Source organism: Allobosea sp. GW822-FHT03F07, assembly GCF_058801345.1.
The window spans coordinates 1,006,688-1,062,702 of record NZ_JBXAND010000001.1; the positions used below are offsets into that span (position 1 = coordinate 1,006,688).

Below are 56,015 nucleotides of genomic sequence, written 5' to 3' on the forward strand. Positions count from 1 at the left end.
CTGTGGCCGCGCTGTAGACCTTACGGCCAGCGCACAGTCGGCGGCATGGAGGACAGGATCGAATCGACATTGCCGCCGGTGCGCAGGCCGAAGATCGTGCCGCGGTCGTAGAGCAGGTTGAACTCGACATAGCGGCCGCGACGGACTTGCTGCTCGTGGCGCTCGGCCTCCGACCAGGGCTTGCCGATATTGGCCCGCAGGATCGGCGGATAGGCCTCGAGGAAGGCCTCGCCGACGGCTTTCGTGAAGGCGAGATCGCCTTCCGGATCGCCCGACCAGATATAGTCGTAGAAGATGCCGCCGATGCCGCGCGGCTCGTTGCGGTGCTTCAGGAAGAAGTAGTCGTCGCACCAGCTCCTGAAGCGCTCGTAGTCCGCGATCGGAGCGTGATGCTCGCAGGGCTCGCGCATCGCGGCATGGAAGGCGATGGCGTCGGGGTCGTCCTGGCTGCGCCTTGCGTTCAGCACCGGCGTCAGGTCCGCGCCGCCGCCGAACCAGGGCTTCGTCGTGACGACGAAGCGCGTGTTCATGTGCACCGTCGGTGCATGCGGGTTCCAGGGATGGGCGATCAGCGAGATGCCAGTGGCATGGAAGCGCGGATCCTCGGCCGCACCCGGGATCTGGCCGGCGAATTCGGGCAGGAAGGTGCCGTGGACGGTCGAGACATGGACGCCGACCTTCTCGAAGACGCGCCCGCGCAGGATCGACATGACGCCGCCGCCGCCGCCGGCGCCGTCATGGTTGGTGCGCTGCCAGGGCGTGCGCTCGAAGCGTCCGGGCGCATCGGTCTCGGGCGGGAAAGGGCCGGCAGCCTCGTCCTCGATGGCTTCGAAGGCGGCGCAGATGCGGTCCCGCAAGGTCTCGAACCAGGCCTTGGCGCGTGGCTTCATCGCCTCGGCGGCGGCGGGATCGGCGGGGGGCGTTTCGGCCGGGCTAGGCTGGCTCATGGCTTATGTTCCGTCGCGGGGCGGATAGCCGCCCGTCTGTCTCAAGGCCTCGCCCATTACCATCGCAGCCGCGAGCGCGACATTGAGAGAGCGCAAGCCGGGCTGCATGGGAATATGGACGCTGGCATCCGCGGCGGCATGGATCTCCGGCGCGACGCCCGCCGATTCCCGGCCGACCATGACGACGTCGCCAGGCCGGAAGGCGAAGTCGAGATGGCGCAACGTGCCGTCGGTCTCGGCCAGGATCAGGCGATGGCCGGCTGCACGCCGCCAGGTCTCAAAGGCGGCGAAGGAATCATGGCGCGTGACCGCGGCGCGCTCGAGATAATCCATACCCGAGCGCCGGAAATGCCGGTCCGAGACGTCGAAGGCGGCCGGCTCGACGATATCCACCGCGATGCCGAGACAGGCCGCCATGCGGATCATCGTGCCGGCGTTCTGCGGGATGTCGGGTTGGTAGAGGGCGAGGCGCAGGGGCGGTGTTGTCATCTGGCTGCTGTCATGGGGTGACGCCTGGATATGCGTCAAGAACGCCGGCCTTTGACAGCCATGCGTCGGGGGCGCTGGCCTTCGCGGGCGAAGCGCCCCATATCACGTCAGCTTTTCGTCGCCAGATTTTCGTCGCCATGCCGGTCCAGAGGAGGGCGCACATGTTCACCCCTCTGTTCCGCTGGCTCGAGAGCCGGATCGACGTCTTCGCCCCCTTCGACGAGCGCGAGACCCCGCCGCGCGGCGTCTGGCCGTTCATGTGGCACCATATCAAGGGCGTGAAGGGCTGGATGGCCCTGATCATGCTCACCGGGCTCGGCTTCAGCGGTATCGAGGCGGCGATGTATCTGATGGTCGGCTGGTTCGTCGACCTGCTCTCGACCCAGTCGCCGGAGACGATCTTCCGCGACCATGGCGCATTGCTGCTGGGTGCGGCCTTCCTGCTCGTCGTGGTCCGGCCGCTGATCTATTTCGCCAACCACGCGATCGTCGACCAGGTCGTGGTGCCGCAGATCACCAACCAGATCCGCTGGCGCAACCATGTATACACGCTCGGCCACGCGCTCGGCTATTTCCAGAATGACTTCGCCGGCCGGCTTTCCTCCCGCGTCCTTCAGGCCGGGCAGTCGATCCGCGGCGCGACGATCGAGGTCATCGACGATCTCTGGTACGCGCTGATCTTCGCCTCGGTCGCGATCGGCTTCTTCGGCTCGACCTCGCTCTGGCTGGCGCTTCCCGTTCTGGTCTGGCTCGCGGCCTATGTCGCGCTGCTGATCTATTTCGTGCCGCGCGCCAAGAAGCGTTCGGAGGCGAACTCGCTCGGGCGCTCCTCGACGACGGGGCGCATCGTCGATGCCTACACCAACATCCTGACGGTCAAGCTGTTCGCCCGCGCCGATGCCGAGCGCTCCGCCGTGCGCGATTCGCTGACGCGCTGGAACGCCTCCTTCCTGCATCTGTCGCGGCTCATCACCGGCGTCAGCGTCATTCTGCAGACGATGAACAGCCTGCTGGTGGTGGTCACGGCCTGGCTCTGCCTCTGGCTCTGGAGCCAAAGCGCGATGACGCCGGGCGCGGTCGCGGCCTCGATCGGACTGGTGCTGCGGCTCGTGCAGATGTCGACCTGGCTGATCCATCTCGTGCGCGGCGTCTTCGAGAACCTCGGCTCCGTGCAGGAGAGCATGGAGACGATCGCCCGGCCGCATGACCTGACGGATGCGCAGGATGCGGTGCTGCTCGTGGTCGACAGGGGCGCGATCCGCTTCGACAAGATCCGCTTCAATTACGGCCGGGGCGAGGGGCTGTTCGAGGGGCTCGATCTCGAGATCAGGCCGGGCGAGAAGATCGGGCTCGTCGGGCCGTCGGGCGCCGGCAAGTCGACGCTGGTGAACCTCCTACTGCGGCTCTATCCGCTGCAGGGCGGGCGCATCCTGATCGACGGGCAGGACATCGCCCATGTCACGCAGGACTCACTTCGCGCGCAGATCGGCATGGTGACGCAGGACAATTCGCTGCTGCACCGCTCGATCGGCGACAACATCGCCTATGGCCGGATCGGCTCGACGCAGGCCGAGATCGCGGAAGCCGCGCGGCAGGCCTCGGCCCATGACTTCGTGCAGGGCTTGAGCGACCAGGACGGCAGGCAGGGCTTCGATTCGCGCGTCGGCGAACGCGGCGTGAAGCTCTCCGGCGGGCAGCGCCAGCGCATCGCGATCGCCCGCGTGCTGCTGAAGGACGCGCCGATCCTGATCCTGGACGAAGCGACCTCGGCGCTCGATTCGGAGGTCGAGGCCGCGATTCAGGAGCAGCTCACGGCGCTGATGCAGGGCAAGACCGTGATCGCGATCGCGCACCGGCTGTCGACCATCGCCGCGCTCGACCGGCTGATCGTGCTCGACAAGGGCCGGATCGTCGATGTCGGCAGTCATTCCGAACTGGTGGCGCGCGGCGGTCTCTATGCCCGCCTCTGGTCGCGCCAGTCGGGCGGCTTCCTGGCTGCTGCCGACCCCGAAAAGCTTTCGGCCTGAGCCGGCGCTGGCGCCTGTGCGCCGAGCGTCTACGGGGCCTGCATCGGCGCGCCCTGCGGAACAGTAGACTTCGTCCAAAGTGCATGTCAAAGAGCGCGACAGTGACGTGCCGCCGCATTGCGGCCGTGACGACGCGCCCCTAAGAGGGGCGCTGGGGCTGAAATTTCGAGTTGTTACAAAGCTCGACTGACGTTTTAGAGGATTGGATCGTGGCGCACGCGACCGATACGACATCGACCGAAACCACCCGCCGCGATTTCCTCATGCTTGCGACCGGCGCCGCCGGTGCCGTCGGCCTCGGCGCGGTCGTCGTGCCGCTGGTGATGCAGCTCGCTCCCGACGCCCAGACGGTCGCCGCGGGCGCGCCGATCGACGTCGATCTCGCGCCGATCGCGGAAGGGCAGGCGATCAAGCTGTTCTGGCGCGGCAAGCTGATCTTCGTGCGCCACCGCACGAAGAAGGAGATCGAAGAAGCGCGCGCGGTCAATGTCGCGACGCTGCCCGACCCGCAGGCCGACGAGGCTCGCGTCAAGGCCGGCCACGAGCAGTTCCTGGTGGTGTACGGCAACTGCACCCATCTCGGCTGCGTGCCGCTCGGCAACTCCCCCGGCGATCCGAAGGGTGATTTCGACGGCTGGTTTTGCCCCTGCCATGGTTCGCACTACGATTCCTCGGGCCGTATCCGCAAGGGCCCTGCGCCGCTCAACCTGCCGGTGCCGCCCTATGCGTTCAGCGCCGACACCAAGATCCGGATCGGCTGAGCGATGCGCTCGACCCGTTCCCGCCTGGAAGAGACAGCCCCGAGGCATTCCGCATGAGTGGTCACAGTTCCTACGTCCCGAAGACCGGCTTCGAGCGCTGGCTCGATGCGCGCCTGCCGATCATCCGCCTCGCGCATGATTCGGCGGTGTCCTACCCGGTCCCGCGCAACCTGAACTACTTCTGGACCTTCGGCGGCATCCTGGTGTTCATGCTGGTCGCGCAGATCGTGACCGGCGTCATCCTGGTGATGCACTACACGCCGCATGCGACGATGGCGTTCAACTCCGTCGAGCATATCATGCGCGACGTGAACTATGGCTGGCTGCTCCGCTACCTGCACGCCAACGGCGCCTCAATGTTCTTCGTCGCCGTCTATGTCCATATCTTCCGCGGGCTCTATTACGGCTCCTACAAGGCGCCGCGCGAGGTGCTCTGGATCCTGGGCGTGGTGATCTTCCTGCTGATGATGGCGACCGCCTTCATGGGCTACGTCCTGCCCTGGGGCCAAATGTCCTTCTGGGGCGCGACCGTCATCACCAACCTGTTCTCGGCGTTGCCTGTCGTCGGCGAGACGATCGTGACCTTCCTGTGGGGTGGCTTCTCGGTCGACAATCCGACGCTGAACCGCTTCTTCTCGCTGCACTACCTGCTGCCGTTCATGATCTTCGGCGTGGTCATCCTGCACGTCTGGGCGCTGCACCATGTCGGCCAGAACAACCCGACCGGCGTCGAGGTGAAGAACGTCGCGAAGGACACGGTGCCGTTCACCCCCTACGCCACGATCAAAGACATCTTCGGGATGGTCTGCTTCATCTTTGTGTTCTCCTATTTCGTGTTCTACCAGCCCAACTTCATGGGCCATGCCGACAACTACATCCCGGCGAACCCGGCCGTGACGCCGTCGCATATCGTGCCGGAATGGTACTTCCTGCCGTTCTACGCGATCCTGCGCGCCATCCCCGACAAGCTCGGCGGCGTGCTGGCCATGGGCGCGGCCATCGTGGTGCTCGCCTTCCTGCCCTGGATCGACACCTCCAAGGTCAAGTCGATGAGCTATCGCCCGATCGGCCGCCAGCTCTTCTGGGCCTTCGTCGTGGTCTGCATCGGCCTCGGCTGGCTCGGCGCGATGCCGGCGGAGGGCGGATATGTCGTCGCTTCGCGCATCTTCACGGCGCTGTATTTCGGCTTCTTCGTGGCGCTCTTCGTCGTCGGCCTGTTCGAGCGGCCCAAGGCGCTGCCGAACTCGATCGCCGATTCCGTGCTCGCTCCGCTTGAGAGCGGCTCGGGCGCCCGGCTGGCAGTTGCCACCGCTGCCGAACCCAACGCCAAGGGCTGAGACGAAACCATGAGCAAGATTTCGCTCCGCTCGGCCGCCTTCGGCCTCCTGCTCGCGGCCCTGCCGCTGTCGGCCCAGGCCGCCGGCGACCGTGTCATCCCGCCCTCGCTGAGCTGGTCCTTCTCCGGGCCGTTCGGCAAGTTCGACCGGGCCCAGCTCCAGCGCGGCTACAAGGTCTACAAGGAGGTCTGCGCGAGCTGCCATGCCGCCTCGCTGCTGCGCTTCCGCAACCTGTCGCAGCCTGGCGGCCCCGAATTCACGCCGAGCCAGATCACCGCGCTCGCCGCAACCTTCCAGATCAAGGACGGCCCCAACGATTCGGGCGAGATGTTCGATCGGCCCGGCCGCCCGGCCGACGCCTTTCCATCGCCCTTCCCGAACGAGCAGGCGGCGCGCGCCGCCAATGGCGGGGCCTATCCCGTCGATCTTTCGGTGATCGCCAAGGCGCGCACCTATGAGCGCGGCTTCCCGCGCTTCATCTTCGACATTTTCACGCAGTTCCAGGAGCAGGGGCCGGATTACATCGCGGCGCTGCTGACGGGCTACAAGGATCCGCCGCCCGAGGGCACTCCGCCGCTGCTGCCGGGCCAGTATTACAACACCTATATGCCCGGCCATCTGATCGCGATGCCCAAGCCGCTCAATGACGGGCAGGTCGAGTATCCGAAGGGCGCGGATGGCCAGCCGCAGGTGCCGGAGACGGTGGCGCAATACGCCAAGGACGTGACGGCCTTCCTCGTCTGGGCGGCCGAGCCGCATCTCGAGCAGCGCAAGCGCATTGGCCTGCAGGTCATGATCTTCCTGCTGATCTTCGGCAGCCTGCTCTACTACACGAAGAAGAAGGTCTGGTCGCGCATGCCCGACGGCTCGACCGCGCACTGACCCAGCGGATATCAGCAAAGGCCCCGGAAACTCATTCCACCCAGCCTCCTGTACATAGTTTGGTGCAAAGCAGGCCCTTAATGTTCTCGAAGCCCCTCAATGAGGGGCTTCTTGTGCGATGCGAAGCACGAAACTTGCCCATATTTATACATCAGATGGCACAGCTGGCTTAGGTCACTTCGCGAGCACAAACATTCACAGTAGGTGGCGGCGCGGCGCAACTGGTCCGGATTGCGCAGCCGCGCCGACGCCGGTCCGCCCCGCTCCGCTCATGTCGGCACGTAGACGATTGGCTTCCGCAAAATGAGTTGGGGCCCCGGCGTTCGACGGCCGGGGCTTTTTGTTACTCAGCGAACGCCGGCCGCCTGCATGGCTTCCCGGCCCATGGACTTCGGGAGCAGATCACGCCCTCCCGTCGACTGGGGAAGTGACGCAACACGCCCGGACGAGCGACCGACGTTCTTGGCCTGTTGCGGATATTCGCAAAGGTCTGCTTCCAGGCAGTGCGATGGTCACCAACGAACCGAATGGCTGGAAACGCCTCTCTCATTTTGTATGTGAAACCTCACTTCAATCCCGACAAAGGCTGCGTTTGCGCGCCTCTCCGGGCTCAAAGCCAATTAGAATTTTGCTTATGAATTTATCGAACCTATTCGCATCGTACGCCCGAAGGAGCGGTCCAGCATAAGCGCCAAAGCTGAAAGTCGTTCAGCTCTCGGCCAGCCGTCCATCGACCAGGTGGATGCGTCTGCTCGCCCTCGCCGCCATCTCAGTGTTATGGGTCACGGCGATCACCGTCTTGCCGCGCTCGCGCACCAGCGCATCCAGAATGACGAAGACCTGCTCAGAATTCTTGCTGTCGAGGCTGCCGGTCGGCTCGTCGGCGAGGATCAATGGCGGATCGTTGGCAAGCGCGCGCGCGACGGCGACACGCTGGCGTTGGCCGCCCGAAAGCTGGTCGGGGCGCTTTTCGAGGTGGTCGGAGAGGCCCAGAACCGTCAGCAGCTCGGTCGAGCGCTCGCGCATGGCCGCAGTGCTGAGCCGGCCGAGGCGTCGCATCGGAATCTCGACATTCTCGCGGACCGTGAATTCCGGCAGCAGGAAGTGGAACTGAAAGACGAAGCCGAGCGTCCCCAGCCGGATGCCGGCCCGCTCGCGCTCGTTCAGCCCGGCCGTATCCTTGCCCGCGATGGCGAGCGTGCCGCCGGTCGGATTGTCGAGCAGCCCGAGCAGATAGAGCAGCGACGATTTGCCGGAGCCGGAGGGACCGGTGATCGCGACGAACTCGCCCGCACCGATCGCCAGCGTGATGTCCTGGACCAGCATCACCGGCACGGCGGCGGGCAATACGCGCGTGAGCCCCCTCGTCTCGACCAGCGCGCTCATGTCGCGCCCCGGATGATGTCGACTGGGTTGAGCCGCGCCGCCTGCCGCGCCGGCAGGTAGCCGGCGATACCGGCCGAGACGAGAGCGAAGCCGGCGGCGATCAGGTAGTGCCAGGTGCTCCAGGCCAGAGGCAGCCGGGTGATCTCCTGCGCCACCGCGGCGCCCGACAATTCGAAGCGGACGAGGGAGAGCGCAAAGCACAGGCCGAAGCCGACCACCCAGCCGATCAGCGAGCCGCCGGCGCCAAGCGCCAGCCCCTCCAGCAGGAACAGGCGGCGCATATCGGTCTCGGTGAAGCCGAGCGATTTCAGGATGGCGATGTCGCGCGCCTTCTCATGGGTGATGGTCGAGATGATGTTGAAGATGCCGAAGCCGGCCACCAGCAGGATCGCGCCGACGACGGTGTACATGATGACATTGCGGATCACGAGCGCCTCGAGCAGCGACTCGTTGGCCTCCTGCCAGGCGACCGCCTTGTAGCCGAGCTGCGCCTCGGCCCGGCGCGCCACCTGCGGGGCGGCGTTGGGATCGTCGAGCTTCAGCCTGATCTCGTTGATCGCATTCGGGCGCTCGCTCAGGATCTGCGCGTTCTTGAGCAGCACATAGCCCTCACCCTCGTCGCGGGCGGTGGTGCCAGTGTGGAACAGGCCGACGATCTTGAAGGCGCGACTCTGGCCGGTGGAGGAGACGACCGTCACCGTGGTCCCGAGATCGGCGCCGAGGCGCTGCGCCAGCTTGTCGCCGACGACGATGTTGTTGCCGCCGGCAATGAGCGAGGTGAAGCTGCCCTGGCGGAAATCCTTGGCGAGCGAGGAGATACGCATCTCGGCCTGCGGCTCGATGCCGATGATCGCGATCCCGACATCGCGCCCGGAATAGCGCACCACGCCCTGCGTCTTCAGGCTGAGCGCGAGCCGCCCCGGCACCCAGGCGCGCAGCAGCGCCGTCGCCTCGGTCGGGTTGAGGATGCCGCGCCGGTCGTCCTTCGGCCGCAAGCCGGCGATATGGACAGTGGCGAAGGCATCCTGAGCCGGCTGGCGGCGGGCGCTGCGGTATTCGTCGGTGATGTCGACATGCGGCATGGTGTCGACGAGGCGCGCGACGAAATCGTCCTCGCCACCTTGCATCAGCGCGGCCATGGCTATCGAGAAGCCGACGCCGAGCGCGACACCGATGATCGCGACCAGGGTCTGCCGGCCGCGACCGCGGATATGTGTCAGGGCCAGGGCGAGGATCAGGCGCACGGCTCAGCCGCCTTGCGGCGCGACACGGGTGCCGTCCGCGAGTTTGTCGGGAAAGGGCGTGATCACGCGGATCTCCTCAGGCAGCCCCGAGAGCACCTCGACATCGGTGGTGCCTCGAATGCCGATCGCAAGCTCGCGGCGGCGGGCGCGATCGCCTTCGAGGGTGAAGACCGCATTGCCCTGGACGGCGGCAACCGGCAACAGCAGCGCCTTGCGCGCCACCCGCACCACGATGTTGAGCTCGGCCGTCATGCCGATCAGCAGCGGCGTATCGTCCGGCAGGGTGAGATAGACGCGATAGGTCTTGGCGACGGGATCCCCCTTGGGCGTGATGCTGTCGACAGTTCCCTCCAGCGTCCGGCCCGGAAAGGCGTCGGCCCGGACCAGAACGCGCTGTCCGGGCCTGACCTGCGGGATATCCTCCTCGTTGACCTCGGCTACGACGCGCAGGGGCCTTGCCTCGCCAATCCAGAACAGCACGGTGCCGGGCTCGGCGATCTCGCCAACCTCGCCATCGCGGCGCAGCACGGTGCCGCGCATCGGTGCGCGCAGCACATAGTTCTCCAGGCGCGCGGTCTGCCCGGCGATCAGCGCGGAGGCCTGCCCCATCTCGCTGCGCGCCCGGTCGAGCGCCTGCTGGCTCATCACATTGCGCTCGACCAGGACCGCGAGCCGGTCATGCTCGGCGGTGGCGAGCTTCTGACGTGCCTTGAGCTCAGCCAAGGTCGCCTCGGCCTGGGCGCTGTCGAGCCGGGCGAGGATCTGCCCCTGCTCCACCCGCTGCCCCTCGCAGTCGCAGCGCTCGACAATGCGCTCGCGCACCAGCGCCGTGACCTTGGCCCATATACGCGGCTCGACCGTACCGGTGGCGTAGACGATCTCCGCCGCATCGCCGCGCTTCGGCGCGACGGTCGCGACCGCGATTGGCTTCGTCAGGGACCAGTAGACGCCGCCGGCGACGGCGATCGCGGCGACAGCAGGAAGGAGAAGACGAGCGAACTTCACGGCATCCCCCGAAGGAGGCGGCGCGGCGGCATCCCTGCTCGCGATCATCTCATGTCGAGAGCATTGCGCCGGCGGTGGCTCTCGCGCACAATTGCAAAAGACCGACCGTCGGTCATCTTACAGACCGACGGTCGGTCGTCAAGAGAGAGCGTATTGCGTGCCCCGTATCGTGAAATCTGCCGATGATCGCAGGAACGAGATCCTCGACGGCGCGCAGGCGCTGTTCTTCGAGCGCGGCTACGAGCGGACGACGGTCAACGACGTGATCGCCAAGGTCGGCATCTCGAAGGGCGGCTTCTATCACCACTTCACGGCCAAGGAGGATCTGCTGGAAGGGATCACCGCCCGGCTGGCGCGGGACGCCGTCGCGCGCGTCCGCGACATCCTGGAGGATCCGGCGCTCAGCGCCCTGGAGCGGCTGAACGCCTTTCTCGCCCGCTCACGACAGATGAAGCGCGAAGATGCACCGAAGCTGCGCGCTGCCTTCGACGTCATCTTCCGGCCCGAGAACCTCCTCCTTTACCACCGCATCAACGCCGCCTCGATCACGGTGATGCGGCCGGTACTGACCCGCATCATCGTCCAGGGGACGGCGGAAGGCGTATTCGCCGTGCCCGAGCCGGAAGCCGCTGCCGACATCATCCTGCATATCGGAGCGAGCACGCACGACATAATGGCGCACACCATAGCTGCCGGCGGCACCGCAGAGGAGGATGCAGCGATCGAGGCGCTCGATCAGCGCCTGCGCTTCTACGGGATCGCGGTCGACCGCATCCTTGGCCTGCCCGACGGCAGCGTCCCCTTCGTCGAACCGGGCTTCACCCGGGCGGTGATGACGGCACGTCAGGCAGGCTAACCAACTGGTCGTGGCCGCGGCCGATTTTTCCGGATTGAGACCGACCTCCAAAAGCGGTCGGCAGTTAGCTATTTTCGCCCATTCAATCTTGCGGCGAATGCCCGCTTGTGGGCGGACAGCCAGCGTCCACACATGGCGCGCTGCTCCCAGCAATCGATCACTTCGCACGAAACTCCGCCGGCGCGAATGTCGCGAGTTCCTGCAGCAGCCGCGGCCAGCTGCGCAGCCCGAGTGCGATCGAGTCGAGATGGAAGAACTCGTTGGGAGCGTGGACGTCTTCGTCCGGCAGGTTGAGGCCGAACATCAGCGTGTCCATGCCGAGCAGTTCCTTGAAGATCGCGGTGATCGGGACCGTCGCGCCGAGACGGACATGGACCGGGTCGCACTGCCAGACCTGCCGCAGCACCCGCGTTGCGGCCTGGACCAGCGGATGGTTTCCCGCCAGCGTCGAAGCCGGCGAGCCGCCGCCGATGCCCTCGAACGCGATGCGCATGCCGGGACGGGCGACGGAGCGGATATGGTCCTGCAGGGCGGCGATGGCCTGCTCGGGATCCTGTCCGGGGGCCAGCCTGATGGTGATCTTGGCGCGCGCCTCGTCGGGGATGACGGTCTTGCTACCGGCCCCGGTATATCCGCCCCACATCCCGTTGACGTCGATCGCCGCTCGCAGGGTCAGGCGCTCGCGCAGGCTGTAGCCGGGTTCGCCCGCCGCGATGCCGCCGATATCGGCGACGAAGCCGGCCTCGTCGAAGGGCAGGGCCGCGGCATCGCGCCGGTCCTGCGGGCTCGGCGGCGGCAGCGCTGCCATCAGGGCCGGGATGGCGATCGCTCCGGCTTCGTCATGCAGCGAGGCGACGATCGCGGCGAGCTCGTGCAGCGCGTTGCGGACGCCGCCGCCATAGCGGCCGGAATGCAGCTCCTTGTCCGCACTGCGCACGACGAGCTCGAGCTTGGCGAGGCCGCGCGCGCCGACATTGATCGTCGGCACGGTCGCACTCTGGCGCCCGCCATCGGCCGAGACCATTGCATCGGCCTCCAGCAGCGGCCCGTAGCGGCGCACGATCTCCCGCAGGCTGGGACTGCCCGTCTCCTCCTCGCCCTCCAGGAAGAGCTTGATGTTGACCGGGCAGCCACCATGCACTGCCAGGAACCCGGCGATGGTCTCAATCGCGATCGTCGTCGAGCCCTTCACGTCGGAGGCGCCACGCGCATGCAGGTTGCCGCCCTGGATCGTCGGCTCGAAGGGCGGCGTCCGCCACAGCGCGATCGGATCGGGCGGCTGCACGTCGTAATGGCCGTAGACGATGATGGTCGGCGCGCCGGGCGCGCCGAGCCAGGCGCCATAGACGGCCGGATGGCCGCCGCCATCGAGCAGCTGCACATCCGACAGCCCGATCTCGCTCAGCCAGTCGAGCAGGAAGCTGCGCGTGGCCGCCATGCCCTCGGCATAGGCGGGATCGGTGCTGACGCTGGGCAGCCTGAGGAAGGCACTGAGCCGGTCGAGCACGGCATCGTGGCGCTGCAGCAAATGTTCGATGACGAGCCCGGCATTCATGCGATGTTCCTCGAGGCTTGGCGCCGGCGACAGAGGTGCCGCCGGCGAAGAGCTTTACTCCGGCTGGATGCCGGCGGCCGTCACGATCCCGGCCCATTTGGCGATCTCGGTGCCGACGAAGGCCTTGAGTTCGTCGGGCGTGCTCGTCTCCGGTTCGATGCCCGCCGCGAGCAGCCGTTCCTTCGTTGCGGGATCGTTCACTGCCGCCACCAGCGCCTGGTTCAGCTTGTCGACGGAGGTGCGCGGGGTCTTGGCCGGCACGAAGGCGGCGAACCAGGCCGCGAGGTCGTAGCCCTTCACGCCGCCTTCCTCCATGGTCGGCAGCTCGGGGGCGAGCACGCTGCGCTTCGCGGTCGAGACGGCGAGGCCGTTGACCTTGCCCGCCTTGATCTGCGGCAACGTCGTCGAGATGTCGGCGAAGACGATGTTGATCTGCCCGCCGAGCAGGTCGGTGATCGCCTGCGGATTGCTGCGATAGGGCACATAGGTGATGTCGAGGCCGGCGAGCGACTTCAGCATTTCGCCGGCGATGCGCGAGGAGCTGGAGCCGGCGCCGAAGGTCAGCTTGCCCGGATTGGCCTTGGCGTAGGCGATGAATTCCTGGACGGTCTTCGCCGGCACCGCGGGATGCGTGGCCAGCGCCAGCGTGATCGTGCCGAGCTTGCCCACCGCCTCGAAGCTGTTGACCGCATCATAGGGCACGTTCTTCAGCAGGCTCTGATTGGCGCCATGGGTGGTGTTGGTGGTGATCAGCACGGTGTGGCCGTCGGGCTCGGCGCGGGCGACGTTCTGGGCGGCGATGACGCCGCTCGCACCGGCGAGGTTCTCGACCACGACCGGTCGCCCGAGGCTCTTCGAGACGTGCTCGCCGACGATGCGGGCGAGCGAGTCCGTCGCGCTGCCGGCCGCGAAGGGCACGACGAATCTGAGGGATTTCGACGGGAAATCCTGCGCGCTCGCTCCGGCCGTGAGGCCAAAGGCAGCCGCACCGGCAATCATCATCCGCAATGCGCGTTTCTTCATGGGATTCCTCCTCTTTTCAGTTGCGATAGGGCCGGCGTCTTGCTGCGCCGTTCGGTTGCGATCAGAAATCCGGGATTTCGATATCGAGCAGGGCCGAGCTCAGGCTCTTGCCGTGGGTGTCCAGCGCCAGCGAGCGGGTGACGCCGCCACCCAGCGCCCGGTGGAGCACGAAGTTCAGCGCGCCCAGCGACGGAATCTCGTAGCGGTCGACGCCGCCGCGTAGGATTCCAGCGAAATGGATCGCCACTCGCTCCGCCGTGACATGCCGCGCGAGACGCGGATAATCCGCCTCGTCATAGGCGATCAGCGAGATGCTAGACGTGTCGCCCTTGTCGCCGGTGCGGGCATGGGCGATGGCGCGCAGCTTCATCTCAGCTCTCCAGCATCTGAACGCGAGGCTGAACCTGCTCGCGCGGCAGCAGCGTGGAGAGCACGCCGAGAACCTCACGCACCTGCTTGGTGACGCCGCCGCCACCCGCAGGCCCGTTGGTGTAAAGCGTCTCGACCTCGTTGCCGATGCGGAGCGCCTCCTCCGCAGAGGCCGTGCGCCCGGCTACCCGCAGCCGCACCTCGTATGGCTCGGCGCGCGCCCCGCCGGCCGGCAGCCCTGGACCATGGATCGCATCGACGCCGATCAGGTCGAAGCGCAACTCCTGGGCCGCGACTTTTGTCAGTTCCAGCCGCTCGCGCACGATCTCCGCCGCGAGTTCGGCGCGATCCCGCGCGCCGCTACCGGCATAGGAGATCTGCCCTTCGCCGAAGAAGCCTTCGGCAATGCCGAGCGAAACCTTAAACGCCTCGGGCCGCGCACGGCCGCTGCCGCCGCTGATCCGCACCCGATCCGGCCCCACCTGTTCGACCCGCGCCTGCGAGAAGTCCGCAATGACATCGGGGGTGAAATAGCGCGCCGGATCGTGGATCTCGTAGAGGATCTGCTCCTTGCAGGTGGCGGCCGTGATGCAGCCGCCCGAGCCCTCGACCTTGGTGATCACCGCCGAGCCGTCCGCGCCGACCTCGGCGAAGGGAAAGCCGAGCCGCGCCAGCCCCGGCACCGTCTTGAAGCCGGGATCTGCGAAATAGCCGCCGGTGACCTGCCCGGCGCATTCCAGCACATGGCCGATCAGCGTCGCTCGGCCGAGCCGCTCCCAATCCGCGAAGGACCAGCCGAACTCATGCGCCAGCGGCGCAAGGAAGAGCGAGGGGTCGGCCGCGCGCCCGGTGATCACGATATTGGCGCCGGCGGCGAGGGCCTGCACGATCGGCTCGGCCCCGAGATAGGCATTGGCCGAGATCAGGTTCGTGCCCAGTTCGGCGACGGGCCGCCCGTCCTCCAGGATCCGGCACGCACCATCGCTAACGGCCGCCGTTACCTCATCGCCCGTCACCGCTGCGACCTTGAGGCCGGGCAGGCCGAGCTCGCGGGCGATCGCACAGACCAGTTGGGCCGCCGCGACGGGGTTCGCCGCGCCCATATTGCTGATGATGACGGTGCCTGCACGCCGGCAGGCCGGCAGGACCGCGTGCATGCGCGCCGCCAGCAACGGATCGTAGCCGAGGGCAGGATGGTGCCGCCGCGCCTGCTGAGCTAGCGCGATGGTGCGCTCGGCCAGGCATTCGAAGACGAGATAGTCGAGCTGGCCGCGCTCCGCGAGCTCGACCGCAGGCTCGATCCTGTCGCCCGAATAGCCCGCACCGGCGCCGATCCTGATCTGTCGCATGCATCCTCCCGAGGGCGAGAGAATGCCGCGGCAAATTCATAGGGCAATTGAAATTATCCTATCGCAGTAATAGTGAATCAATATGAATTATGATGTGCGGCAGCTCCGTGCGGTCATGGCGGTGGCGGAGCATGGCAGCTTCACCCGCGCCGCCATGGCGCTCAATCTCTCGCAGCCGGCCCTGACCGTTCAGGTGCGGGCGCTTGAAGAGGAGCTGGGCCTGCGGCTTTTTGACCGCAACACGCGCCATGTCGCGCTGACGCGCGTGGGGCGCGAGATGCTGCCGGAACTGCGGCGCATCCTGCGCGAACTCGACGCTCTCCTCCGCGAGACACGGCAGCTCGCGCGCATGGCCGGTGGCATGGTTCGCATCGCCGTCTTGCCGTCTTTCGCTTCCAGCTTGCTCCCGGACGTGATCGCGGGTTTCCGGGCGCTCCATCCCGAGATCGGCTTCACGCTGCGCGATGTGATCGCCAGCGGCGTGGCCGAGCTGACGCTCGCCGAGGAGGTCGATCTCGGCATCACCGGAGGTCCGGTCGAGGATGCCGAGCTCGAACTGCTGTTGCGCAGCGTCGACCGCATGCACGCCGTATTCCCGGCAGGGCACGCGCTGGACGACGGCACCTCGCCGACGCTTGCCGCGTTGGCGCGCTATCCGCTCGTCCTGATGTCGCGCGCGACCAGCGTGCGGGCCGTGGTCGATGCCGCGATCGCTGCCGCGGGTCTGGCGGCGGAGGTCGCTGCCGAAGCGACCTACATGTCCACGGCGGTGGGCATGGTCCGTGCGGGGATGGGGATCGCAATCCTGCCAGAGACGGCCATGGAGATCGGGGCGCTGCCGATGCTCCGTTCGGCGCTGATCGACGACGCGCGGCTGGCGCGCAGCATCTCGGTGATCAAGCGCAGAGGGAGAACACTGCCCCCTGCGAGCGCGGCCTTCCTCGAGCATCTGGGAGCTGCGATCGACGCGCTGGAGCGAAGCGCGAGATGACGCGCCGGGCCATTGTCTGGGTGTGCTCGGCCCGCTGCCAACTATCGCAGATCTGCTTCTGAGCAGACGCAGAATCGATGGCAGCCGCAAGCTGAAGAGCCAAACCGCACCTGATTTTCAGTTCAGCATCGAGGCCAGCGAACCCTTACAGCATTCAACGTGCGCGCAACGCGCGTACGACATTTACGGCCCGCCTGAGCACTGTCACGGCGGTGCCCGCCGCGATCAGCCAGAGTGCGCCGACCAGAATCTCGCCCTGGCCGCGCCAGAGCGGCTCCAGCAGGGACAACAGCGCCGCTGCCGTGATCGTCGCCATGCGGTGCTGCTTGGCCATCGGGCCGGAGAAGTCGGCCGGCAACCCGCAGGCGCGGCCAAGCTCGCGCGTATAGGCGGTGAGCACGGCCATAGCGGCCGCGGCCCAGCCCAGGCCCGGCAGGCTGGCCCCATAGCCAACACCGACGAGAATGAGGATATCGGCAATGCGATCAGGGAACTCGTTCCAGAATGGCCCGTCGGGGGTCTGCTTGCCACCCTCGATCGCCACCATGCCATCGAAGAGATTGCAGAGCAGCCTGAACTGGCAGAACAGCGCCGCAGCCAGGAGCAGGGCGGCGCGCGATCCGGAATGAGCGCCACCCGCGAACCAGAAGGACGCGCCGGCACAGGCCGCCATCACCATGCTCGCCATCGAAATCTGGTTCGGCGTGATCGCGGCCGTGCTCAGGCGGCGCGCGATGGAACGAGCCCAGCCTGAATCGCGGCTCGCGAGCGGGCGTCGATTGTCATCCTGCGCCAAGGTTCAGTCCCTCCTGCTCCGCCAGAGCGAGAGATTGTAGAGCGCGGCATAGCTGGTCGCGACCGTCAGCGGGACGGCGATCGTCCGGAAAATCTCGGGCGTGCCGCCGATCGTGTGGATGGTCGTCAGCAGGGCGGCCGAGACGAGCCCAGCGATGAGCGGGGGCGCCAGAAGCGCCGCCGTGCCGGAGAAACGCCTGGCCAGCGCCTCGATGCCGCGTTTCAGGAGCAGCGTGATGGCGGCGGAGAGGGCCCCCTGGATCAGCCCTGCCTGGAGCGGCGCCGGCATCGGATGGCTGCGGTTGGCGAAAGCCGCCCAACTGCCCATGGCGAGGAAGGCGAAGGCGACATGCACGACGCTGCTCGCCATCAGTTGCCGAAGCTTGGCGCTCATGTCGCCGACCAGCCGTAGCGCACGAGATGGAAAAAGATCGGGGCGGAGAACACAACGGAATCGAGCCGGTCGATGAAGCCTCCATGACCCGCGATCAGGTGTCCCCAATCCTTGACGCCGCGGTCGCGTTTGATCGCCGACATGACGAGCCCTCCGAAGAAACCCATCAACACGATGATCAGCGACAGGAAAGCCGCCTGGAGCGGCGTGAATGGCGTCATCCAGGACAATGCCGCGCCGATGGCCGTCGCGCTGAGTGCGCCACCGACGAAACCTTCGACCGTTTTGGAGGGCGAGAGCCGGGGCGCAATCTTGGTTCGGCCGAGAAGCTTGCCCCAGACATATTGCAGGACGTCGCTGATTTGCACGACGATGACGAGGAAGGCGATCAGGAGCACATAGCGCCCATGAAAGCCGGGGATGTCCAAGGTGAGCAGCGCCGGCACATGCGAGGTGCAGAAGACGCAGATCATCAAAGCCCACTGCACCTCGGCGATCCGCACCAGATAATGGTCGGTGTCGCCGCGCAGCGCCGCGATGATTGGCATCAGCAGGAAGGCGTAGACCGGGATGAAGATCGAGTAGAGCCCGTACCAGTCGATCCAGACCAGATAGTACTGGACCGGCAGCACGATGAAGAACCCCGCCGCCAGCGCCCAGTGGTCGGCGCGGCGCGTGTTGGTCAGCGTGATGAACTCGCGGAGGGCTGCGAAGGAGCAGAACGAAAAAAGCAGCGTCACGCCGGTCTTGCCGCCGACCAGCGCCAGTCCCATCAGCGCGACCATGACCCACCACGCCCGGATGCGGTCGTTCAGGTTCTCGACCACGGCATTCGAGCCGTCCGGCGACAATCTGCGCTGCAGTGCGTAGCCGACTGCCGACGCCAGGATCAGCACGGCGAGCAGGCAGGCGAGCACGACCACCAGGTCGGGATGCGGCATCGTCATGATCCGCTCGCCTTCGGCGCCAGGACGAGCAGCGCCGCTTCCGCCCGGGCCAGGAAGTCCTGCTTCTCCTCCGCATCGGCGATCCGGAGGACGGAGCCGAAGGTGACGGTGCAGATCAGCGGGATGGGCACGAACTCGCCCTTCGGCATGACGCGATTGAGGTTGTCGATCCAGACCGGCACGAGCACGATGTTCGGCCGGGCGCGTGCCAGATGGAACAGCCCGCTTTTGAACGGCAGCAGCGGCGCATCGGTGGTGTTACGCGTGCCTTCCGGGAAAACGATGAGGGAGGATCCGGCATCCAGCGCATTCGTCATCTGGACGATCGGGTCGCTCGTTCGGCTGGCGCGATCGCGATCGATCAGGACGGCGTTGAAGACATCGCAGCCGATGAAGCGCCGGAGGCGGCTCTTCAGCCAGTAGTCGCTCCCGGCGACCGGCCTGGTCGCAAATCGCATGCGACGCGGCAGCACCGTCCAGATCAGGACGAAATCACCGTGGCTGGCGTGGTTTGCGTAATAAATCCGCTGCTCGTCGACAGGCGCGATGCCCTCCCAGCGTCCACGGACCGCGGTCAGAAAGCGGGCGAACAACACGATGAGCGTGCCAGCCAAGCTTATCACTGCTCCGCGCATCGCTATTCCCAACCACGCCCACTGGATGACGTAGCGTTCAATTCGGACGTTGTCGATGTCGGAAGCCTTGGATCAGCAATGAGCCGGCATTTGGGTCTGGAGCCGGCCTGGCCGGAACTTCCGCTGACGGGCCACATACAAGAGTCCGCTCCTGGCGCAACATGGTCGACCCCCAACGTAATGCGGGACGGCGCAGATGCTCAGCGCCAGATCTCTCCTTGCGCACAGCACTCAGCCAGAGCAGCTACGTGCGCATCGCCAGGCTCGCGACGCACCAAGCCATTAGCGCGGCGTGAGCCAGGACAACTGGCCAGAAAGCGATGCCAACGGGCCTCAAGCCCGCCCAGGTGGCAACGAGCACCACGACAACCCCGACGTTGTAGAGCAGCAGCGCTGTGAGCAACCCCTTCGTCACTCGGGGAGCCTCATTTCGGCCGAGCCAACAGGCTGCGCCAAGAGCGAGCAGTGCAACACCGGTCACACGACCGAGTGTCGCTCCAGCGGGGGAGCCCAGTGCTGCCCCGAGCAGCAGCTCGACCACCTCAGAAGGTGCTACCAGCAGCCCCAGCCCTGTGACAGCCTCCAATACGCCCGTGACGGCGAGCAGTGGCCTGCCGTTTCCGTGTTCGGGCGCGAGCATGAGGACCGCGGCGCTATTGCTTGGCCTCTTCGATGGGGTCGGGCTCCGGCGCCTGCGTCGGCCCCAACTCGGCCCTCGCTTCCGCGGCAGCCGTGACCTGCGGTTCGAGCTTGAACGTCAGCTTGTTGACCTTGCCGGTGAACTTGAACGGCGGATCGTAGCGGTAATCCACCAGCGCCACCCCGGTGCGGGTGTCCCGGCCGACGTCAAAGCTCTCGTCTTCCGGGAAGGTGACCGGCATGGAATGCTCCATCGATTTCCGATCGACCTGCTTGCCATCGACGGAGAGCACGCCGGTTCCACCCTTGCCGAGACCTGGTCCGTCCGACTTGAAGTCGAAGGTGATGGTGTGCTTGCCGGGGCTCAGCTCCGGCCCCGACCAGACCGTCCGCTTGAGATTAAGCAGATTGTAGAGGAAGACCGGCTTGCCGCTGCGAATGCCGGCGACGCCCTTGCTCAGGAAGAGGCCGTAGCCGCCGAAGCGCCCGCCTTCGGTGACGATCATGCCTTCGCCGCCGCCCTCGGGAATCTCGACGTCGGCGGTGATGGTGTAGGACTTGTTCAGGATGCTCGGCGCCGCGCTGGGCGGCACGCCGATCAGTTCCCCCGAATAGGTGAAGACGGTTCGCCCGGCCGTAAGGTTGGGGCGCGGCGTGTTCCAGCGCAGCAGTGTCGTGTTGTCGAGCGGGAGGACGTTGTACTTCTTCGCCTCGGAATCGAAGATCGCCCGCAACGCCCTGACCTTGTCCGGCATCGCGGCGGCGAGGTCGTTGAACTGGGTCGGGTCCTCCTTCAGATCGTAGAGTTCCCACTGATAGGCATCGATATCCGGCGGCGGAGCGGTGCTCAGTTCCCAAGGCCGGGTCACCGGCGTCGTGGACGCGATCCAGCCGTCGCTGTAGATCGCGCGATTGCCGAGCATTTCGAAATACTGCGTCGCGTGCCGGGTCGGAGCCTCGGCGCTAGCCTTGTCCCATGTGTACATCATGCTCACTCCCTCGATGGGGCTCTGCTTGATGCCGTTGACCATCTCGGGCTGGGGAATGCCGGTCGCCTCCAGGATGGTCGGGACGATGTCGATGACGTGGTGGAATTGGCGGCGGATGCCGCCGACATCATTGATGTGGCCGGGCCAGGAGATCGCCATGCCCTGCTTGGTCCCGCCGAAATGCGACGGCACCTGCTTCACCCATTTGAACGGCGTGCTCATCGCCCAGGCCCAGGGCGCCGCGAAATGCGGGAAAGTCTTGTCCGAGCCCCAGAACGGATACCAGAGGTACTGGGCGTTCACCGGCACGGGAACGCCGTTGAAGGTGGTGAACTCGTTCGGCGTGCCGTTGAGCATGCCCTCCGCGCTGGCACCGTTGTCGCCGCTGATATAGATAATCAGGGTATTGTCGAGTTGACCTTGGTCCTCGACGGCCTGGATGACGCGGCCGATCTGGTTGTCGGTGTAGGCGAGATAGGCCCCGTAGACGTCGGCCTGTTTGATGAAGAGCTTCTTCTCGAGGGCTCCGAGAGAATCCCACTCGGGAAGCTCCTTGGGCCAAGGCGTGAGCTTGGCGTGCTCGGGCATGATGCCCAAGCGCTTCTGGCTGGCGAATATCGTCTCCCGCAGCTTGTTCCAGCCCTCGTCGAACAGATGCATATTGCCAATCTTCTCGACCCATTCCGGCGTCGGATGATGCGGCGCATGGGTGCCGCCCGGCACGTAGTAGATGAAAAACGGCTTGTCGGGCGCGATCTCCTTGAGCTGCTTCATCTGCTGGATGGCCTCATCGGCCATCGCCGTGGTCAGGTTCCAGCCGGGATTGTCCTGGAAAGGATAGATCGCCGTCGTGTTGCGATAGAGGTTGGGTTGCCACTGGCTCGCGTCACCGCCGACGAAGCCGTAGAAATATTCGAACCCCATGCCGTTGGGCCACTGCTCGAACGGCCCGGCTTGGCTTGACTGGTACGAGGGCGTGTTGTGGTTCTTGCCGTACCACGAGGTCGCGTAGCCGTTCGCCTTTAGGATCGTGCCGATCGTGCCTTTGTCGGCGGGGATGATCGAGTCGTAGCCCGGGTAGCCTGTCGATATCTCGCCCACGACGCCGGCGCCGACCGAATGGTGGTTGCGTCCCGTGATCAAAGCAGCCCGCGTCGGCGAGCAGAGCGCGGTGGAGTGGAAATTGGTGTAGCGCAGCCCTTGCGCGGCGATGCGATCGAGCGCGGGTGTCGGAATGACCCCACCAAAAGTGCCGGGTGCGCCAAAGCCGGCATCGTCGGTCATGATCAGCAGAACGTTGGGCGCGCCCTTCGGCGGCACGACGCGCGGAGCCCACCAGGGTTTCGATTCCGAGGATTTCTCCCCGATCACCCCGCCGAATACTGGTGGTATGGGTGGAATCTGCTTTCCCGTGATCGTGGTGGTGGCGCCCGGCGTGCCCGGAGTGCCGGTCAGCACCTGAGCGTCCGCGGACCCCGTCGGTGCAGTCAGGCCGAGAAGAATTGCGAAGCTGCTCGTTTGCAGCAGATGCCGATGGAAGCGCATGCGAGGCTCCTCTTCTCATCCACGCAAAGACCGTCGGGGTCGCCAAAGCTTGTGACGCAGTGAATTATACGGAGGGCTATCAGGGCCTCCGCCGGTCGCGCGGCTGGTTCGCTGCGTGCATTCGCGGCACGCCATCGACGGCAATAAGCGAAGGGTCGATCGCAGAAGCCGGAGCATCTGCCGCACCTCTGAGGCCATTACAATCGCAGAAATGGCGCCAACTTGCTATGAGGAATCTAGGGCGCGCTCGAACAGGATTTCGATCGCAAGTGCCGAGCTCTTACCCAAGCCGACGTCTCCAATAGCGCGAGGATCGTCCGAGAAAGGGTCCGGTTCGGTCAGCCTAGGCGACGCGCTGTCAAGGTCCGCTTTTGGGCGACAGGCAAACTTCTGCTTATTGCGCCAGTCAGGCGGGCCTGCTGGGCTCGAAGCGTCTGCAATGGTTGGTGGGAAGCGGAAATCTCTCCTAGTCCGTCGCCCAACGGAGCAGTCTCGCCGATGCGACTACGGCGCATGCACAGTCCGTGTTGACGGCATCGCGGCACGCTTCTGCGCCATGCTGATTAGCGCCTTCTCGGAGGAGCAGAAGATCGTCACCGTCTCGTCGCTCTCCTCGACGCTGTTACGGCCCTGCGTCAAAAAGCGGACAATGGTTGCGCAGATCGGTCTCTCCCGGCAGTGCCGGGTGGCTCTCGTCAGGCGGCGAACTCGGACCTGCTCGCGTCTCGCACCGTCGTCAGCGCATCGAATGCGTGTATCCAGCCGAAATCGTCCGGGAACCTCGACACCCGCCGATCACGATCCACCAAGGCCGAGCTTTCGTCGGGGAGATGCAGCAGGTCGTTCGTCGCGCGCGAGCTGAGCTGAATGATCCTCGTTCGCGACCGCCGAAGCCGCTGATAGCGCGACATCATAGCTTCGATCTCGTCCCGCCGCGTCGACGTCAGCATTTCGGCGAGCGTGATCGCATCTTCGATGGTCGTGTTGGCGCCTTGGCCATGGTGCGGCACCATTGCATGGGCGGCATCGCCGAGCAGAACAGCACGGCCTCGCCACCATTGTCGCAACGGCCGTACCGTGAATAGCGCCCATCGCACGCGATGCTCGACCGCGGCAACCATTTCAGCGACGGCCGGGTGCCACCCCTTGAATGGCGCCAGGGCGGCCGACGGCTCGACGGGAGCCTGCCAGCCCTCATGCGACCATGTCTTGGGACCTTCGACGACGGCGAAAAAGTTCACATCCTCAGCCCGTTCGCCGATCGCATAATGCAGCAGATGAGCGCCGGGGCCCATCCAGAACTGGATTGCCCGCGGGTCGGGAAGCGATGGCAATTGCCTGGCCGGCACAATGCCGCGAAATGCACTCGTTCCCGAATAGATGGTCCCTTCTCCGCCGGTCACGTATCGGCGGACCAGGGAACGGACGCCGTCCGCGCCGATCACCAAATCCGCCTCTGCGATCTGGCCATTGGCGAAACCGAGCCTCATGACCCGATCGCGCTCGGAGAGCTCGGTCAAGCGGTGGCCGAGTCGAAGATCCGCTCCCGCCAGCGCGCCAGACAGAATCCGCTGGAGGTCGGCGCGATGAATTCCGAAATAGGGCGCTCCGAAACGCTTCTGATAAGCGAGCTCATGGTGAACCGGGAAGGCTGCGATGCGATGGCCCTTCCGCCAGTCGCGGTAGATCAGTTCGCTAGGCTCGGTCGAACAGCCGGCGATGAGGTCGAGCACGCCAAGACGACGCAGTTCCCGCGTCGCGTTGGCCGAGAGCGCCACCGCCGCCCCGATTTCACTGAGTTCGGACGCCTGTTCGTAAATGGTGGCCTCGATGCCGCGCTGTCGCAATGCAAGCGCGAGCGTCAGGCCGCCGATCCCTCCCCCGACAATGGCAATGCGCAGGTTCCGGCTGTTTTTCATGGCTGTCTGCGCCTTCGTTCTGACACCGCTCGCGACCACAATAGAGTGGCCGGCATCTTGACCCCGCTCTGGGCCTCAAGGACGATTTCTTCTGGCGCGGGCGCGCTGGCCTCAAGTGCACTTTTCTGGCAGAGACGTTAGAAGGCGCTCGCGTCGAGCAACACGATTTTTTGAATCTATATTGATACCCAGACCGCATAATCAGGTCGCTTGGGCATTCAACCAGAAAATCGAGATAGGGCGCCCGTCAGCGCATTTACTGCCTGGCCGGCGGCAAGGTGTCATGTCTCTTGCTCGTCCTTGACCGACTGGTTCCACTCATCGAACTCGCGCACCAGCCTGGTCAGCGCCGCAAGCAGAACGGAATTGTCGTTCTTTCGGTGGCTCATGATGATCGGCGTCATCATTCTGGGTTCGTCGAGATCGATGTAGCGGATATCGTCGCGGCCGAGGCGCCTCACCGAGGCCGGAACGAGACAGACACCGCCGCCGGACGCCACCAGCCCGAGCGCCGTCTGCACCTCCTTCGCCTCCATGCCGATGGTCGGCTCGACCCCGGCATCGCGATAGAATGACAGGACCTGGTCGGCGTAGCTCGGCCGGGGCGTCTTCGGGTAGAGGATCAGCGGCTCGCCGGCGGTCTGCCTGAGCCTGATCGGGCCCTCGCTGCCCGCCAGCTTGTGGTCGAGCGGGACGGCCAGGCACAGCTTTTCCTCCCGGATGATCCGGCGCGTGATCTGCTCGTCGTCGAAGCGCAGCCGGCCGAAGCCGACGTCGATGCGGCCGTCCTTGAGCGCGGCGACCTGCTCCATCGTCGTCAGTTCGACCAGTTGCACCTCCGCTCCCGGCGCAATGATGCGGAAGCGCCGGATCAATTCGGGCAGCGCGTCGTAAAGCGTCGAGGCGACGAAGCCGATATTGAATTGCAGCACCATGCCTTTCGAGATCCGCAGCGTCATCGCGCGCATCTCGTCGATCCGCTGCAGGATCTGGCGGCTTTGCTCGAAAAGGTATCGACCCGGCTCAGTCAGGGTAATGGGGCGGCCGCGGTCCAGTAGTCTGACGCCCAGTTCCTCCTCGAGCTGCTGGACCTGCCGGCTCAGCGGCGGCTGAGCGATATTGAGCTTTTCTGCGGCACGGCTGAACGAACCCTCCGCAGCGACGGTGGTGAAGTAGCGCAGATGGCGCAGCTCCATGCTCGTCTCCTCAGTGAGGTCTTCGATACCTCCTGGGTATGAAAATAGACACAATCAATCCTGTGCAGCAAGCGGGGCGAATCCTATCGTCGGCCCATCTCAGCAAGGGCCGTGACCTTGACGATTGCAGCCACCCGGATAGAGCAGGTCGAGACGTTTCTGGTCGATCTTCCGACCATTCGTCCGCACCAGCTGTCGATGACGACGATGCAGGGCCAGACCCTGATGATCGTCAGGATCCACTCTTCCGACGGCATCGTTGGCGTCGGCGAGGGGACGACCATCGGCGGGCTTGCCTACGGGCCCGAGAGCCCGGAGGGCATGAAGCTCGCGATCGACACCTATTTCACGCCGGTCCTGCTGCAGAGCGACCCCAATCGCATCGGCCAGACGATGGCTGCGATCGCCAGGGCGGTCCAGGGCAACAACTTCGCCAAGAGCGCGGTCGAGACGGCGCTGCTCGACGCGATCGGCAAGCGCACCGGCCTGGCGGTGTCGGAGCTGCTGGGCGGGCGCTTCCATGACCGCCTGCCCGTCGCCTGGACGCTGGCGAGCGGCAACACCGGCAGGGACATCGCCGAAGCGGAGCAGATGCTCGAGCGGCGCCGGCACAACATCTTCAAGCTCAAGATCGGCCGCGGCGACCCGCGCGAAAACATCGCCCATGTCGCGGCGATCAAGCAGGCCCTGGGCGGCCGCGCCAGCGTCCGCGTCGACGTCAACCAGGCCTGGAGCGAGGCGACGGCCTCGGCCTGCCTGCCGATGCTGGCCGATGCCGGCGTCGACCTGATCGAGCAGCCGATCGCGCTGAAGAACCTCAAGGGCATGGCACGTCTGGCGCGCGAGACTTCGGTCGCGATCATGGCGGACGAGGCGCTGAACGGCCCCGAGACGGCGTTCCAGATCGCTTCGCTCGCCGCCGCCGACGTGTTCGCTCTGAAGATCGAGCAGTCGGGCGGGCTCCACGCCGGCGCCAAGGTGGCGGCGATCGCGGAAGCTGCCGGGATCGGCCTCTATGGCGGCACGATGCTGGAGGGCGCGGTCGGGACGGTCGCCTCCGCCCAGCTCTTCGCCACGATCGCCAAGCTGGAATGGGGCACGGAGCTGTTCGGGCCGCTGCTGCTGACCGAGGAAATCCTCGAGGAACCGCTCGACTACAGCGAGTTCAGTCTCGGCGTCCCCACGGGGCCGGGCCTCGGCATCGCGCTCGACGAGGCGCGCATCGCCCGCTTCCGCCGCGACCGGGCCGAACGCTCGGTCCATCTCGTGCTCAAGACGGGGAGCTGAGGCGATGCTGTTCCAGGTCGAGATGGAGGTCCGGCTGCCGCACGACATGCCTGCGGGAAAAGCCGACGCGTTGAAGAAGACCGAGCGCGAACGCGCTCGGGAACTGCAGGAATCGGGGCGGTGGCGCCATCTCTGGCGCGTCGCCGGCCGCTACGCCAATGTCAGCGTCTTCGACGTCTCAGGTCCCGAGGAGCTCCACCAGATCCTCTCCGCGCTGCCGTTGTTTCCGTTCATGGAGATCAGCGTGACCCCGCTCTGCCGCCATCCCTCCTCGATTCGCGAGGATGACCACTAGCCGTTCGATCCATTCAAGCCGGCCACCAAAGAGCCGCTTCAACACGAGGGAAACGCCATGCCTGCCAATCTGATCTCGAAGAGCGACATGAAGGCGCTCGCCGCCAAGGCGGCGGGCCTCGACCAGCCCGGCGGCGATCCGCGCGTGAAGCAGGTCGTCAACCGGCTGCTCTACCGGCTGATGCAGGTCATCGACGAGCTCGACGTCTCCATGGACGAGTTCTGGGCCGGCGTCGGCTATATCGGCGAGGCGTCGAAGGCGAACGAGCTCGGCCTCGTCGTGCCCGGCATCGCGCTGGAGCATTTCCTCGATCTTCGCCTCGACGAGGCCGAGCGCCTGGCCGGCCTCGACGGGGGCACGGCCCGCACGATCGAGGGGCCGCTCTACATTGCCGGCGCTCCGCTGTGCAAGCACGAGGCGCGTCTCGACGACGGCACTGACGATGGCGAGATCCTGTTCATGGAGGGACAAGTGCTCGACACCAAGGGTCGCCCGGTTCCCGGCGCGATCGTCGATGTCTGGCACGCCAATTCCTTCGGCTTCTACTCGTTCTTCGGGCCGCCGCAGTCGCCTTACAATCTGCGCCGCCGTATCGAGACCGACGCCGAGGGCTGCTACCGCTTCCGCTCGATCATGCCGTCCGGCTATGGCTGCCCTCCCGGCTCCAACACCGAAAGATTGCTGGCGCAGATGGGCCGCCATGGCCAGCGCCCGGCCCATATCCACTTCTTCGTCACCGCGGACGGCTACCGGCAGTTGACGACGCAGATCAACATCGACGGCGACAAGTACCTCCACGACGATTTCGCCTTCGGCACGCGCGACGATCTCATCCCGCCCGTCGAGCGCGTCACCAATGCGGCCGAGATCCACAAGGCCGGACTCAACAAGCCGTTCGCCCGCATCGTGTTCGACTTCAGGATGACCCGCGAACAGGCCGGGGCGCCCAGCACCATCGTGCGCCGCGAGCACGCCGTCGCCGCCTGAATGCCTGCAAGACGAGGGCCGCGCAGGTCGGGGTGGCCCTCCGAAAAGACGACACAGGGGAGTTAGGGCCATGCTGGACGCCGTCATCGAGCGACTGGAAGCCTCCGTCGAGGACAATCACGAGACCGGAACCTTCCGCTGCCGGCGCGACATCTTCACCGATCCCGAACTGTTCGAGCTGGAGATGAAGCATATCTGGGAAGGCAACTGGATCTACTTAGCCCATGAGAGCCAGATTCCGAACAACAACGACTATCTGACCGGCTACATCGGGCGCCAGCCGATCGTGATCAGCCGGGATCGCCAGGGCCAGCTGCAAGCCTTCCTGAACGCCTGCTCGCATCGCGGCGCCATGGTCTGCCGGCACAAGCGCGGCAACAAGTCGACCTATACCTGCCCCTTCCACGGCTGGACCTTCAACAACACCGGCAAGCTTCTGAAGGCTAAGGATCCCGACGGGGCCGGCTATCCCGAGACCTTCAACAAGAACGGCTCGCATGACCTGACCAAGGTCGCGCGCTTCGACAATTATCGCGGCTTCCTGTTCGGCAGCCTGAATCCGGACGTGAAGCCGCTGCAGGAGCATCTCGGCGAAGCCGCCAAGATCATCGACCTCATCGTCGACCAGTCGCCGGAGGGGCTCGAGGTGCTGCGCGGCTCCTCGTCCTACATCTATGACGGCAACTGGAAGCTGCAGACCGAGAACGGCGCCGACGGCTACCATGTCTCCTCCGTGCACTGGAACTATGCCGCCACCACCAACCAGCGCAAGGCGGCGGTGGCGGCGGCCGCCGGCAAGGACGATGTCCGCGCCATGGACGCCGGCGGCTGGGCCAAGAAGGGCGGCGGCTTCTATTCGTTCGAGAACGGCCATCTCCTGCTCTGGACCAACTGGTCCAACCCCGAGGATCGCCCGCTCTACGAGCGCCGTGCCTCGCTGGTCGAGCAGTTCGGCGAGCCGCGAGCCGACTGGATGATCGAGAAGAGCCGCAATCTCTGCCTCTATCCGAACGTCTATCTGATGGACCAGTTCTCGTCGCAGATCCGGATGTACCGGCCGATCTCGGTCGATAAGACCGAGGTGACGATCTACTGCATCGCGCCCAAGGGCGAGAGCGCCGAGGCCCGCGCTCACCGCATCCGGCAATATGAGGACTTCTTCAACGCCTCCGGCATGGCGACGCCGGATGATCTCGAGGAGTTCCGTTCCTGCCAGATCGGCTATGGCGCCCGGAACGCGGCCTGGAACGATCTCTCTCGCGGCGCGGCCCACTGGATCAAGGGGGCCGATGCCGATGCGGACGCCATCGGCCTGAAGCCTCTGCTCTCAGGCGCCAAAACCGAGGACGAGGGCCTGTTCGTGGTCCAGCATCGCTACTGGAAGGACGCAATGGTCTCGGCACTGCGCAAGGAAGCCGCGGCCGGCTTCCGTCAGGCGGCCGAATGAGACCGGGCGCCATGGGCCGCAGAGCCTGCGGCGCCCTGACTCAACCAGAACGACAAGGGAGGATCGCATGTCGGTCATGCTGAAGCCCGTCGCCAAGGCGAGGGTTGTGACGATCGAGGAGGTGCAGGCCTTCCTCTATGCCGAGGCGCGCGCGCTCGACGATCGCGACTGGGACGCCTGGCTCGCCTGCTATGCGCCACAGGCGACGTTCCACATGCCGGCCTGGGACGATGACGACACGCTGACCGAGGATCCCCAGAAGGAGATCTCGCTGATCTACTACGGCTCGAAGCAGGGCCTCGAAGATCGCGTGTTCCGGATCAGGACCGAGCGGTCGAGCGCGACCTCGCTGCCGGAGCCGCGCACCTCGCACAACATCTCGAATGTCGAGATCGTCGAGCAGGGCGAAGGCCATGCCAAAATCCGATTCAACTGGCTGAACCTCAGTTTCCGCTACAAGACGACCGACAGCTATTTTGGCACGTCGCATTATACGCTCGACACCTCCGGAGACGAGCTGAAGATCACGGCCAAGAAGGTCGTTCTGAAGAACGACTACATCCACCACGTGGTGGATATCTATCACATCTGAACACGGTACCTGGGCGGCTGGACGCCACGTCTTCAGGGCGGACGTTTCCGCGCAGGCCTATGGAGGCAGCAGGCCGCGGGTCGATGGACCGGCGGAGCCTCTGCTGGAGGACGATCATGACGCATCGCATCGCCCTGAACTTCGAGGATGGGGTCACCCGCTTCATCGAGGCGCGCCCGGACGAACTCGTGGCAGACGCCGCCTATCGCCTCGGCCTCAACATCCCGATGGACTGCCGCGACGGCGCCTGCGGCACCTGCAAGTGCCATTGCGAATCCGGCCGCTACACGCTCGGCAGCTTCATCGACGACGCGATGACCGATGAGGAGGCCGCGCAGGGCTATGTCCTGACATGCCAGATGAAGGCGCAATCGGACTGCGTCATCAATATCCCGGCCTCGTCATCCGTCTGTAAGATCAAGCCCGCGTCGCTGTCGGCGACCGTCGCCGGGATTCGTAAGCTCTCGCCGTCCACCATCGGCTTTTCGCTTTCGCTTGCCGACGACGCCCTGTCCTACCTGCCCGGGCAATACGTCAACGTTTCCGTCCCCGGCACGTCGCAGACGCGGTCCTATTCGTTTTCTTCGATGCCGCGCGAGGGGGCGGTCGAATTTCTCGTCCGCAACATTCCCGGCGGGCTGATGTCGAGCTATCTCGCGGAGCGCGCCGCGCCGGGCGACGCCCTGACCATCACGGGGCCGATCGGCAGCTTCTACCTGCGCGAGGTCAAGCGGCCGCTGCTGCTTCTCGCCGGCGGCACCGGGCTCGCTCCGTTTCTGGCGATGCTCGACGACGTGAAGCGCAGCGGCGGCGACCAGCCGATCCATATGATCTACGGCGTCACCAGCGACGCCGATCTGGTCGAGACCGACAAGCTGACGGCCTTCGCGGCGGATATCGCCGGCTTCACCTATTCGACGGTCGTGGCCGATCCGGCGAGCGGCCACGACCGCAAGGGCTATGTCACGAATCATATGCCGGATGCCGTGCTGCACGACGGCGATGTTGACGTTTATCTCTGCGGGCCGCCGCCGATGGTCGACGCCGTCCGCACTCATCTCGCGGAGCGAGGCGTCGCACCGAAGAGCTTCCATTTCGAGAAGTTCTCGCCGTCGGAGGCGAAATGACGGCGTCGGCCATGCGGTTTTCCGGCAAGAGCATGGTCGTGACCGGGGCCGCCCAGGGTATCGGCCGGCAGGTCGCCGTCGAAGCTGCGGCCGAGGGCGCCAGGCTGACGCTCGTCGACCGCTCGCCCCTCGTCGAGCAGGTGGCGAGCGAGATCCGCGACGGCGGCGGCGAGGCGATCGGCATCGTCGCCGACCTCGAGAGCTGGGACGCCAATGTCGAGGTCATGCAGGCGGCCAGCCGGGCCTATCGGGCGATCGACGTCCTCGTCACCAATGTCGGCGGCGCGATCTGGATGAAGCCTTTCCAGCATTTCGACGAGACGCAGATCGTCGCGGAAATCCAGCGCTCGCTCTTCCCGACGCTCTGGGGTTGCCGGGCCGTGCTGCCCCATATGCTCGAACAGGGGCGCGGCGCCATCGTCAACGTCTCGTCGATCGCGACCAAGGGCATCAACCGCGTGCCCTACTCGGCCGCCAAGGGGGGCGTGAACGCCCTGACGGCGGCGCTGGCCTTCGAGCTCGGAACCAGGAACATCCAGGTCAATGCGGTCGCTCCTGGCGGGACCACCGCGCCGCCGCGCAAGGTGCCGCGCAACACCGAGGCGCAGGGCGCGCAGGACAAGGCCTGGATCCAGGAGGTCGTCGACCAGACCGTCCAATCCAGCCACATGAAGCGTTACGGGCTGCTGCGCGAGATGTCCGCAGCCATCCTGTTTCTCGCTTCGGACGCCGCCTCCTACATCACAGGCACGGTGCTGCCGGTCGGTGGCGGCGACCAGGGCTGAGGCGCACCGTCATGAGGCCTGTCATCCTCGCCGTCGCCATCACGGGCTCGGTGCCGCGCAAGAAGGACAACCCGGCCGTTCCGGTTCTCCCCGCCGAGCAGATCGAGTCGACCCATGCCGCCTACGAAGCCGGCGCGTCGCTCGTGCACATCCATGTCCGCAACGACGACGAGAGTCCGTCCTCGGAGCCCGAGCGTTTCGCCCAGGTGCAGGAGGGCGTCCGCCGATTTTGCCCGGGCATGATCGTCCAGTTCTCGACCGGCGGCCGCGGGCGCGATCCCGCCGCGCGCGGCCTGTCCCTCGTCCACCGGCCCGACATGGCGTCGCTCTCGACCGGCTCGACGAATTTTCCGACCATCGTCTACGAGAACTCAGCCTCGCTCGTGACCGAGCTTGCGACGCGCATGAAGGCGTTTGGAATCGCGCCCGAGATCGAGATTTTCGATCTCTCGCATATCCATGGCGCGCGGCGCCTGATCGACGCGGGACTGATGTCGACGCGGCCGCATGTCCAATTCGTGCTCGGGGTCCAGAACGCCATGCCGGCGGACGAGCATCTGCTCGACATCCTGCTCGCGGAGACCCGGCGGGTCATCCCTGGCGCAACCTGGACGGCGGCGGGCATTGGCCGGCATCAGGCGCCGGTGATGGACTGGGCGCTGGCGCGCGGCGCCGATGCCGTCCGCACCGGGCTGGAAGACAATATCCGTATCTCGAAGGATCGGCTTGCGAGCAGCAATGCCGAGCTGGCGAGTCTGGCTGCCGAGGCCATCGCACGACATGGCGGACGCCCGGCTTCTCCCGCCGAAGCGCGATCGGCGCTCGGCTTGCGGGCGGCCTGACGGCTTCCGGTCCGCCGGAGGAGGCGGCATCAGCCTTTGACGCGCCGCATCGGCTGGGGCTGCTCCCCGCCAGGCTCTCGCGAATCTCGGTCCGGCCCGGTTCGGCAACGGCCTGCGCGCCCGGCCTTCAGGCAGTCGATACTTCTACGCCATAAATTCAATCGCACGCCGGCTCGAACGTCCCGCAAGTGCGGGGCGTTTGCGGAATTGGCGAAGCGGTCATACCCGCAAGGTATCAAAATACACTCAATCGATCCTGTCCTTAACGAGTGGGCCTCCCTAGCGTGACTGTCGGGAAGAAACGCTTGCCGCACGAGGGGACCGGTCATGCCGGACGTCCTTCCCGGCAGCGAAAAATGCGCAACAGCCGCTGGAGGAGAATTTCATGCCGCAATCGATCGTTCTGTCGCGCCCGCTTGACCGCCGTCGCTTTCTCGTAGGTTCGGCGGGGCTCGCCGCCGCTGGCGCTGCGTTCCGCTTTCCGACGCCGGCAATCGCGCAGCCCGCGCCGCTCAAGGTCGGCTTCATGCTGCCTTATTCGGGCACCTTCGCGAAGCTCGGCAAATTCATCGATGACGGCTTCCGCCTCCATGTCGAGCAGCAGGGCGGCTCACTCGGCGGTCGCCCGATTCAGTTCGTCCAAGTCGACGACGAGTCCAAGCCCGAGAGCGCGACCGACAACATGAACCGCCTCGTCGGCCGTGAGAAGGTCGATGTCGTCGTCGGGACGGTGCATTCCGGCGTCGCCATGGCGATGGTCAAGGTTGCCCGCGACACCAACACGATGCTGGTCATCCCGAACGCAGGCGTGAATGAGGCCACCGGCCCGCTCTGCGCGCCCAACATCTTCCGGACCTCCTTCTCGAACTGGCAGGTCTGCGAGCCGATGGGCAAGGTGATGTTCGACGAGGGTCGGCGCAACGTGGTGACGATCACCTGGCGCTACGCTGCCGGCCAGCAGATGGTCGGCGCCTTCGCCGAGGGCTTCACCAAGGCCGGCGGCAAGGTCGTCGAGGAACTGGCGCTGCCGTTCCCGGAGGTCGAGTTCCAGGCCCTGATCACCCGCATCGCGACGCTGAAGCCCGACGCCGTCTTCGCTTTCTTCGCGGGCGGCGGCGCGGTGAAGTTCGTCAAGGACTATGCTGCGGCCGGCCTCAACAAGTCCGTTCCGCTCTACGGCGCGGGCTTCCTGACCGATGGCACGATTCCGGCCCAGGGCGAGGCGGCCAACGGCATCAAGACGACGCTGCATTACGCCGACAATCTCGACAACGCCGCAAACAAGTCCTTCCTGACCGCCTTCAAGGCGAAGACCGGGCAGGACGGCGATATTTATGCGGTGCAGGGCTTCGATGCGGCGGCGCTGATGGCGGCGGGACTTTCCGCCACGAAGGGCGATTGGGGCGCACGAACGCAGGTCGCTGCGGCCATGCAGGCGGCCAAATTTGACAGCCCGCGCGGCCCGCTGAGCTTCAGCAAGGCGAACAACCCTGTCCAGAACGTCTATCTGCGCGAGGTCCGCAACGGCCGCAACGAGCTCGTCTCGGTCGCCGGCCAGGCTGTGAGCGACCCGGCGCGCGGCTGCCGCGCTCAGAGCTGAGCGCCGCCGCCACCCGGAGGAGGGCGCGCGCTGAACCTCCCGCACGCGCGCCCTCCGACTTTTTCTCCCGAAGGAGCATCGCCATGGATGCGATAACCTTCGCCGTTCAGCTCCTGAATGGCGTCCAGTACGGCCTTGTGCTGTTTCTCGTGGCGAGCGGCCTGACGCTGGTCTTCGGCATCCTCGGCGTCATCAACCTCGCCCATGGCGCCTTCTACATGCTCGGCGCCTATCTCGCCTGGGCGATCGCGTCCTATACCGGCAGCTTCGCGCTGGCGCTCGTCGGAGCGCTGGCGATCTCGTTCGCGCTCGGCGTCGCGCTCGAAGAGGTCTTCGTCAAGCGCATGATCGGGCGCGACCATCTCGCGCAGGTGCTGCTGAGCTTCGGGCTCATCCTGGTGGTCGACGAGCTCCGCCAGATCCTGTTCGGCAAGGACGTTCACGCGGTCGCACCGCCTTCCTGGCTGCAAGGTTCGATCCAGCTCACCGAGATGTTGTCCTACCCGGTCTACCGGATCGCGCTTTGCCTGGTGTGCCTCGTGCTGGCGGCGGCGATCTTCTACGTGATCCAGAGGACACGGCTCGGCATGATCATCCGCGCCGGCGCCGAGAATCGCGACATGACGCGCTGTTTCGGCATCCCGTTCGATCTGGTCAACCGCTACGTCTTCGCCGGCGGGATCGCGCTCGCCGGCCTCGGCGGCATCCTCGTCGCGCCGATCTCGACCGTCTTCCCGGGCATGGGCGACGGCATGCTGATCCTTTCCTTCGTGGTGGTCGTTCTGGGCGGCATCGGCTCCGTCGCCGGCGCGGCGATCGGCGCGCTGCTGATCGGCCTCACCGACACCTTCGGCAAGGTCTTCTTCCCGCAAATCTCGTCGATCCTGATCTATGTGCTGATGGCCGGCGTGTTGCTCTGGCGGCCGAACGGCCTGCTCGGCAAGGCGTGAGGAGGCTGCAATGATCCGATCCGCAACACCCGTGACCATGGTCGCCATCGCCGCCGCTCTGGCCTTGGCGCTGGCGCTGCCGGTGATCGCGCCGGGCTATTACGTCCAGTTCGCCTCGAAGGCGATGCTGATGGGCATGCTGGCGCTCTCGCTGAACCTGATCGTCGGTTTCGGCGGACTGGTCAGCATGTGCCATGCCGCCTTCTTCGGGCTCGCCGGCTACATGCTGGGCTTCATGACGCCGGACAGCGGCGGCGCCTCGCTCTGGCTGTCGCTGCCCGTCGCACTTTTGACGGTCGGGGCGGTCGCCGCGATGATCGGCGCGCTGTCGCTGCGCACGCGCGGCATCTACTTCATCATGGTCACGCTCGCCTTCGGCGAGATGCTCTTCTACTTCTTCCACGATACCAGGATCGGCGGCGGCTCGGATGGCATGTACATCTATTTCAAGCCGGAGATTGCGATCGCCGGCTCGGCCCTGCTCGATCTCGAAAAGTCGAACTCCTTCTATTACGTCGCGCTGGCCTGTCTCGTAGGCACGGCGCTGCTGATCCGGGGGCTTATCGGCTCGCCCTTCGGTCATGCGCTGGTCGCCGCCCGGGACAATGAGCGCCGGGCGCTCTCGCTCGGCTTTCCCGTCTTTCGCGTTCGTCTCGCCGCCTTTGTGATCTCGGCTATGATCGCCGGTCTCGCCGGCTATTTCTCGGCGGCGCAGTTCGGCTTCGTCGCGCCGCAGCTGCTCGGCTGGCATCTCAGCGCGACGGTGCTCGTCATGGTCGTGCTCGGCGGCATGAGCTCGATCCTGGGGCCGCTTGTGGGCGCGCTCGCCCTGATCGGTCTGGAGGAGGTGCTGAAATCCTCCTTCGAGCATTGGAAGCTGATCAAAGGGCTCGTCGTGATCGGGCTGGTCTTCGCCCTACCGGGCGGGCTGCAGCAGCTTGCGGCCATGTTCCAGACAGGATCTTCGCAACTGCCAGACATGGACGCTGACGCCACCGAACCCGTCCCCATGCCAGCCGGGAAGGTGAGCGGCCATGTCTGAGATCCTGCTCAAGGCGACGGCGCTGGAAAAGCGCTATGGTGGTCTGAAGGCTGTATCGGGCGTCTCGATCGACGTCCATCGCGACGAGGTCCATGCCGTTATCGGGCCCAATGGGGCGGGCAAGTCGACGCTCATCAACCTGCTCTCCGGGGACGTCTCCGTCAGCGCCGGCGCCGTGATGCTCGGCGAGCGCGACATCACCAATCTCGCGCCGGATCGTCGCGCCCGCACCGGCCTCGGCCGCTCCTACCAGAAGACGACGATCTTCCAGAATTCCACCGTCTTCGAGAATGTGCGCCTCGCAGTCCAGGCGCATGGCGGTCAGGCGCTGCGGCCGTTCGGCAGCGTCGTCAGAGACAGCAACGTCAACGCTCGCGCCGATCGCGCGATCGCCGAGGTCGGCCTAGCGCATCGCGCCGGCACCATCGCGAAACTGATGAGCCATGGCGAGCAGCGCCAGCTCGAAATCGCCATGGTGCTCGCGACGGAGCCGAAGGTCATCCTTCTCGACGAGCCGCTCGCGGGAATGGGCCATGCGGAGGCCGCGAGCATGATCGCGCTGATTGGCCGCCTGAAGTTCGGGCGCGCTGTCTTGCTGGTGGAGCACGACATGGACGCCGTCTTCGCTTTGGCCGACCGGCTGACGGTCATGGCGGACGGCACGGTGATCGCCTCCGGTTCGCCCGAGCATGTCCGCAGCCACCCGGCCGTCCGTTCCGCCTATCTCGGCCACGATCATGGAGCGGCCGCATGAACGCGCTGTTGTCGATTTCCGACCTGAAGAGCTTCTACGGCGCCAGCCAGGTTCTGCACGGGGTCAACCTTGTAGTGAGGCCAGGCGAGCAGATCGCCCTGATCGGTCGCAACGGCATGGGCAAGACGACCCTGCTGAAGTCGATCGTCGGACTGCTCGCCGATCGGCGCGGGCAGATCAGCTTCGCCGGATCGGAGACCTGCGGCGCCAGGCCGGAAGACATCGCCCGCAAGGGCATGGCCTATGTGCCGGAAGGGCGCGGCATATTCGGCTCGCTCTCGGTGGTCGAGAACCTCCTTATGGCGTCGCGCGCCGGCCTCTCCGGCTCCCGGCGCTGGACGATCGAGCGCGTCTTCGAGGTCTTTCCGCGCCTGCATCAGCGCCGTGGCAACGGCGGGCACCAGCTTTCCGGCGGCGAGCAGCAGATGCTCTCGATCGGGCGCGCCTTGATGACCAATCCCGACCTAATCCTGCTCGACGAGGCCACCGAGGGCCTCGCACCGCTGATCGCGCAGGAGATCTGGCGGACGCTCGGCGTGATCCGGTCCGAGGGCATCGCGACCATCGTGGTCGATAAGGACTTCCGCAGCCTGGCCAAGGTCGCCGACCGCATGGTGATCATGACGAAAGGAGAAATCGCCTTCGACGGAAGCCCCAACGAACTGCAGGCGGATCTTGCGATCTTGGAACGAAATTTGGGCGTCTAACGGCGCACACGCCCGAGCCGCCACGCCAGGCGACCCAGCATCAGCAGCGAGCTGGCGCTGCGCGAGACGGAACTCAGCCCGCGCGAACTGGCCGTGCGCTTCACCGACGAGAAGAGCTACTTCGTCTCGGAAGCCTCGGTGTATCGGCTGCTGAAAGCGCATGATCTGATCACCAGCCCGGCTTACATCGTCATCAAGGCGGCGTCCGAGTTCAAGGACAAGACGACGGCGCCCAATCAGCTCTGGCAGACCGACTTCACCTATCTGAAGATCACCGGATGGGGCTGGTATTATCTCTCGACCGTGCTCGACGACTTCTCCCGCTTCATCGTCGCCTGGAAGCTCTGCGCCACGATGCGGGCAGACGACGTCACGGCCACGCTCGATCTGGCGCTGGCGGCATCGGGGCTCGACCGGATCACGGTCGCGCACCGGCCGAGGCTGTTGAGCGACAACGGCTCGTCCTACATCTCGGCCGACCTCGCGACCTGGCTCGACGGCAAGGGCATGCAGCATGTTCGCGGCGCGCCCTACCATCCCCAGACGCAGGGCAAGATCGAGCGCTGGCACCATCGGCGCAGAAAAGTCATGAAACCAAGGATGGCTGCGGTCGCAGCCATCCTCCGGAAGGATGTATTACGATGCAATCGTACATCGTACGTCAATCTCGCGTAACCCATTGTCATGTTTGGTGATTTTGTCACAGACTCAAGAACTATGTCAGTGTTGGGTGTAAGTCGGCAACGGGCTTTTTTCGTTGGAGAGGCGCGTTGCAGCCGCGACTTGCCCGCAGCGGCGGCCTCTGCTTGATGACACCGTCACACGAGATTGCTTCCGTCGCATCTTCACTGGGGAATCACGCATGAGCGAAGCGGTGCTCGGAATCATCGGCGGGTCGGGCATCTACGACCTGCCCGGGCTGACGGAGCTGCGCGAGGAACGCATCGAGAGCCCCTGGGGCGAGCCCTCCGACATGCTGCGGACGGGCCGGATCGGCACGACGAAGATCGTCTTCCTGCCGCGCCATGGCCGGGGCCATGCGATACCGCCCTCCGAGATCAATTACCGCGCCAATATCGACGTGATGAAGCGCGCCGGCGTGACGGATCTCGTCTCGCTCTCGGCCTGCGGCTCCTACAAAAGTGAGCTTTATCCCGGCCTGTTCGTGCTGGTCGACCAGTTCGTCGACCGCACCAGCGGGCGGCCAAGCTCGTTCTTCGGCAAGGGCTGCGTCGCGCATGTCTCGCTCGCCCATCCGGTCGGCCCCGCCCTGCGCGCCCGGATTGCGGATGCCGCGACCGCCGAGGGGCTGCCCTTTGTGCAGGGCGGGACGCTGGTGACGATGGAGGGCCCGCAATTCTCGACCCTTGCCGAGTCGTTGACGTATAAGGGCCTCGGCTACGACCTGATCGGGATGACGGCGATGCCCGAGGCCAAGCTCGCCCGCGAGGCCGAGATCACCTATGCCACCGTGGCCATGGTGACGGACTACGATTGCTGGCACGAGGAGCATGGGCCGGTCGATGTCGCAGCCGTCGTCAAGGTGCTGCACGAGAACGCCGACAAGGCGAAGCGGCTGGTGGCGCGGCTGGCGGCCGATTTCCCGGCGCAGCGCGTGCCCTGTCCGGCGGGCTCCCACAATGCGCTCGACAATGCCATCATCACAGCCCCTGAAGTCCGTGACCCAGCGCTTCTCGCCAAGCTCGACGCCGTGGCGGGGCGCGTTCTGAAGCCTGTCTGAACGGCGTGGAACCGGCGCGCTCATGTCCCGTTCAGCAGCCGGGGGCTTGTCTTCCCGGCCATGCTGCCACGGAAAGGAGACCGCCATGAGGCTCGCCATGACCGCCGCCCTGCTCGCGGGGCTCGCCGCCCCTGCGCTCGCCGGGAACACCTCGTCGAATTCCAGTTCGAATTCGTCCAACGGCGTCCATACGCGGGTAGACACGGTGATCACCGAGGATGATCGCGGGCGCCGGAGCCATTATGAGCGCCGCATCTACCGCGACGAGCGCGCGCCGCGCGAGCGCCGCCGATTCAGGGGCTGGTAGAGCCCGGTAAGCGCGACGGTTCCCTTGGGCCGGCGGCATGCGCTAAGGAGGCGTGTCGTCGCAGCGAGCCCAGCGCATGGATCGAAACAGCCTTCTCGACCTGAAGAATTCCATCCGCTCGATTCCGGACTATCCCAAGCCCGGCATCGTCTTCCGCGACATCACCACGCTGCTCGGCGATGCGCGCGCTTTCCGCCGGGCCGTGGACGAGCTGGTGCAGCCCTTCGCTGGTCTGAAGATTGCCAAGATCGCCGGCATCGAGGCGCGCGGCTTCATCCTCGGCGGCGCGGTGGCGCATCAGCTTTCGGCGGGTTTCGTGCCGGTTCGCAAGAAGGGCAAGCTGCCGCACCAGACGGTCAGCGTGACCTATGAGCTGGAATACGGGACCGGCGAGATCGAGGTACACAAGGACGCCGTCTCGCCCGGCGAGCGCGTTCTCCTCGTCGACGACCTGATCGCGACCGGCGGCACGGCGGAGGGCGCGGTCAATCTGCTGTCGCGCCTGGGTGCGGAGGTGGTGGCAGCCTGCTTCATCGTCGACCTGCCGGATCTCGGCGGCGCCGACAGGATCAGGCGACTCGGCCTTCCCGTGCGCACGCTGGTCTCCTTCGGCGGGCATTGAGGTTGCGGTCATGAAGATCCACGGTCAGGCCTATCGCACCATCTGGCTGGCGCAGGATGGCTGGCGCGTCTGCGTCATCGATCAGACGCGGCTGCCGTTCCGCTTCGAGACCGTCACGCTGTCCTCGGCCGAGGCGGCGGCGGAGGCGATCCGCAGCATGGTCGTGCGAGGCGCGCCGCTGATCGGCGCGACGGCCGCCTATGGCACGGCGCTGGCGATGCGGGCCGACGCCTCCGACACCGCCCTGGAGGCATCGCTGGCCCTGCTCGGCGCGACGCGGCCGACGGCGGTCAATTTGCACTGGGCTCTGGAGCGGATGCGGGCGGCGCTTGCGCCGCTATCACCGGCAGAGCGCGTCGAAGCCGCGTATGCGGAAGCCGCCGCGATCTGCGACGAGGATGTCGCGCTCTGCCGCGCCATCGGCGAGCATGGGCTCGAGGTGATCCGTGCGATCGCTGCCGAGCGGCCGGCCGGGAAGGCCATTAATATCCTGACGCATTGCAATGCAGGTTGGCTCGCGACGGTCGACTGGGGAACCGCGCTGGCGCCGATCTATCTCGCCCATGATGCGGGCATTCCCGTCCATGTCTGGGTCGACGAGACCCGGCCGCGCAATCAGGGCGCGGCGCTCACCGCCTATGAACTTGGAGCGCATGGCGTGCCGCATACCGTGATCGCCGACAATGCCGGCGGTCATCTGATGCAGCAGGGCGAAGTCGACATGGTGATCGTCGGCACCGACCGGACGACGGCGACCGGCGATGTCGCCAACAAGATCGGCACCTATCTCAAGGCGCTCGCGGCGCATGACAACGGCGTGCCGTTCTATGTCGCGCTGCCGTCGCCGACGATCGACTGGGGCCTGTCGGACGGACTGCGCGAGATTCCGATCGAAGAGCGCTCAGCGCGGGAGGTCACGCATCTGGCGGGAGTGGGCGAGGATGGCGAAGTGCGTGCCTTCCGCGTCGTCGCGCCCGGCACCAATGCGGCGAATCCCGCCTTCGACGTCACGCCCGCGCGGCTCGTCACAGGGCTGATCACCGAGCGCGGCGTCGCCGGGGCGAGCGCTGAAGGGCTGGCCCGGCTGTTCCCGGAACGGGTACGCGGCGCGGCATGACGAAAGCACGGCAATGACGATGGATGAACTCGGCGCGCAGATCGTCGCGGTCGCGCAGGCGATCGACAAGGCGGGCTTCTGCCCCTCGAAATCCGGCAATGTCTCCGCGCGGACGGAAGGTGGCTTCCTGATCACGCCGTCGGGCCTGCCCTATGCGCAGACGACGCCGGAGGACCTGATCGAGCTGTCGCTCGACGGCGCGGTGGTTTCTGGCAGTCGCAAGCCGTCTTCGGAATGGCCCTTCCATCTGGCGATTTACAAGGCCCGGCCGGAGGCGCAGGCGATCGTCCACACGCATTCGCCGCGAGCGACCGCGTTGTCCTCGACGCGGCGGGGCATTCCCGCCTTCCATTACATGATCGCGCTCTGCGGCGGCGCGGATGTCCGCTGTGCCGATTATGCGACCTTCGGTTCGCCAGAGCTGGCGGAGAATGCGGTGCGGGCCTTGGAGGGGCGCAAGGCCGTGCTCCTCGCCAACCACGGCGTGATCGCGCTCGGAGGCTCGCTCGCGGGCGCGCACCAGATCGTGGCGGAGGTCGAGAACCTCGCCGGACAGTATCTCGACATCCTCGCCTCGGGCCTGGAGCCGGTCATCCTCGACGAGGCGGAAATGGCGCGGGTCAGCGCCAAGTTCGCGGGCTACGGCAAGGTCGGCTGAGAGGAAGGTAGCCCCGGTCCGCAGCGGGCCGGGGCTGCTCTATTCGGGCGTGTCGCGTCTTCCTTCATCCGCGGCTTGTCCGGGATGACGCGGTGTTCCCGCAGAAAATCCGCGCGGCTCCGCGCCGCGTCAGCCCTGCGCCCAGACTGCGTACCAGGCCTTGAACAGCTCGAGCTGGGTGCGGGCATAGTGCTTCTGCGCCTCGCTCAGCTTGTCCGAGGCGTTGAAGTGCAGCTCGTATTCCGGGTTGCCTTCGAGGACCATCAGATACTTGTAGTACAGGACCAGGTCCGGCCCCTCGTCGAAGCTCGACAGGACGCCGAGCGCGCTGTCCAGCTCCTGCGCCTTGCGGCGCGCCTCGACATCGCCCTTCGCGGCCTTCTCGCAGAGCGATACGAGATGAAGGACTTGCTTTGGCAGCACGTTGCCGATGCCGGTGATCGCGCCGGCCGCGCCGCAGTTGACGAAGCCGTGGACGACCTGGGTGTCGACGCCGACCATCAAGGTGATGTCGTCGGACTGGCCGGAGATGTTCTCGGCCGCGTAGGTCAGGCTCTTGGCGCCGCCGAACTCCTTGAAGCCGATCAGGTTCGGATAGCTGGCGCGCAGCTTGAAGAACAGCTCGGCGCGGGTCTCGAAGCCGTAATAGGGGCTGTTGTAGATTACGGCCGGCAGGCCGTTCGCGGCTTCCAGGATGGCAGCGAAATGCGCCTCCTGCGCCGAGGGCGAGGGGCCGCGCGAGAGAACGCGGGGGATAACCATCAGGCCCTTGGCGCCGACCTCGCTGGCGTGCGTGGCGAAGGCGGCGGCGCGCTGCGTGTTCTGGGCGCCGGTGCCGACGATCAAGGGCACGCCGGCTTTGGCGAGCCGGGCAACGCCTTCCATGCGCTGTTCATCGGTCAAGAGGGGCCAGTCGCCCATCGAGCCGCAATAGACGACCGCCGACATGCCGGCGGCGATCAATTCCTGGCCCTTGCGGACGAGCGCGTCGAAATCCGGGCTGCGATCCGCCTTGCACGGTGTCATGAGAGCCGGAATCGTTCCGGAGAAGATATTCGGAGCCATGGTGCGTTTCCTTTGCCGTTTCTTGGCAGGCTTGAAGAATCAGGAGATGGCTCCTGCGGCCCCGACGGCGCAGCCGTCGGGGCCGCAGGTTTAGGTGCCCGTTGCGGATAAGGCCTCGTAGGCGAAGGGATCGTCCACGGTGTGGGCCGGCTGGGTGAACCAGCGGGCGCCATCCTCCGCCATGTAGGCGATGTCCTCGAGCCGCACGCCGAACTCGCCGTAGATGCACATCATCGGCTCGACCGAGAAGCACATGCCGACCTGGAGCGGAGTCTTGTTGCCCTTCACCATGAAGGACTCTTCGTGGACATCGAGGCCGAGCCCGTGGCCGGTGCGGTGGGGCAGGCCGGGCACCTTGTAGCCGGGGCCGTAGCCGGCCGCTTCGATCACGCTGCGCGCGCCGAAATCGACGTTCTCGCAGGGCGCGCCGAGCTTCGCGGCCGCGAAGCCGCCGAGCTGCGCCTTCTTCTCGAGATTCCAGATCTCGCGCTGGCGGTCGGTCGGCTCGCCGAAGACATAGGTGCGGGTGATGTCGGAGCGATAGCCGCCGACCTTGGTGCCCATGTCGATCAGCACCATGTCGCCGTCGACCAGCGTCTGCTCATAGGGCACGCCATGGGGATAGGCGGTCGCCTCGCCGAACTGGGCGGCGCCGCTGGTCCAGCTCATGCCGAGCTTGCGATGGGCCTGGTCGAGGAACATCTTGACCTGCGCGGTGGTGACGCCGACCTGCAGCGTGCGGGCGGCGGCGCGGTGCACCTCCATGGTGATGTCCATGGCGCGCTGGATCAGCGCGATCTCGGCGGCCGACTTGAGCTGCCGGCAGGTCGCGGTGATCGAATTGCCGTGGGTGAAGGAGAAGCGGTTGCCGGCCTTGCGCAGGCCGTCGACGATGTAGAACGGCGTATGCGGATCGAGCGCGACCTGGCCGCTTTCGTAGCCCATGCTGCGGATGGTCTCGATCACCAGCTCGGTCGGGTCCTCATGCTCTTCCCAGCAGCGGACGTCGTCGCCGAATTTCATGTATTCGCGCGTCTTCGGCTCTTCGAAGGCCGGGCTGAGATAGGCGATCTCGCCTTCGACCGGGATGACCGCGCCGTGCAGGCGTTCGGTCAGACCGAGCTGGATGCCGGTGAAATAGGCGAGGCTCGTCGAGGTATCCAGATAGAGCGCCTGCAGGCCTTGCTCGCGCAGCAGCGCCTGCGCCTTGGCTATACGCTCCTTGAATTCCTTCACCGCGATCGGCTCGATGCCATCAGTCATCGGCTTCAGCTTGGCGAGTTCCGCCTCGAAGCTCGATCCGCCCACTCCGATCGTCATGGTCTGTTATCCTCGTTCGTCAGTCTTGAGAGCTTTTGGGGTGAAAAGCGGATGCGCTTAAGGCCGCGGGCGAGTTTCCCTCAGGCCGCCGGCGTTTGCGGCTCGGCAAGAGCGTCCTCGTCCGGCTGCAGCAGTTGCAGCAGGTCATGACGGACGGCGAGGACATGGTCGAGCGTTAGCCGGGCGGCGCCTTCGGCATCGCCCGCACGACACAGTTCGAGCAGGGCGGCATGCTCCTGCTTTGCCCGCGTCGTCGCGCCGTTCGACCTGGCGAGCTGGACGCGGGTGTAGCGATCGGTGTTGGCGAGCAGCACCCGCACCAGCTCGAAGGTCTGGTTGCGTCCCGCCGCCTGGTAGAGCGAGAGGTGATATTCGGTGTTGAGCTCCCCCCAGGCGTCGAGGTCGCCATTGGCTATCGCGGTCGCATAGTCGGCGAGGATGATCTCGGCCCGGGTGAAGTCACTCGGCTGGAGCCGTGGCACGGCGCGCCGGATCAGGTCCGGCTCCAGCATGGCGCGCAGGTCGAAGAGTTCGGCAATGTCGAGCGCTGAAAGTGCCGTGACCACGGCGCCGCGATGCGGATGGAGCGTTACCAGCCCTTCCGCCGCGAGCTGGTGGAAGGCCTCGCGAATCGGGATGCGGCTGATGCCGAACTCCTTCGCCAGTGCGTCTTGCCGCAGGGCCTCGCCGGCCGCGACCGAGCCGGAGAGGATGCGCCGGCGCAGCTCCGCCACGGCTGCTCCCGTCACCGTCTGGCGGAACTGCGGCAGTTTCGAACGCGTGCGCAGGGGCGTGATCATGCGGGTTTCCGGTTCACTGGGCCTTGTAGCGGCGTTGCACCAACAGCCCGGAAATGGCCGTCAGCGAGAGCGTCGTCAGCATCAGGATGAAGGCGATCGAGGCAGCGAAGGGCCAGTTGTTGTTCACGGCGAACTCCCGATAAAGCATCGGCGCCATCATCTGGAAGCGCGCGCCGCCGAGCAGGAAGGGCGTGGCATAGGCGTTCATCGCCAGGATGAAGCAGAGGATGCCTCCCGTGCCGATGCCGGGCAGAGCCAGCGGCAGAACGACATGCCAGAAGCGCCTTGTCGGGTCGGCGCCGAGGCTGTCGGCCGCCTCCTCCAGCCGCGCATCGATGCCCTCGATCACGCTCTGCAGCGTCAGGATCATATAGGGCAGGTTGATCGAGAGGATGCCGATCCCCACCGCAAAGGAGGTGTAGAGCAGCGAGATCCCGCTACCGCCGAGCGCGCCATAGGCGGCGTCGATGATGCCGCCGCGCCCAAGCACACCCATCCAGCCGAGCGCGCGCACCGTCGAGCCGATGAAGAGGGGGAGGATGATCAAGAGCACGCCGATCGACTTCCAGCGGCTCTGCGAGCGTGCCAGCTTGTAGGCGATGGGAAAGCCCAGCAGCAGGCAGAGCAGCGTGGTGACAATGGCGATGCTGAAGGTCGTCCAGAGGACCCCGGTATAGAAGGGGTCGGTGACGAAACGGAGATAGTTCTCCGGGGTGAACGCCTCGACCATGAAGGTGCGGCGGTCGTATTTGTTCAGGCTGTAGCGGGCGAGCAGCGCCAGCGGCAGCACTAGCGACAGCATGACGACCATGGTCGCCGGCCCGATCAGCAGCGAAGCGGTGAGCCCCTCGGGCCGGCGCGTTTTCATCTCAGCGCCGATCCAGCAGGCGGCGCCACCAGTCGTTCATGTCGTCGCGGACGGCACTGAGCTGGGGGTAGGGCGCCGGCAGGAGCTTCGTGCCCTCCGGCAGGGCGAGGCGCTTGGCGACGTCACCTTCGAGGGCCGCGTTGGTGATGGTCGGGTGATAGCCCATGCTGTCGGCGAAGCCGCGCTGGGCACGCGGATCGAGGGCTGCGTTGATATAGGCGAAGGCGCCGGCCTTATTGGGTGCGTTCTTCAGCACGCACATGCTGGAGACATAGGTCAGGCAGCCCTCGGCCGGGAAAGAAGAGGCCATCTCGACGCCGCCCTTGGTCCAGAACAGCACGCGGGCGTGCCAGACGAGGCCGACATCGATCTCGCCCGACTTGATCGCCGGAGCGAAGGCCTCGGTCGAGGTGTAAGCCCTGGCGCCGGCCTTGATCAGCTTCTCGAGCGTCGCCTTGACCTCGGCGATCTTCCCGGCCTCGCCCTGCTGCTTCAAGGCCGCGGCCATGGCGACCCAGATGTAGCTGTTGTCGAGGATGCCGACCTTGGAGCCGTAGGCCGCCATCTCGTCGAAGCTCTTCGGAGGCGTCTTCACGCGCTCGGGGCTATAGGCGATGACCTGCGGGCTGTAGATGTGCGGGATCGAATAGGGCGTCGCGAAGGTCGGCTGGACGTATTTGAGGTTCGGCACCTTGCTTTCGTCCAGCGGCTCGAGCAGGCCGGAATCCTCGAGATCATAGGCGGCCGGCGCCTGCACGCAGATGACGTCGACGCTGCCGCGCGGCAAGCGGCGCTGCGCGATCGACTTGGCGACGCGGGTCGGCTCGGTGCCGGCGTCCTGGACGACCTCGATGCCCTTCGGCTTGAGCAGCGGCTCCTCGATGTTCTGGGTCAGGAGCTTGGCGTAGTCGCCCCCCCAGGTGCTCATCACGACGCGGCCGGGCTCCTGGGCGCGGAGGATTGCGGGTGCAAAGGGCGCGGCGGCGGCGCCTGCGGCGAGCGTCAGCAGGTGGCGTCGATTGGGCTTGAACAGGTCCGTCATCGTGGTGATCCCCTCGCTTCTGGTCGTCGTTCGTTGCGAAATGCGTTCAGGCAGCGGCGATGGCCGCAACGGTGCTCCCGCCGGCATCGAACAGGCGCTCGTTGAGGCCGTCCCAGGTGATGGCGACGCTCTCGCCAATGGCGCGACGCGTTCCGCCGGTCGCGCCCGTCGGCTCATGCAGGGCGATGCTGCTGCCGTCCTCGAAGGAGAGAAGGTAGTCGACATGGCCGCCGACATAGGTCGCGTCCTCGACGCGGGCCGTCGCTCGCGGCGGGGCGGCATCGCCGCCGCTGTGCAGGCGGACGCGTTCCGGGCGCAGGGCGAGCGTATGCTGCCCGCGCGGGGCATAGCTGCCGGCGAGCTTCATCAGCGCGCCGCCCGGCAGGCGGAAGGTGTCGGCATCGACGATTTCGCCGGTGACGAGATTGCTGTGGCCGATGAAGCGGGCGACGAAGGGGTTCAGCGGCTGCTCGTAGAGCTCTTCCTGCGTGCCGACCTGCTGGACCCTGCCGTCGTTCATCAGCACGAGCCGGTCGGCCATGGTCATGGCCTCGTCCTGGTCATGGGTCACCATCAGCGCGGTCAGTCCAGCGGCGCGCTGGAGCTGGCGGATCTCGCGGGCGACCGACTGGCGCAGATTCGCGTCGAGATTGGACAGTGGCTCGTCGAGAAGCAGCACCTTGGGCCGGATCGCCAGTGCGCGGGCGAGCGCGACGCGCTGCTGCTGGCCGCCCGAGAGCTGGCGCGGATAGCGGTCCGCCATCGCGGTCAGCTTGACCATCGCGAGCGTCTCTTCGAGGCGGCGGTCGATCTCGGCCTTGGGCAGCTTGCGCATGCGCAGCCCGAAGGTGACGTTCTGCGCGACTGTCAGATGCGGGAACAGGGCATAGCTCTGGAAGACCATGCCCATCTCGCGCTGATAGGGCGGCAGAGAAGCGTAGTCCTTGCCCTCGACCAGGATGCGGCCGCTGGTGGCGGCCACGAAGCCTGCGACGAGGCGCAGGGTCGTCGTCTTGCCGCAGCCGGAGGGGCCGAGCAGCACGAGCATCTCGCCCTGGCGGACATCGAGATTCACGTCCTCGACCGCGGCGGTCGAGCCGTAGATCTTGGTCAGCCCCTCGATGCGGAGATGGGAAGCTGTGCTCATCAGACGACCTTGCTCAGCTTGACGTAGCGGTCGATCGCCAGCAGCAGCGCCGCGATCACCGCCGTCTGGACGACGACGACGGAGGCGACGAGGGGATCGAAGCGGTATTCGAGGTATTGCAGCACCGAGATCGGGAAGGTGATCATGCCGGGGCTGATCAGGAACAGCGTCATTTCGATGTTCTCGAACGAGACGATGAAGGCAAAGAGCGCGGCGGCGACGATGCCCTGGCGCATCATCGGCAGTGTCACGCTCCAGAGCACGCGGCCGGGCGAGGCGCCGAGATTGGCCGCGGCCTCCTCGATCGAGCGATCGAGCTGGACGAGATTGGCGACGCAGAGCCTGACGACCCAGGGCGTCGTGATCAGCAGATGGGCGAGGATCAGCACCCAGTCGGAACCGATCAGCGGAAACTCGGTGCGGATCTCGATATCGACCATCAGAACGTAGAGGCCGAGGCCGATGACGACGCCCGGCACCGTCAGTGGCGAGAGCAGCAGGACGTTGAGGGCGCTGCGGCCCGGAAAGCTGTAGCGGACCAGCGCGATGCTGGCGGGCACGCCGATCAGCAAGCTGCACAAGGTCGCCATGGCGGCGACGCGCAGGCTCGTGCCGAGCGACTGGCCGAATTTCGGGAATTCGGCGAGGCGGCCATACCAGGACAGGGTGTAGCCGCTGGGCGGGAAGGTCACCACGCCATCGGCGAAGACGCTCATATAGGCGGTCATCAGCAACGGGATCAGCATCAGCGCGATGCCGATGACGACGAGCAGACGGACGAGACCGTTCAACGCCGCGACGCTGGCGGGGCTGCCCGGCACGGCCGTTGCGGATGCCGTTGCGACTGAAACCTGCGTGACCGCCAACGGGCTGTCCCCCCCTCGAAAGCCCGCTCAGGAGACGGGAGAAAGGTCGTCTCTGTCAATTGGATAAAATCGCCAATATGCAATTGCCTGTGTGGTGGTTCTGTGGAACGGTCTTCTTCCAACCCGCCTGCGAGCCGTTCCGGCGTCGCCGAGTCCCATCCGTTTCCTGCCGTCCGGAGCGCCTTCCATGAGCCTGATGCTGTTCACCGGGGGGCGTTTCCTCGACCCTGCCAAGGACAGGCTGCTCGATGGAATCGAGGTGCTGATCGAGGCCGATCGCGTCGTCGAGGTCTCGGATCGGCCGATCCAGTCCGCGAATGCGACGCGGATCGACCTGCGTGGCCGCACGCTGATGCCGGGCCTGATCGATATGCACGTCCATGTCGTCTCGGCGGTGGTGAATGGCGTCCAGAACGCGATGACGCCGTCCTCGCTCGTCGCCCTGCGCACGGCCCGGACGATGAAGGCCATGCTGATGCGCGGCTTCACCACCGTGCGCGACCTCGGCGGTGCCGATCTCGGCCTCGTCATGGCGGTCGAGGAAGGGCTGATCGAGGGGCCGCGCCTGATCATCTGCGGCAAGGCGCTGAGCCAGACCGGCGGACATTCCGACCCGCGCGACCGCTCTGAGACGCGCCCGCTCTATAGCGGGCGGCTCGGCCAGGTCGGCCAGCTCTGCGACGGCGTCGACGCGGTCAGGCTCGCTGCGCGGGAGCAGCTCCGCGCTGGCGCCACCTTCGTCAAGATCATGGCGAATGGCGGCGTCGCCTCGCCGAACGACCCGATCCATGCGCTCGGTTTCTCCAAGGACGAGATCCGGGCCTCGGTTGAGGAAGCCGAGAATGCCGGCACCTATGTCGCGGCGCATCTCTACACGGACAAGGCGATTGCCCGGGCGGTCGAATGCGGTGTGCATTCGCTGGAGCATTGCAACCTGATCCAGCCCGAAACGGCAAAAAAGGCTGCCGCCGCCGGCGCCTTCGCCGTGCCGACGCTTGCGGCCTATGAGGGGCTGGCGCTGGAGGGCTCGAATTTCGGGCTGCGGCCGGAATCGGCGGCGAAGATCGAGACCGTGCGCAAGGGCGGCATGGAATCGCTAGCGATCATGCGCGATGCCGGCCTGGCCATGGGCTATGGTTCGGACCTGCTCGGCCAGCTCCAGAAGTATCAGACGCTGGAATTCGAGCTGCGCTCGCGCGTGCTGCCGATGCAGGAGGTCATGGCCTCAGCCACGACCACGGCCGCCAGGCTCTGTCGGATGGAAGGCCAGATCGGCGCGCTGGTGCCGGGCGCGTATGCCGACCTCCTCGTGGTCGATGGTGATCCGTTGGACGATCCCAAGCTTTTCCAGAACGACGGCCGGGCGCTGCGGGCGATCATGCGCGGCGGACATTTCTTCAAGAACGAGCTGCATTGATCCGAAGGCACTGCCCGGCGAGCGATAAGCGGAGGACGGTTCCATGCGCGGAATGATCGTGGCGGCCCAGCCGGAAGCCGCCGAAGTCGGGGCCGACATCCTTAGACGCGGCGGCAATGCCATCGATGCCGCCATCGCCTGTGCCTTCAGCCAGGGCGTCGTCGATCCGCAGATGTGCGGCATCGGCGGCTTCGGCGCGATGCAGATCTGCATGCCCAGGCGCGGCGTCCATGCCGTGCTGGAGTTCCTGGCCCGGGCGCCACTTGCGGCGACCGCCGACATGTGGGCGGACCGCTTCGTCGGGCAGACGCGCGACGGCTTCGTCTTCCTGATGAGCGACCACGCCAACGAACTCGGCCATCTCGCTGCGGGGACGCCGGGCAATGTCCGGGGCTACACCGAGGCGCTGGCGCGTTTCGGCACGATGGAGCTGAAGGATGTGATGGCGCCTGCGATCCGACAGGCGCGCGATGGCTTCATGATCCGCCCTTACGTCCACTACTACTGGGCGATCGACCAGCGCGCGACGGGGCAGGTGAACACCGAGGATAAGCTGCGCCTGAGCGAGACGGGACGTGCGATCTATTTCCATCCTGATGGCAGCTTGAAGCGGCCCGGCGACGTGGTCGCCAATCCCGATCTCGCCCGCACGCTGGAGCGCATCGCGGCCGCCGGGCCCGACATCTTCTATACCGGCGAGATCGCGCAGGAGATTGCCGCCGACATGGCGGCCACGGGCGGGCTGATCACCATGGCGGATCTCGCCGCCTACGAGGTTCGTGAGAAGGCGCCGATCTGGGGCGATTATCGCGGCTTGCGCATCGCCGGAAATCCGCCGGCCGCCGGCGGCGCCTCGCTGATCGAACTCATGCAGATCCTGCAGGTGTTCGATCTCGCGGCACTCCGGCATAATGGGCCTGAGCATATCCGCATCCTCGCCGAGGCGATGAAGTGGATGACGATCGACAAGGACGCCCATATGGGCGATCCCGATTTCGTCGACGTGCCGCTCGATATGCTGCTGTCGCCAGCCTATGCCGCCGGCCGCGCCGTCCGCATCCGCGCGGGTGAGAAGGCGAGCGTGCCGCGTTCGGAACTCGCAAAGGACCCGCCGGACACGACCGTGACCTGCGTGATGGACGAGGAGGGCAATGCGGTGACGATCACGCATACGCTCGGCCAACCCTCGGGCGCGATCACGCCCGGCCTCGGCTTCATGTATAACGGCACCATGAGCGGCTTCGATCCGCGTCCGGGCCGCGCGGCCTCGATCGCTCCCGGCAAGGCGCGCGGCAGCGCGATGGCGCCGACGATCGTGTTCAAGGACGACAAGCCTGTGATCGCGATGGGGGCGCCGGGGGGCACCTTCATCGTGCCGGCGATCGCGCAGGCGCTGAGCAATGTGATCGACTTCGGGATGAGCATGGCGGAGGCTGTGGCCGCGCCGCGCATCGCCTGCCTGAGCGACACGATCGACGTCTCCAATCGCATCCGGCGCGGTGTGACGGACGAGCTTCAGGCCATGGGCTACCCGGTCGCGCGCTCCTACCAGTCCTTCGCCTTCGGAGCGCCGCATGGCGTGCGGGTCGATGGCGATGGCTGGACGGGCGGCGCCGACCCGCAGCGCGACGGCATGGCGATCGGCGTCTGAGGCCCTGATCGAGCGAGAGGGGCCCGGGTTCCGGGGGCCTTTCGCGCCGCGAAGCCCCGGAACCTCGGCGTCGTGGATCAGCTGTCCTGCCAGCGCTGCTGCAGCGCCGTGGCCGACATGAGGTCGAAGGAGAGATCCGAGATCTGCCAGTAGCGTGTGCTGTCCTGCTGGAAAGCCCAGAGGTGATCGTAGATCTTCTTGAAGCTTGGATTGGCGGCCGACATCTCGGCGTAGAGATCCTTGGTGTGCTTGTAGCTCGCCTTGAGAATGTCGTTCGGTAGCGGACGCAATTGCGCGCCGCCCGCGATCAGCCGCTTCAGGGCCGGCGGGTTGAGCGCGTCGTATTTCGCCTGCATGTCGTGGCCGGCGGCCATCGCGCAGTTCTTCAGCACCTTCTGGTAGGCCGGGGGCAGGCTGTTCCACTTTTCGAGGTTGATGAAGAAGCTGAGTTCGGCGCAGCCGTCCCAGAAGCCGGGATAATAGTAGTAGGGCGCGACCTTGGCGAAGCCGAGCTTCTCGTCGTCATAGGGGCCGACGAATTCGACCGCGTCGAGGACGCCGCGCTCCAGTGCGGGATAGATGTCGCCGGCCCCGAGCTGCTGCGGCACCACGCCCATCTTCTGCAGCACATTGCCGCCGAGCCCGCCAATCCGCATCTTGAGGCCCTGGAGATCGGCCGCCGACTTGATCTCCTTGCGGAACCAGCCTCCCATCTGCGCGCCGGTGTTGCCGGCCGGCAGGTTGTAGATATTGAACTTGGCGTAGAACTCGTTGAGCAGTTCGAGCCCGCCGGCATGGAACAGCCAGGCCTGCATCTGGCGGCTGTTGGGGCCCCACGGAATCACCGTGCCGAAGGCGAAGGCGGTGTCCTTGCCGATGTAGAAGTATGAGCCGGAATGGCCCATCTCGACGGTGCCGTTGATCACGGCGTCCGCGACCTGAAGGGCCGGCACGATCTCGCCGGTGGCGAAGACCTGGATCTTGAACTTGCCGTCCGTGACCGCCGAGACCGCCTCTGAAAGGTAGGTGCAGGCGCCGTAGAGCGTGTCGAGCGACTTCGGATAGCTCGACGCCAGACGCCATGTGACCGTCGGCATGCTCTGCGCGACGGCCGGCGATGCGATGCCGGCAGCAGCGCCGACGCCGGCGCCCTTCAGAAATGACCTGCGCTTCATGGACTTCGTTTCCTCCGGGTTGGTTTCCTGCCTGATGTTTTTCTTGTTTTGCCGCTGTCGGCTTGCCGGCAGCATCGCATGGGGCTTCGGCAGGTGACAATGAACGCCGCTGCCCGCCCGCCCGACAGCTCGCCGGATCAGGAGCGAGCGCTTTCCTCCATCAGCTTGACGATGGCGGTCAGCAGCCGGTTGGCCGGCGTGGCGATCCCGAGCTTCGCGCCGGTCCGGACGACATAGCCATTGAGGTGGTCGATCTCGGTCGTCTTGCCGCGAGCGAGATCCTGTGCGGTCGAGGAGGACTGGTCGGGCATCGCCGCAGCCAGCGCCAGGACCTTGTCGAGAATGTCGTCATCGACCTGAATGCCGCTTTGCCTGGCGACCGCGAGGCATTCGGCGACGATCTCCTTCATGCAGGCGCGGACCCCGTCGACGGCGATCATCCGGCCATAGGGCAGTTGCGGGATGGCCGAAAGGGCATTGTAGGCGCAGTTGACGATCAGCTTGGACCAGAGCGCTCCGGCGACGTTGCCGGAGATCTCGGTCGGGATGCCGGCCTGTCCGAAGACCTCGGCGATCTGGGCGCTCGAAGGGGCCGGCCCGATGATGAGTTCGCCGCGCCCGTGATGGCGGACATGGCCAGGCCCCGCCATCTCCGAGGCGACGTAGACCGCGGTCGCAATGACCGGCCTTCCGAGAACCTCCTGCAGGCGTTCGGCATTGTCGACGCCGTTCTGCAGGCTCAGGATCGAGGCTCCGGCTGCGAGATGCGGGCCGATTTCCCGGCCGGCCTCCGCCGTGTCACCGGATTTCACGCAGAACAGGATGATCTCGGAGCCGGCGACGCCGGCGGCCTCCGTGGTCGCCTCGACACGCAGGTTTTCCGTCAAGGCACGCGTCTCGAAGACGAGGCCGCGCTCGCGGATGGCCCGGACATGCTGGGGCCGCGTGATCAGCGTCACAGCATGGCCGGCCCGGGCCAGCATGGCGCCGTAATAGCAGCCGACAGCGCCGGCCCCCATGATCGCGATCTTCATCGGTTCGAGCCCTGTCTCGGCGAGAGGTGGTTTCCTGGCCAGAGATGGTCGCTGCCGAGCTCGGTGGGGTCGGCGCAACCGAGATGGATCAGCGTGTTCAGGAATTCCGCCCGGAGGATGTCGATAATCCCGGCTGGCCCGCGCTCCGGGCCGAGCGCTGCGACGGCGAACAGGAAGGGTCGCCCCAGCAGCACGAAATCAGCCCCCGATGCGAGGCTGCGCGCGATGTCGTCGCCGCTCCGCACGCCGCTGTCGAGAATCAGCTTGAGCCGGTCGCCGCAGGCCTCCCGGATCGCCGGCAGGACCTCGATCGAGGCGGGGGCGGAATCGAGCTGGCGGCCGCCATGGTTGGAGACGACGAGGCCGTCTGCGCCGATGCGCTCCGCCATGACGGCGTCCTGCGGGTTGAGGATGCCCTTGATGACGAGGTGATGCGGCCAGGCCTTTCGGATGCCCTCGATCCGCTTCCAGTCGAGGCCTGGGCAAGAGAGCTGGCGCGAGACGAATTCGGCATGGGCGAGGCCGCTCAGCGAGCCCTTCGCATCGATGAAATTCGCCATGCCCGGGCGTTCGCCGAGGGCGGCTCGCAAGAGCCAGGCGGGGTGCCTGATGACATCGAGGACGGTGCGCAGCGACGGTTTCAGCGGGATCGAGAGGCCGTTGACCAGATCGCGCGGGCGCCTGCCGGGAACGGGGATGTCGATCGTGACGACGAGGGTAGTGACACCGGTGGCGAGCGCCCGCTGCATCAGGCCGGCCGCGATGCCCTCATCCGAGCCCGGATAGAGCTGGAACCAGAGATTGTCCTGCGCGATGCCGGCGATCGTCTCGATCGAGGTCGTCGCCGCGGTCGAGAGGCAATAGGGGATGTTCCGGGCCTTTGCCGCGCTGGCCAGGGCGCGGTCGGTGCCGGGGCGGACGAGATCGGCAAAGCCCATCGGGGCGATGCCGAAGGGAGCCGCGTAGCGGCGGCCGAAGATCGTCACTTCCGAATGCGCCGCGGAGCAGTCGCGCAGCGCCTGTGGCATCAAGGCGATCTGCTCGAAGCGCGCGCGATTGCGGGCGAGCGCGGCCTCGGAGCCGGCGCCGCCCTCGATGAAGTCGAAGATCGCGCGCGGCAGGTGTTTGCGGGCCTGGGCGGCCATATGGCCCGTCGTGAAGACGCGTCCGGTCGGCACCGCTCGAATTCCTCCCTGTCGGCATTTTGCTCCGGCCGCTGTTCCCGCGGCCTTAGCCTCTTGCCTACAGGCTGGATCTCGATTCCAGAAGCGTCACGATCGCGCAGACCATCGGCTTGGGAAGCAGGCCGGCCGGTCGTCTGGCGGAGCCGGTCTCAAGCGGGTTTGCGCTCCACGAACACGCAGCCGTCGAAGCTGAAGACCTCGTCGCCGTTCTGATTCACGCCGGTGTTGTGGTGGAAGAACAGGCCCCATTGCGGACGCGAGGCGCTGGCGCGCTTGTCCGTTACCTCGGAGCGATAGGTAATGCGG

The 56,015-nt window shown here is 66.1% G+C and carries 54 protein-coding genes and 1 pseudogene (2 of these 55 running past the window's edge); 28 read left to right on the forward strand and 27 right to left on the reverse strand.

All coding sequences use genetic code 11. The features are described 5' to 3' along the window. On the forward strand, nt 1-17 hold the end of the coding sequence (locus tag AC1RMY_RS04770; RefSeq protein ID WP_492862797.1) for a CCA tRNA nucleotidyltransferase. The gene continues 1,216 nt to the left of window position 1, outside the view; the window shows 17 of its 1,233 coding nt (coding positions 1,217-1,233); its start codon lies beyond the left edge, outside the window; the stop codon is at nt 15-17. Between the two features lie 3 nt (nt 18-20). On the opposite strand, the gene hemF is transcribed toward AC1RMY_RS04770, so the two are convergent. Then, the gene (gene hemF / locus AC1RMY_RS04775) at nt 21-890 is read right to left on the reverse strand and encodes an oxygen-dependent coproporphyrinogen oxidase (protein ID WP_492863561.1); all 870 of its coding nucleotides are present in this window, start codon (nt 888-890) and stop codon (nt 21-23) included. 60 nt (nt 891-950) lie between these two features. Then, nucleotides 951-1,436 carry a tRNA (cytidine(34)-2'-O)-methyltransferase gene (locus tag AC1RMY_RS04780; RefSeq protein ID WP_492862798.1) on the reverse strand — a complete coding sequence of 162 codons (486 nt, stop codon included), beginning with the start codon at nt 1,434-1,436 and terminating at the stop codon, nt 951-953. Nucleotides 1,437-1,597: 161 nt separating this feature from the next. On the opposite strand from AC1RMY_RS04780, the gene AC1RMY_RS04785 reads away from it, so the two are divergent. The 4 genes from AC1RMY_RS04785 (at nt 1,598) to AC1RMY_RS04800 (ending at nt 6,443) form a co-directional block, all read left to right on the forward strand. Further along, nucleotides 1,598-3,463 (forward strand): ABC transporter ATP-binding protein, encoded by a 1,866-nt coding sequence (locus AC1RMY_RS04785; protein ID WP_492862799.1) that lies wholly within the window; start codon nt 1,598-1,600, stop codon nt 3,461-3,463. 209 nt (nt 3,464-3,672) lie between these two features. Next, nucleotides 3,673-4,224 (forward strand): ubiquinol-cytochrome c reductase iron-sulfur subunit, encoded by a 552-nt coding sequence (gene petA / locus AC1RMY_RS04790; protein ID WP_492862800.1) that lies wholly within the window; start codon nt 3,673-3,675, stop codon nt 4,222-4,224. Between the two features lie 53 nt (nt 4,225-4,277). Continuing rightward, nucleotides 4,278-5,561: a cytochrome b gene (locus AC1RMY_RS04795; RefSeq protein WP_492862801.1), complete on the forward strand. Its 1,284-nt coding sequence runs from the start codon at nt 4,278-4,280 to the stop codon at nt 5,559-5,561. A 9-nt stretch (nt 5,562-5,570) separates the two neighbouring features. Next, entirely contained in the window at nt 5,571-6,443 is an 873-nt protein-coding gene (locus AC1RMY_RS04800) for a cytochrome c1 (protein WP_492862802.1), read from the forward strand. A 708-nt stretch (nt 6,444-7,151) separates the two neighbouring features. Here the strand turns inward: AC1RMY_RS04800 and AC1RMY_RS04805 are convergent. Genes AC1RMY_RS04805 through AC1RMY_RS04815 form a run of 3 tightly spaced genes read right to left on the reverse strand, consistent with a single transcriptional unit; the run spans nt 7,152 to nt 10,078 of the window. Then, nucleotides 7,152-7,829 (reverse strand): ABC transporter ATP-binding protein, encoded by a 678-nt coding sequence (locus AC1RMY_RS04805; protein ID WP_492862803.1) that lies wholly within the window; start codon nt 7,827-7,829, stop codon nt 7,152-7,154. Further along, nucleotides 7,826-9,073, reverse strand: coding sequence for an ABC transporter permease (locus AC1RMY_RS04810; RefSeq protein ID WP_492862804.1), 1,248 nt, complete (start codon nt 9,071-9,073; stop codon nt 7,826-7,828). Before AC1RMY_RS04810 ends, AC1RMY_RS04805 begins: the two co-directional genes overlap by 4 nt. Nucleotides 9,074-9,076: 3 nt before the next feature. Then, nucleotides 9,077-10,078: an efflux RND transporter periplasmic adaptor subunit gene (locus AC1RMY_RS04815; protein WP_492862805.1), complete on the reverse strand. Its 1,002-nt coding sequence runs from the start codon at nt 10,076-10,078 to the stop codon at nt 9,077-9,079. A 157-nt stretch (nt 10,079-10,235) separates the two neighbouring features. Between AC1RMY_RS04815 and AC1RMY_RS04820 the strand changes: the two genes are divergently transcribed. Beyond that, the gene (locus AC1RMY_RS04820) at nt 10,236-10,934 is read left to right on the forward strand and encodes a TetR/AcrR family transcriptional regulator (protein ID WP_492862806.1); all 699 of its coding nucleotides are present in this window, start codon (nt 10,236-10,238) and stop codon (nt 10,932-10,934) included. Nucleotides 10,935-11,091: 157 nt separating this feature from the next. Here the strand turns inward: AC1RMY_RS04820 and AC1RMY_RS04825 are convergent, their stop codons facing one another. From AC1RMY_RS04825 to AC1RMY_RS04840, 4 genes are all read right to left on the reverse strand, one after another. Next, nucleotides 11,092-12,489, reverse strand: coding sequence for a M20/M25/M40 family metallo-hydrolase (locus AC1RMY_RS04825; protein WP_492862807.1), 1,398 nt, complete (start codon nt 12,487-12,489; stop codon nt 11,092-11,094). A gap of 54 nt (nt 12,490-12,543) precedes the next feature. Further along, nucleotides 12,544-13,512 (reverse strand): Bug family tripartite tricarboxylate transporter substrate binding protein, encoded by a 969-nt coding sequence (locus AC1RMY_RS04830; RefSeq protein WP_492862808.1) that lies wholly within the window; start codon nt 13,510-13,512, stop codon nt 12,544-12,546. A gap of 61 nt (nt 13,513-13,573) precedes the next feature. Beyond that, nucleotides 13,574-13,882 carry an AtuA-related protein gene (locus tag AC1RMY_RS04835; protein ID WP_492862809.1) on the reverse strand — a complete coding sequence of 103 codons (309 nt, stop codon included), beginning with the start codon at nt 13,880-13,882 and terminating at the stop codon, nt 13,574-13,576. 1 nt (nt 13,883) lies between these two features. Further along, nucleotides 13,884-15,230 carry an acyclic terpene utilization AtuA family protein gene (locus AC1RMY_RS04840; protein WP_492862810.1) on the reverse strand — a complete coding sequence of 449 codons (1,347 nt, stop codon included), beginning with the start codon at nt 15,228-15,230 and terminating at the stop codon, nt 13,884-13,886. Between the two features lie 94 nt (nt 15,231-15,324). Between AC1RMY_RS04840 and AC1RMY_RS04845 the strand changes: the two genes are divergently transcribed. Then, nucleotides 15,325-16,221 (forward strand): LysR family transcriptional regulator, encoded by an 897-nt coding sequence (locus AC1RMY_RS04845; RefSeq protein WP_492862811.1) that lies wholly within the window; start codon nt 15,325-15,327, stop codon nt 16,219-16,221. Between the two features lie 154 nt (nt 16,222-16,375). Here AC1RMY_RS04845 and AC1RMY_RS04850 read toward each other — a convergent pair whose 3' ends face one another. From AC1RMY_RS04850 to AC1RMY_RS04880, 7 genes are all read right to left on the reverse strand, one after another. Continuing rightward, nucleotides 16,376-17,017, reverse strand: a complete 642-nt coding sequence (locus AC1RMY_RS04850) for a CDP-alcohol phosphatidyltransferase family protein (RefSeq protein ID WP_492862812.1) — start codon at nt 17,015-17,017, stop codon at nt 16,376-16,378. Between the two features lie 3 nt (nt 17,018-17,020). Continuing rightward, nucleotides 17,021-17,410 (reverse strand): hypothetical protein, encoded by a 390-nt coding sequence (locus tag AC1RMY_RS04855; protein WP_492862814.1) that lies wholly within the window; start codon nt 17,408-17,410, stop codon nt 17,021-17,023. Then, on the reverse strand, nt 17,407-18,357 hold the full coding sequence (locus tag AC1RMY_RS04860; RefSeq protein WP_492862815.1) for a phosphatidate cytidylyltransferase: 951 nt from the start codon (nt 18,355-18,357) through the stop codon (nt 17,407-17,409). The genes AC1RMY_RS04855 and AC1RMY_RS04860 overlap by 4 nt, the downstream gene beginning before the upstream one ends. Beyond that, nucleotides 18,354-18,992 carry a lysophospholipid acyltransferase family protein gene (locus AC1RMY_RS04865; protein ID WP_492862816.1) on the reverse strand — a complete coding sequence of 213 codons (639 nt, stop codon included), beginning with the start codon at nt 18,990-18,992 and terminating at the stop codon, nt 18,354-18,356. Before AC1RMY_RS04865 ends, AC1RMY_RS04860 begins: the two co-directional genes overlap by 4 nt. Nucleotides 18,993-19,645: 653 nt before the next feature. Beyond that, on the reverse strand, nt 19,646-22,165 hold the full coding sequence (locus AC1RMY_RS04870; protein WP_492862817.1) for an arylsulfatase: 2,520 nt from the start codon (nt 22,163-22,165) through the stop codon (nt 19,646-19,648). 695 nt (nt 22,166-22,860) lie between these two features. Beyond that, nucleotides 22,861-24,084 (reverse strand): FAD-dependent monooxygenase, encoded by a 1,224-nt coding sequence (locus AC1RMY_RS04875; RefSeq protein ID WP_492862818.1) that lies wholly within the window; start codon nt 24,082-24,084, stop codon nt 22,861-22,863. Between the two features lie 281 nt (nt 24,085-24,365). Continuing rightward, nucleotides 24,366-25,280, reverse strand: coding sequence for a LysR substrate-binding domain-containing protein (locus AC1RMY_RS04880; protein WP_492862819.1), 915 nt, complete (start codon nt 25,278-25,280; stop codon nt 24,366-24,368). Nucleotides 25,281-25,391: 111 nt separating this feature from the next. On the opposite strand from AC1RMY_RS04880, the gene AC1RMY_RS04885 reads away from it, so the two are divergent. The 19 genes and pseudogenes from AC1RMY_RS04885 to AC1RMY_RS04975 all read left to right on the forward strand — a co-directional run bounded on the left by AC1RMY_RS04885 (nt 25,392) and on the right by AC1RMY_RS04975 (nt 42,140). Continuing rightward, nucleotides 25,392-26,567, forward strand: coding sequence for a muconate/chloromuconate family cycloisomerase (locus AC1RMY_RS04885; RefSeq protein WP_492862820.1), 1,176 nt, complete (start codon nt 25,392-25,394; stop codon nt 26,565-26,567). A gap of 4 nt (nt 26,568-26,571) precedes the next feature. Then, nucleotides 26,572-26,862, forward strand: coding sequence for a muconolactone Delta-isomerase (catC, locus tag AC1RMY_RS04890; RefSeq protein ID WP_492862822.1), 291 nt, complete (start codon nt 26,572-26,574; stop codon nt 26,860-26,862). 57 nt (nt 26,863-26,919) lie between these two features. Continuing rightward, a complete protein-coding gene (gene catA / locus AC1RMY_RS04895; RefSeq protein ID WP_492862823.1) occupies nt 26,920-27,849 on the forward strand; it encodes a catechol 1,2-dioxygenase in 930 nt (309 codons plus the stop codon). Nucleotides 27,850-27,919: 70 nt separating this feature from the next. Then, nucleotides 27,920-29,296 (forward strand): benzoate 1,2-dioxygenase large subunit, encoded by a 1,377-nt coding sequence (benA, locus tag AC1RMY_RS04900; protein ID WP_492862824.1) that lies wholly within the window; start codon nt 27,920-27,922, stop codon nt 29,294-29,296. A gap of 67 nt (nt 29,297-29,363) precedes the next feature. Then, a complete protein-coding gene (gene benB / locus AC1RMY_RS04905; protein WP_492862825.1) occupies nt 29,364-29,888 on the forward strand; it encodes a benzoate 1,2-dioxygenase small subunit in 525 nt (174 codons plus the stop codon). Nucleotides 29,889-30,004: 116 nt separating this feature from the next. Beyond that, the gene (gene benC / locus AC1RMY_RS04910) at nt 30,005-31,015 is read left to right on the forward strand and encodes a benzoate 1,2-dioxygenase electron transfer component BenC (protein WP_492862826.1); all 1,011 of its coding nucleotides are present in this window, start codon (nt 30,005-30,007) and stop codon (nt 31,013-31,015) included. Further along, nucleotides 31,012-31,800: a benzoate diol dehydrogenase BenD gene (benD, locus tag AC1RMY_RS04915; RefSeq protein ID WP_492862828.1), complete on the forward strand. Its 789-nt coding sequence runs from the start codon at nt 31,012-31,014 to the stop codon at nt 31,798-31,800. The genes benC and benD overlap by 4 nt, the downstream gene beginning before the upstream one ends. 11 nt (nt 31,801-31,811) lie before the next feature. Continuing rightward, nucleotides 31,812-32,642, forward strand: coding sequence for a 3-oxoadipate:acetyl-CoA acetyltransferase (locus tag AC1RMY_RS04920; protein WP_492862829.1), 831 nt, complete (start codon nt 31,812-31,814; stop codon nt 32,640-32,642). A gap of 385 nt (nt 32,643-33,027) precedes the next feature. Next, the gene (locus AC1RMY_RS04925; RefSeq protein ID WP_492862830.1) at nt 33,028-34,242 is read left to right on the forward strand and encodes an ABC transporter substrate-binding protein; all 1,215 of its coding nucleotides are present in this window, start codon (nt 33,028-33,030) and stop codon (nt 34,240-34,242) included. Between the two features lie 83 nt (nt 34,243-34,325). Continuing rightward, nucleotides 34,326-35,192, forward strand: coding sequence for a branched-chain amino acid ABC transporter permease (locus tag AC1RMY_RS04930; protein WP_492862831.1), 867 nt, complete (start codon nt 34,326-34,328; stop codon nt 35,190-35,192). 10 nt (nt 35,193-35,202) lie between these two features. Further along, on the forward strand, nt 35,203-36,234 hold the full coding sequence (locus AC1RMY_RS04935) for a branched-chain amino acid ABC transporter permease (RefSeq protein WP_492862832.1): 1,032 nt from the start codon (nt 35,203-35,205) through the stop codon (nt 36,232-36,234). Further along, nucleotides 36,227-36,988 (forward strand): ABC transporter ATP-binding protein, encoded by a 762-nt coding sequence (locus tag AC1RMY_RS04940; protein ID WP_492862833.1) that lies wholly within the window; start codon nt 36,227-36,229, stop codon nt 36,986-36,988. The genes AC1RMY_RS04935 and AC1RMY_RS04940 overlap by 8 nt, the downstream gene beginning before the upstream one ends. Beyond that, a complete protein-coding gene (locus AC1RMY_RS04945; RefSeq protein ID WP_492862834.1) occupies nt 36,985-37,695 on the forward strand; it encodes an ABC transporter ATP-binding protein in 711 nt (236 codons plus the stop codon). Before AC1RMY_RS04940 ends, AC1RMY_RS04945 begins: the two co-directional genes overlap by 4 nt. Nucleotides 37,696-37,743: 48 nt before the next feature. After that, nucleotides 37,744-38,265 (forward strand): annotated as a pseudogene (locus AC1RMY_RS04950) (transposase); the annotation flags it as partial. 292 nt (nt 38,266-38,557) lie between these two features. Beyond that, a complete protein-coding gene (locus AC1RMY_RS04955; RefSeq protein ID WP_492862835.1) occupies nt 38,558-39,436 on the forward strand; it encodes an S-methyl-5'-thioadenosine phosphorylase in 879 nt (292 codons plus the stop codon). Nucleotides 39,437-39,521: 85 nt separating this feature from the next. After that, entirely contained in the window at nt 39,522-39,743 is a 222-nt protein-coding gene (locus tag AC1RMY_RS04960) for a hypothetical protein (protein ID WP_492862836.1), read from the forward strand. Between the two features lie 76 nt (nt 39,744-39,819). Beyond that, the gene (locus tag AC1RMY_RS04965; protein ID WP_492862837.1) at nt 39,820-40,365 is read left to right on the forward strand and encodes an adenine phosphoribosyltransferase; all 546 of its coding nucleotides are present in this window, start codon (nt 39,820-39,822) and stop codon (nt 40,363-40,365) included. Nucleotides 40,366-40,375: 10 nt separating this feature from the next. Continuing rightward, nucleotides 40,376-41,482, forward strand: coding sequence for an S-methyl-5-thioribose-1-phosphate isomerase (gene mtnA, locus AC1RMY_RS04970; RefSeq protein WP_492862838.1), 1,107 nt, complete (start codon nt 40,376-40,378; stop codon nt 41,480-41,482). A 13-nt stretch (nt 41,483-41,495) separates the two neighbouring features. Next, complete coding sequence (locus tag AC1RMY_RS04975; RefSeq protein WP_492862839.1) at nt 41,496-42,140, forward strand: class II aldolase/adducin family protein; 645 nt, start codon at nt 41,496-41,498, stop codon at nt 42,138-42,140. Nucleotides 42,141-42,269: 129 nt separating this feature from the next. Here the strand turns inward: AC1RMY_RS04975 and AC1RMY_RS04980 are convergent, their stop codons facing one another. The 7 genes from AC1RMY_RS04980 to AC1RMY_RS05010 form a co-directional block, all read right to left on the reverse strand. Beyond that, nucleotides 42,270-43,205, reverse strand: a complete 936-nt coding sequence (locus tag AC1RMY_RS04980) for a dihydrodipicolinate synthase family protein (RefSeq protein WP_492862840.1) — start codon at nt 43,203-43,205, stop codon at nt 42,270-42,272. 90 nt (nt 43,206-43,295) lie between these two features. After that, a complete protein-coding gene (locus AC1RMY_RS04985) occupies nt 43,296-44,525 on the reverse strand; it encodes a M24 family metallopeptidase (RefSeq protein WP_492862841.1) in 1,230 nt (409 codons plus the stop codon). An 80-nt stretch (nt 44,526-44,605) separates the two neighbouring features. Then, a complete protein-coding gene (locus AC1RMY_RS04990) occupies nt 44,606-45,325 on the reverse strand; it encodes a GntR family transcriptional regulator (protein WP_492862842.1) in 720 nt (239 codons plus the stop codon). A gap of 13 nt (nt 45,326-45,338) precedes the next feature. Beyond that, a complete protein-coding gene (locus AC1RMY_RS04995; RefSeq protein WP_492862843.1) occupies nt 45,339-46,193 on the reverse strand; it encodes an ABC transporter permease in 855 nt (284 codons plus the stop codon). Nucleotide 46,194: 1 nt separating this feature from the next. Next, entirely contained in the window at nt 46,195-47,235 is a 1,041-nt protein-coding gene (locus AC1RMY_RS05000; RefSeq protein ID WP_492862844.1) for an extracellular solute-binding protein, read from the reverse strand. Nucleotides 47,236-47,281: 46 nt separating this feature from the next. Next, entirely contained in the window at nt 47,282-48,382 is a 1,101-nt protein-coding gene (locus AC1RMY_RS05005; protein ID WP_492862845.1) for an ABC transporter ATP-binding protein, read from the reverse strand. Continuing rightward, nucleotides 48,382-49,248 (reverse strand): ABC transporter permease, encoded by an 867-nt coding sequence (locus AC1RMY_RS05010; protein WP_492862846.1) that lies wholly within the window; start codon nt 49,246-49,248, stop codon nt 48,382-48,384. The genes AC1RMY_RS05005 and AC1RMY_RS05010 overlap by 1 nt, the downstream gene beginning before the upstream one ends. A 187-nt stretch (nt 49,249-49,435) precedes the next feature. On the opposite strand from AC1RMY_RS05010, the gene AC1RMY_RS05015 reads away from it, so the two are divergent. Together AC1RMY_RS05015 and ggt are read left to right on the forward strand one after the other, a co-directional pair. Next, nucleotides 49,436-50,665, forward strand: a complete 1,230-nt coding sequence (locus AC1RMY_RS05015) for a metal-dependent hydrolase family protein (RefSeq protein WP_492862847.1) — start codon at nt 49,436-49,438, stop codon at nt 50,663-50,665. A gap of 43 nt (nt 50,666-50,708) precedes the next feature. After that, nucleotides 50,709-52,316, forward strand: coding sequence for a gamma-glutamyltransferase (gene ggt, locus AC1RMY_RS05020; RefSeq protein WP_492862848.1), 1,608 nt, complete (start codon nt 50,709-50,711; stop codon nt 52,314-52,316). A 77-nt stretch (nt 52,317-52,393) separates the two neighbouring features. Here the strand turns inward: ggt and AC1RMY_RS05025 are convergent, their stop codons facing one another. The 4 genes from AC1RMY_RS05025 to AC1RMY_RS05040 all read right to left on the reverse strand — a co-directional run. Further along, the gene (locus tag AC1RMY_RS05025) at nt 52,394-53,491 is read right to left on the reverse strand and encodes a TRAP transporter substrate-binding protein (RefSeq protein ID WP_492862849.1); all 1,098 of its coding nucleotides are present in this window, start codon (nt 53,489-53,491) and stop codon (nt 52,394-52,396) included. Nucleotides 53,492-53,628: 137 nt separating this feature from the next. Continuing rightward, on the reverse strand, nt 53,629-54,525 hold the full coding sequence (locus AC1RMY_RS05030; RefSeq protein WP_492862850.1) for a ketopantoate reductase family protein: 897 nt from the start codon (nt 54,523-54,525) through the stop codon (nt 53,629-53,631). Next, on the reverse strand, nt 54,522-55,703 hold the full coding sequence (locus AC1RMY_RS05035; RefSeq protein ID WP_492862851.1) for an alpha-hydroxy acid oxidase: 1,182 nt from the start codon (nt 55,701-55,703) through the stop codon (nt 54,522-54,524). The genes AC1RMY_RS05030 and AC1RMY_RS05035 overlap by 4 nt, the downstream gene beginning before the upstream one ends. 155 nt (nt 55,704-55,858) lie before the next feature. After that, nucleotides 55,859-56,015, reverse strand: partial view of a MaoC family dehydratase gene (locus tag AC1RMY_RS05040; RefSeq protein ID WP_492862852.1) — the end only. Its footprint extends 857 nt past the window's final position; 157 of the gene's 1,014 nt are visible here — the last part of the coding sequence; the start codon falls outside the window, past its right edge; it ends in the stop codon at nt 55,859-55,861.

What these genes read in the sequence shown, in the direction of transcription:
- hemF (WP_492863561.1), bottom strand. Translation starts at nt 890, where the DNA reads ATGAAGCCACGCGCCAAGGCCTGGTTCGAGACCTTGCGGGACCGCATC.
- AC1RMY_RS04780 (WP_492862798.1), bottom strand. Translation starts at nt 1,436, where the DNA reads ATGACAACACCGCCCCTGCGCCTCGCCCTCTACCAACCCGACATCCCG.
- AC1RMY_RS04785 (WP_492862799.1), top strand. Translation starts at nt 1,598, where the DNA reads ATGTTCACCCCTCTGTTCCGCTGGCTCGAGAGCCGGATCGACGTCTTC.
- AC1RMY_RS04795 (WP_492862801.1), top strand. Translation starts at nt 4,278, where the DNA reads ATGAGTGGTCACAGTTCCTACGTCCCGAAGACCGGCTTCGAGCGCTGG.
- AC1RMY_RS04800 (WP_492862802.1), top strand. Translation starts at nt 5,571, where the DNA reads ATGAGCAAGATTTCGCTCCGCTCGGCCGCCTTCGGCCTCCTGCTCGCG.
- AC1RMY_RS04805 (WP_492862803.1), bottom strand. Translation starts at nt 7,829, where the DNA reads ATGAGCGCGCTGGTCGAGACGAGGGGGCTCACGCGCGTATTGCCCGCC.
- AC1RMY_RS04825 (WP_492862807.1), bottom strand. Translation starts at nt 12,489, where the DNA reads ATGAATGCCGGGCTCGTCATCGAACATTTGCTGCAGCGCCACGATGCC.
- AC1RMY_RS04830 (WP_492862808.1), bottom strand. Translation starts at nt 13,512, where the DNA reads ATGAAGAAACGCGCATTGCGGATGATGATTGCCGGTGCGGCTGCCTTT.
- AC1RMY_RS04835 (WP_492862809.1), bottom strand. Translation starts at nt 13,882, where the DNA reads ATGAAGCTGCGCGCCATCGCCCATGCCCGCACCGGCGACAAGGGCGAC.
- AC1RMY_RS04840 (WP_492862810.1), bottom strand. Translation starts at nt 15,230, where the DNA reads ATGCGACAGATCAGGATCGGCGCCGGTGCGGGCTATTCGGGCGACAGG.
- AC1RMY_RS04855 (WP_492862814.1), bottom strand. Translation starts at nt 17,410, where the DNA reads ATGAGCGCCAAGCTTCGGCAACTGATGGCGAGCAGCGTCGTGCATGTC.
- AC1RMY_RS04860 (WP_492862815.1), bottom strand. Translation starts at nt 18,357, where the DNA reads ATGACGATGCCGCATCCCGACCTGGTGGTCGTGCTCGCCTGCCTGCTC.
- AC1RMY_RS04865 (WP_492862816.1), bottom strand. Translation starts at nt 18,992, where the DNA reads ATGCGCGGAGCAGTGATAAGCTTGGCTGGCACGCTCATCGTGTTGTTC.
- AC1RMY_RS04870 (WP_492862817.1), bottom strand. Translation starts at nt 22,165, where the DNA reads ATGCGCTTCCATCGGCATCTGCTGCAAACGAGCAGCTTCGCAATTCTT.
- AC1RMY_RS04875 (WP_492862818.1), bottom strand. Translation starts at nt 24,084, where the DNA reads ATGAAAAACAGCCGGAACCTGCGCATTGCCATTGTCGGGGGAGGGATC.
- AC1RMY_RS04880 (WP_492862819.1), bottom strand. Translation starts at nt 25,280, where the DNA reads ATGGAGCTGCGCCATCTGCGCTACTTCACCACCGTCGCTGCGGAGGGT.
- catC (WP_492862822.1), top strand. Translation starts at nt 26,572, where the DNA reads ATGCTGTTCCAGGTCGAGATGGAGGTCCGGCTGCCGCACGACATGCCT.
- catA (WP_492862823.1), top strand. Translation starts at nt 26,920, where the DNA reads ATGCCTGCCAATCTGATCTCGAAGAGCGACATGAAGGCGCTCGCCGCC.
- benA (WP_492862824.1), top strand. Translation starts at nt 27,920, where the DNA reads ATGCTGGACGCCGTCATCGAGCGACTGGAAGCCTCCGTCGAGGACAAT.
- benB (WP_492862825.1), top strand. Translation starts at nt 29,364, where the DNA reads ATGTCGGTCATGCTGAAGCCCGTCGCCAAGGCGAGGGTTGTGACGATC.
- benC (WP_492862826.1), top strand. Translation starts at nt 30,005, where the DNA reads ATGACGCATCGCATCGCCCTGAACTTCGAGGATGGGGTCACCCGCTTC.
- benD (WP_492862828.1), top strand. Translation starts at nt 31,012, where the DNA reads ATGACGGCGTCGGCCATGCGGTTTTCCGGCAAGAGCATGGTCGTGACC.
- AC1RMY_RS04920 (WP_492862829.1), top strand. Translation starts at nt 31,812, where the DNA reads ATGAGGCCTGTCATCCTCGCCGTCGCCATCACGGGCTCGGTGCCGCGC.
- AC1RMY_RS04925 (WP_492862830.1), top strand. Translation starts at nt 33,028, where the DNA reads ATGCCGCAATCGATCGTTCTGTCGCGCCCGCTTGACCGCCGTCGCTTT.
- AC1RMY_RS04930 (WP_492862831.1), top strand. Translation starts at nt 34,326, where the DNA reads ATGGATGCGATAACCTTCGCCGTTCAGCTCCTGAATGGCGTCCAGTAC.
- AC1RMY_RS04935 (WP_492862832.1), top strand. Translation starts at nt 35,203, where the DNA reads ATGATCCGATCCGCAACACCCGTGACCATGGTCGCCATCGCCGCCGCT.
- AC1RMY_RS04940 (WP_492862833.1), top strand. Translation starts at nt 36,227, where the DNA reads ATGTCTGAGATCCTGCTCAAGGCGACGGCGCTGGAAAAGCGCTATGGT.
- AC1RMY_RS04945 (WP_492862834.1), top strand. Translation starts at nt 36,985, where the DNA reads ATGAACGCGCTGTTGTCGATTTCCGACCTGAAGAGCTTCTACGGCGCC.
- AC1RMY_RS04955 (WP_492862835.1), top strand. Translation starts at nt 38,558, where the DNA reads ATGAGCGAAGCGGTGCTCGGAATCATCGGCGGGTCGGGCATCTACGAC.
- AC1RMY_RS04960 (WP_492862836.1), top strand. Translation starts at nt 39,522, where the DNA reads ATGAGGCTCGCCATGACCGCCGCCCTGCTCGCGGGGCTCGCCGCCCCT.
- AC1RMY_RS04965 (WP_492862837.1), top strand. Translation starts at nt 39,820, where the DNA reads ATGGATCGAAACAGCCTTCTCGACCTGAAGAATTCCATCCGCTCGATT.
- mtnA (WP_492862838.1), top strand. Translation starts at nt 40,376, where the DNA reads ATGAAGATCCACGGTCAGGCCTATCGCACCATCTGGCTGGCGCAGGAT.
- AC1RMY_RS04975 (WP_492862839.1), top strand. Translation starts at nt 41,496, where the DNA reads ATGACGATGGATGAACTCGGCGCGCAGATCGTCGCGGTCGCGCAGGCG.
- AC1RMY_RS04980 (WP_492862840.1), bottom strand. Translation starts at nt 43,205, where the DNA reads ATGGCTCCGAATATCTTCTCCGGAACGATTCCGGCTCTCATGACACCG.
- AC1RMY_RS04985 (WP_492862841.1), bottom strand. Translation starts at nt 44,525, where the DNA reads ATGACGATCGGAGTGGGCGGATCGAGCTTCGAGGCGGAACTCGCCAAG.
- AC1RMY_RS04990 (WP_492862842.1), bottom strand. Translation starts at nt 45,325, where the DNA reads ATGATCACGCCCCTGCGCACGCGTTCGAAACTGCCGCAGTTCCGCCAG.
- AC1RMY_RS04995 (WP_492862843.1), bottom strand. Translation starts at nt 46,193, where the DNA reads ATGAAAACGCGCCGGCCCGAGGGGCTCACCGCTTCGCTGCTGATCGGG.
- AC1RMY_RS05000 (WP_492862844.1), bottom strand. Translation starts at nt 47,235, where the DNA reads ATGACGGACCTGTTCAAGCCCAATCGACGCCACCTGCTGACGCTCGCC.
- AC1RMY_RS05005 (WP_492862845.1), bottom strand. Translation starts at nt 48,382, where the DNA reads ATGAGCACAGCTTCCCATCTCCGCATCGAGGGGCTGACCAAGATCTAC.
- AC1RMY_RS05015 (WP_492862847.1), top strand. Translation starts at nt 49,436, where the DNA reads ATGAGCCTGATGCTGTTCACCGGGGGGCGTTTCCTCGACCCTGCCAAG.
- ggt (WP_492862848.1), top strand. Translation starts at nt 50,709, where the DNA reads ATGCGCGGAATGATCGTGGCGGCCCAGCCGGAAGCCGCCGAAGTCGGG.
- AC1RMY_RS05025 (WP_492862849.1), bottom strand. Translation starts at nt 53,491, where the DNA reads ATGAAGCGCAGGTCATTTCTGAAGGGCGCCGGCGTCGGCGCTGCTGCC.
- AC1RMY_RS05030 (WP_492862850.1), bottom strand. Translation starts at nt 54,525, where the DNA reads ATGAAGATCGCGATCATGGGGGCCGGCGCTGTCGGCTGCTATTACGGC.